42 protein-coding genes are annotated in these 47,247 nt (G+C 67.6%); 24 read left to right on the top strand and 18 right to left on the bottom strand.

Annotated features, from left to right (window positions below; all coding sequences use genetic code 11):
• Positions 1-2,729: hypothetical protein (locus EJK91_RS21820; protein ID WP_206430428.1), on the top strand; the 2,729-nt coding region annotated here is incomplete at its 5' end.
• Between the two features lie 12 nt (positions 2,730-2,741).
• Here the strand turns inward: EJK91_RS21820 and EJK91_RS15225 are convergent.
• Complete coding sequence (locus tag EJK91_RS15225) at positions 2,742-4,181, bottom strand: WS/DGAT/MGAT family O-acyltransferase (RefSeq protein WP_046302386.1); 1,440 nt, start codon at positions 4,179-4,181, stop codon at positions 2,742-2,744.
• Between the two features lie 207 nt (positions 4,182-4,388).
• On the opposite strand from EJK91_RS15225, the gene EJK91_RS15220 reads away from it, so the two are divergent.
• Entirely contained in the window at positions 4,389-5,465 is a 1,077-nt protein-coding gene (locus EJK91_RS15220) for an Acg family FMN-binding oxidoreductase (protein ID WP_125079342.1), read from the top strand.
• Positions 5,466-5,480: 15 nt separating this feature from the next.
• Here the strand turns inward: EJK91_RS15220 and EJK91_RS15215 are convergent, their stop codons facing one another.
• Together EJK91_RS15215 and dosR are read right to left on the bottom strand one after the other, a co-directional pair.
• The gene (locus tag EJK91_RS15215; RefSeq protein ID WP_125079341.1) at positions 5,481-7,190 is read right to left on the bottom strand and encodes a GAF domain-containing sensor histidine kinase; all 1,710 of its coding nucleotides are present in this window, start codon (positions 7,188-7,190) and stop codon (positions 5,481-5,483) included.
• The gene (dosR, locus tag EJK91_RS15210; RefSeq protein ID WP_024443613.1) at positions 7,183-7,824 is read right to left on the bottom strand and encodes a hypoxia response regulator transcription factor DosR/DevR; all 642 of its coding nucleotides are present in this window, start codon (positions 7,822-7,824) and stop codon (positions 7,183-7,185) included. Before dosR ends, EJK91_RS15215 begins: the two co-directional genes overlap by 8 nt.
• A gap of 165 nt (positions 7,825-7,989) precedes the next feature.
• Here dosR and EJK91_RS15205 point away from each other — a divergent pair, with 165 nt between their 5' ends.
• Positions 7,990-8,760 carry an SDR family NAD(P)-dependent oxidoreductase gene (locus tag EJK91_RS15205; RefSeq protein WP_046300071.1) on the top strand — a complete coding sequence of 257 codons (771 nt, stop codon included), beginning with the start codon at positions 7,990-7,992 and terminating at the stop codon, positions 8,758-8,760.
• 5 nt (positions 8,761-8,765) lie between these two features.
• Here the strand turns inward: EJK91_RS15205 and EJK91_RS15200 are convergent, their stop codons facing one another.
• The 3 genes from EJK91_RS15200 to EJK91_RS15190 are packed head-to-tail and all read right to left on the bottom strand — an operon-like array spanning position 8,766 to position 12,531.
• The gene (locus EJK91_RS15200) at positions 8,766-9,551 is read right to left on the bottom strand and encodes a slipin family protein (protein ID WP_024443615.1); all 786 of its coding nucleotides are present in this window, start codon (positions 9,549-9,551) and stop codon (positions 8,766-8,768) included.
• Complete coding sequence (locus EJK91_RS15195) at positions 9,548-10,195, bottom strand: hypothetical protein (protein WP_046300070.1); 648 nt, start codon at positions 10,193-10,195, stop codon at positions 9,548-9,550. The genes EJK91_RS15200 and EJK91_RS15195 overlap by 4 nt, the downstream gene beginning before the upstream one ends.
• Positions 10,196-10,197: 2 nt before the next feature.
• Positions 10,198-12,531 carry a nitric-oxide reductase large subunit gene (locus tag EJK91_RS15190; protein ID WP_046300069.1) on the bottom strand — a complete coding sequence of 778 codons (2,334 nt, stop codon included), beginning with the start codon at positions 12,529-12,531 and terminating at the stop codon, positions 10,198-10,200.
• 163 nt (positions 12,532-12,694) lie between these two features.
• Here EJK91_RS15190 and EJK91_RS15185 point away from each other — a divergent pair, with 163 nt between their 5' ends.
• From EJK91_RS15185 to secA, 4 genes are all read left to right on the top strand, one after another.
• Entirely contained in the window at positions 12,695-13,360 is a 666-nt protein-coding gene (locus EJK91_RS15185; RefSeq protein ID WP_024443618.1) for a carboxymuconolactone decarboxylase family protein, read from the top strand.
• 45 nt (positions 13,361-13,405) lie between these two features.
• Entirely contained in the window at positions 13,406-14,053 is a 648-nt protein-coding gene (locus EJK91_RS15180) for a ComF family protein (RefSeq protein WP_125079340.1), read from the top strand.
• A 120-nt stretch (positions 14,054-14,173) separates the two neighbouring features.
• Positions 14,174-14,875 carry a ribosome hibernation-promoting factor, HPF/YfiA family gene (hpf, locus tag EJK91_RS15175; protein WP_036458583.1) on the top strand — a complete coding sequence of 234 codons (702 nt, stop codon included), beginning with the start codon at positions 14,174-14,176 and terminating at the stop codon, positions 14,873-14,875.
• Between the two features lie 107 nt (positions 14,876-14,982).
• Entirely contained in the window at positions 14,983-17,757 is a 2,775-nt protein-coding gene (gene secA / locus EJK91_RS15170) for a preprotein translocase subunit SecA (RefSeq protein ID WP_024443621.1), read from the top strand.
• 54 nt (positions 17,758-17,811) lie between these two features.
• Here the strand turns inward: secA and EJK91_RS15165 are convergent, their stop codons facing one another.
• Positions 17,812-18,345 (bottom strand): Rv3235 family protein, encoded by a 534-nt coding sequence (locus EJK91_RS15165; RefSeq protein WP_125079339.1) that lies wholly within the window; start codon positions 18,343-18,345, stop codon positions 17,812-17,814.
• A gap of 203 nt (positions 18,346-18,548) precedes the next feature.
• Between EJK91_RS15165 and EJK91_RS15160 the strand changes: the two genes are divergently transcribed.
• The 5 genes from EJK91_RS15160 to EJK91_RS15140 all read left to right on the top strand — a co-directional run bounded on the left by EJK91_RS15160 (position 18,549) and on the right by EJK91_RS15140 (position 23,942).
• Positions 18,549-19,943 carry a WS/DGAT/MGAT family O-acyltransferase gene (locus EJK91_RS15160; RefSeq protein ID WP_024443623.1) on the top strand — a complete coding sequence of 465 codons (1,395 nt, stop codon included), beginning with the start codon at positions 18,549-18,551 and terminating at the stop codon, positions 19,941-19,943.
• Positions 19,940-20,770, top strand: a complete 831-nt coding sequence (ppk2, locus tag EJK91_RS15155) for a polyphosphate kinase 2 (protein ID WP_024443624.1) — start codon at positions 19,940-19,942, stop codon at positions 20,768-20,770. Before EJK91_RS15160 ends, ppk2 begins: the two co-directional genes overlap by 4 nt.
• Before the next feature lie 108 nt (positions 20,771-20,878).
• The gene (locus EJK91_RS15150; RefSeq protein ID WP_024443625.1) at positions 20,879-21,388 is read left to right on the top strand and encodes a DUF6912 family protein; all 510 of its coding nucleotides are present in this window, start codon (positions 20,879-20,881) and stop codon (positions 21,386-21,388) included.
• Between the two features lie 66 nt (positions 21,389-21,454).
• On the top strand, positions 21,455-22,600 hold the full coding sequence (locus EJK91_RS15145; RefSeq protein WP_125079338.1) for a ferredoxin reductase: 1,146 nt from the start codon (positions 21,455-21,457) through the stop codon (positions 22,598-22,600).
• A gap of 82 nt (positions 22,601-22,682) precedes the next feature.
• On the top strand, positions 22,683-23,942 hold the full coding sequence (locus tag EJK91_RS15140) for a fatty acid desaturase family protein (protein WP_125079337.1): 1,260 nt from the start codon (positions 22,683-22,685) through the stop codon (positions 23,940-23,942).
• Positions 23,943-24,120: 178 nt separating this feature from the next.
• Here the strand turns inward: EJK91_RS15140 and EJK91_RS15135 are convergent, their stop codons facing one another.
• The 4 genes from EJK91_RS15135 to aroA all read right to left on the bottom strand — a co-directional run bounded on the left by EJK91_RS15135 (position 24,121) and on the right by aroA (position 28,185).
• A complete protein-coding gene (locus tag EJK91_RS15135) occupies positions 24,121-25,356 on the bottom strand; it encodes a PPE family protein (RefSeq protein WP_024443628.1) in 1,236 nt (411 codons plus the stop codon).
• Positions 25,357-25,371: 15 nt separating this feature from the next.
• Positions 25,372-25,671, bottom strand: a complete 300-nt coding sequence (locus EJK91_RS15130) for a PE family protein (RefSeq protein WP_024443629.1) — start codon at positions 25,669-25,671, stop codon at positions 25,372-25,374.
• Between the two features lie 235 nt (positions 25,672-25,906).
• On the bottom strand, positions 25,907-26,896 hold the full coding sequence (rsgA, locus tag EJK91_RS15125; protein WP_125079336.1) for a ribosome small subunit-dependent GTPase A: 990 nt from the start codon (positions 26,894-26,896) through the stop codon (positions 25,907-25,909).
• Positions 26,893-28,185 carry a 3-phosphoshikimate 1-carboxyvinyltransferase gene (aroA, locus tag EJK91_RS15120; protein WP_125079335.1) on the bottom strand — a complete coding sequence of 431 codons (1,293 nt, stop codon included), beginning with the start codon at positions 28,183-28,185 and terminating at the stop codon, positions 26,893-26,895. The genes rsgA and aroA overlap by 4 nt, the downstream gene beginning before the upstream one ends.
• A 185-nt stretch (positions 28,186-28,370) precedes the next feature.
• On the opposite strand from aroA, the gene EJK91_RS15115 reads away from it, so the two are divergent.
• Positions 28,371-29,954 carry a serine/threonine-protein kinase gene (locus EJK91_RS15115; RefSeq protein ID WP_125079334.1) on the top strand — a complete coding sequence of 528 codons (1,584 nt, stop codon included), beginning with the start codon at positions 28,371-28,373 and terminating at the stop codon, positions 29,952-29,954.
• A 236-nt stretch (positions 29,955-30,190) separates the two neighbouring features.
• Entirely contained in the window at positions 30,191-31,609 is a 1,419-nt protein-coding gene (locus EJK91_RS15110) for a PE-PPE domain-containing protein (protein ID WP_206430427.1), read from the top strand.
• A gap of 24 nt (positions 31,610-31,633) precedes the next feature.
• Here the strand turns inward: EJK91_RS15110 and EJK91_RS22960 are convergent, their stop codons facing one another.
• The 4 genes from EJK91_RS22960 to EJK91_RS15090 all read right to left on the bottom strand — a co-directional run bounded on the left by EJK91_RS22960 (position 31,634) and on the right by EJK91_RS15090 (position 35,657).
• Positions 31,634-32,875: a PPE family protein gene (locus EJK91_RS22960; RefSeq protein WP_125079332.1), complete on the bottom strand. Its 1,242-nt coding sequence runs from the start codon at positions 32,873-32,875 to the stop codon at positions 31,634-31,636.
• A gap of 15 nt (positions 32,876-32,890) precedes the next feature.
• Entirely contained in the window at positions 32,891-34,081 is a 1,191-nt protein-coding gene (locus tag EJK91_RS15100) for a PPE family protein (RefSeq protein WP_125079331.1), read from the bottom strand.
• Between the two features lie 9 nt (positions 34,082-34,090).
• Positions 34,091-34,390 (bottom strand): PE family protein, encoded by a 300-nt coding sequence (locus tag EJK91_RS15095; protein ID WP_125079330.1) that lies wholly within the window; start codon positions 34,388-34,390, stop codon positions 34,091-34,093.
• A 220-nt stretch (positions 34,391-34,610) separates the two neighbouring features.
• Positions 34,611-35,657: an LLM class flavin-dependent oxidoreductase gene (locus EJK91_RS15090; RefSeq protein ID WP_125079329.1), complete on the bottom strand. Its 1,047-nt coding sequence runs from the start codon at positions 35,655-35,657 to the stop codon at positions 34,611-34,613.
• A 92-nt stretch (positions 35,658-35,749) separates the two neighbouring features.
• On the opposite strand from EJK91_RS15090, the gene EJK91_RS15085 reads away from it, so the two are divergent.
• Both EJK91_RS15085 and EJK91_RS15080 read left to right on the top strand, forming a co-directional pair.
• A complete protein-coding gene (locus EJK91_RS15085; protein ID WP_125079328.1) occupies positions 35,750-36,475 on the top strand; it encodes a class I SAM-dependent methyltransferase in 726 nt (241 codons plus the stop codon).
• A 16-nt stretch (positions 36,476-36,491) separates the two neighbouring features.
• Positions 36,492-37,298: an SOS response-associated peptidase gene (locus EJK91_RS15080; RefSeq protein WP_125079327.1), complete on the top strand. Its 807-nt coding sequence runs from the start codon at positions 36,492-36,494 to the stop codon at positions 37,296-37,298.
• On the opposite strand, the gene EJK91_RS15075 is transcribed toward EJK91_RS15080, so the two are convergent.
• Positions 37,295-38,569 (bottom strand): PPE domain-containing protein, encoded by a 1,275-nt coding sequence (locus EJK91_RS15075; protein WP_125079326.1) that lies wholly within the window; start codon positions 38,567-38,569, stop codon positions 37,295-37,297. The two genes, EJK91_RS15080 and EJK91_RS15075, sit on opposite strands and share 4 nt — an antisense overlap.
• A gap of 5 nt (positions 38,570-38,574) precedes the next feature.
• Positions 38,575-39,915 carry a PPE family protein, SVP subgroup gene (locus EJK91_RS15070; protein ID WP_125079325.1) on the bottom strand — a complete coding sequence of 447 codons (1,341 nt, stop codon included), beginning with the start codon at positions 39,913-39,915 and terminating at the stop codon, positions 38,575-38,577.
• A 202-nt stretch (positions 39,916-40,117) separates the two neighbouring features.
• Here EJK91_RS15070 and EJK91_RS15065 point away from each other — a divergent pair, with 202 nt between their 5' ends.
• Together EJK91_RS15065 and EJK91_RS15060 are read left to right on the top strand one after the other, a co-directional pair.
• The gene (locus EJK91_RS15065; RefSeq protein WP_125079324.1) at positions 40,118-40,840 is read left to right on the top strand and encodes a response regulator transcription factor; all 723 of its coding nucleotides are present in this window, start codon (positions 40,118-40,120) and stop codon (positions 40,838-40,840) included.
• Positions 40,837-42,279 carry a sensor histidine kinase gene (locus EJK91_RS15060; protein WP_125079323.1) on the top strand — a complete coding sequence of 481 codons (1,443 nt, stop codon included), beginning with the start codon at positions 40,837-40,839 and terminating at the stop codon, positions 42,277-42,279. Before EJK91_RS15065 ends, EJK91_RS15060 begins: the two co-directional genes overlap by 4 nt.
• On the opposite strand, the gene EJK91_RS15055 is transcribed toward EJK91_RS15060, so the two are convergent.
• Entirely contained in the window at positions 42,251-43,111 is an 861-nt protein-coding gene (locus EJK91_RS15055; protein WP_125079322.1) for an SDR family oxidoreductase, read from the bottom strand. The genes EJK91_RS15060 and EJK91_RS15055 overlap by 29 nt on opposite strands.
• A gap of 261 nt (positions 43,112-43,372) precedes the next feature.
• Here EJK91_RS15055 and pcaD point away from each other — a divergent pair, with 261 nt between their 5' ends.
• From pcaD to EJK91_RS15025, 6 genes are all read left to right on the top strand, one after another.
• Positions 43,373-44,143: a 3-oxoadipate enol-lactonase gene (gene pcaD / locus EJK91_RS15050; RefSeq protein WP_125079321.1), complete on the top strand. Its 771-nt coding sequence runs from the start codon at positions 43,373-43,375 to the stop codon at positions 44,141-44,143.
• Complete coding sequence (locus EJK91_RS15045; RefSeq protein ID WP_125079320.1) at positions 44,140-44,967, top strand: CoA transferase subunit A; 828 nt, start codon at positions 44,140-44,142, stop codon at positions 44,965-44,967. Before pcaD ends, EJK91_RS15045 begins: the two co-directional genes overlap by 4 nt.
• Positions 44,964-45,629: a CoA transferase subunit B gene (locus EJK91_RS15040; protein ID WP_024443647.1), complete on the top strand. Its 666-nt coding sequence runs from the start codon at positions 44,964-44,966 to the stop codon at positions 45,627-45,629. The genes EJK91_RS15045 and EJK91_RS15040 overlap by 4 nt, the downstream gene beginning before the upstream one ends.
• Positions 45,630-45,758: 129 nt before the next feature.
• Positions 45,759-46,049 carry a muconolactone Delta-isomerase gene (gene catC / locus EJK91_RS15035; protein ID WP_024443648.1) on the top strand — a complete coding sequence of 97 codons (291 nt, stop codon included), beginning with the start codon at positions 45,759-45,761 and terminating at the stop codon, positions 46,047-46,049.
• Between the two features lie 237 nt (positions 46,050-46,286).
• Positions 46,287-46,925 carry a TetR/AcrR family transcriptional regulator gene (locus tag EJK91_RS15030; RefSeq protein WP_125079343.1) on the top strand — a complete coding sequence of 213 codons (639 nt, stop codon included), beginning with the start codon at positions 46,287-46,289 and terminating at the stop codon, positions 46,923-46,925.
• 87 nt (positions 46,926-47,012) lie between these two features.
• Complete coding sequence (locus EJK91_RS15025; protein WP_024443650.1) at positions 47,013-47,186, top strand: CsbD family protein; 174 nt, start codon at positions 47,013-47,015, stop codon at positions 47,184-47,186.
• Positions 47,187-47,247: the final 61 nt, after the last annotated feature.

The raw sequence follows: 47,247 nt of genomic DNA, 5'->3' as shown, positions 1-47,247 counted from the left end.
GGGTGGGGCTGGGCGATACGACGTTGGTCGGGCTGCTCGACGGGGTGGGSCTGGGCTCGCTGAATGTCGGCGCGATGTTGGGTGCTGTCGGGCTGGGCGGCACCGCCCTGCCCGACCTGATCGASGACCTGGGAATGAGCGACCTGACCCTGGGCGGCCTGCTGGCGGGACTGGGCACCGCGGACGTGACGCTGGGCGGCCTGATGGACACGTTGGATCTGACCGACCTGAGCGTGGGCGGCCTGGTCGGCGCCGTCGGCTTGGACGACCTGAATCTCGGTGGACTGCTCACCGGCATCGGCTTGGACGGCACGACGCTGCCCGGCCTGATCGGTGACCTGGGACTGGCCGACCTGACCCTGGGCGGGCTGGTCGGCGGCGTCGGGGCCGGCGGCACGACGCTGCCCGAATTGCTGGACCACATGGATATGGGCGACATCACGCTGTCCGGGATGGTCGGCGCCCTGCTGGGCACCACGACCTTGCCCGGCGTACTGGCCAGCATCGGTCTGGGCGACCAGAGTCTGGGGGGCTTGCTGGGCGGCCTCGGGCTGGGCGGGATGAGCCTGCACACGCTGTTCTACAACCTGAACATGAACGGCCTGGTGCTCAAGGACGTGCTGAACAACCTCGGGCTGGGCGACATCAGCATCGGCACCATGATCAACGCCATGGGGTTGGGCACCATGGGCCTGCACAGCCTGGTCAACAACCTCGGTATGGGTCAGCTGACCCTGGTGGAGCTGTTGAACACGGTCGGCGTCGGGCAGCAGGGCCTGGGCGGGCTGCTGCACGACTTCAACGTGACCCTGGGCATCGGCTCGCTGTTCTCTGCTCTGGGGCTGGACTTCGGGCTGGTCAACGGGCTTCTGGACGCAGTCAACCTCAACGATGCGATCGATTCGACCGGCATCACCGTCGGCGGGCTGCTGAGTTTCTTCGGCCTGAACGTGACCCTGAACCAGCTGTTGGGCAACATCGCCGCGCAGGGCGCCGGGGTGAGCCTCAATGGCGTGTTGCACGGGTTGGGGCTCTACAACCAGACGTTGCCCCTGATCCTGTTGAACCTCGGTCTGGGCAATTTCACCCTGGGCTGGACCGGATGGAACGGCCTGCTGCAGGTCTTGGGTCTGGAGCACACGAGCATCAACGGGCTGCTGAACGCGGTGGGGCTCGGCGACGACAACCTGGTCGGCCTGCTCAACAGCCTGGGCCTGGGCGTGAGCCTGCCGCAGCTGCTCGACAACCTGGGAATCGGCGGCCTGAGCCTCAACGACGTCGTGAGCGGCCTGAGCCTGGGCACCATGGACCTCAACGGCCTGCTGGGCGCGTTCGGCATCGATGACCTGAATCTGGCCACCCTGTTGCAGAACCTGGTCGGCAACCTGACCCTTCCGGGCCTGGTCAACAACCTGGGTATCAACGACGTGACGTTGGGCGCGCTGCTGGGCGACCTGGCCACCGGCGACCTCACCCTCGGCACGCTGCTGGGCAACCTGAACCTGAGCGGTCTGACGCTGGGCGGACTGCTGGACAGCCTGAATCTCAGCGGCCTCGGGCTGGGCAACATGCTGGGCGGGCTTAACCTGGGCGGCCTCACCCTGCCCGGCCTGTTGGAGGGGCTGGGCCTGGACGATCTCACGCTGGGCGCGCTGCTGACCGATCTGGGCACCGGGAACTTCACGTTGTCGGGGCTGCTGACCAATCTGGGGCTGGCTGGGGTGACGCTGCCGGGGCTGGTCACCGACCTGGGCTTGGGTGATGTGACGCTGTCGGGCCTGTTGGGCGGTCTGGGCATCGGTGGGATGTTCCTGCCCGGCCTGCTGACCGACCTGGGCTTGGGTGATGTGACGCTGTCGGGCCTGCTGGGCAACCTGGGTGTCAGCGATCTGACGCTGGGTGAGTTGCTCAGCGATCTGGGGACCGGCAACTTCACGCTGGCGGGTCTGCTCACCGATCTGGGCCTGGGTGAGGTGACGTTGCCGGGGTTGGTGACGGATCTCGGCTTGGGTGATCTGACGCTGACGGGCCTGTTGGGCGGTCTGGGGATCGGGGGGATGTTCGTGCCCGGCCTGCTGGACAACCTGGGCTTGGGTGAGATGACCCTGCCCGGGCTGCTGGACGGTCTGAGCGTGGGCGATCTGACGTTGGGCCAGCTGCTGACCGACCTGGGCACCGGCGGTTTCACCCTGCCGGGCCTGCTGGAGGCGCTGGATCTGGCCGATGTGACCTTGCCCGGGCTGTTGGGCGATCTCGGGATGAGCGAGGTGACCCTGGATGGGCTGTTCGACGGCCTCGGCTTGGGCAACCTGAACCTGCCCGCGCTGCTGGGCGATGTCGGGTTGGGCGAGATGACGCTGCCCGAGCTGTTGGGCGACCTGGGCCTGGGTGACATGACGTTGGGCGGGCTGTTCGGTGGCCTGGGCGCCTGGGACCTGGGGCTGGGAAGCCTGCTCGGTGACTTGACCGGCGACCTGAACCTGGGGGGCCTGCTCGACGGGCTGGGCCTGGATGACCTGGCCGCGTTCACGATCGACAGTGGCTGGTTCGGTGGATTCCTGCCGTTCGTCTGGTTCGACCTGCCGCAACAGATCGCCGAGCTGTTGGGTGCGCCGACGGCTGGTGCCGCCGAAGCCGGGGTCTTCGTGTCCAGCGCGGCAGCCGACCTGCCGGCAACGCTGGGCGCCGACCTGGCCTCGGAGTGGGCAGAACTCGTGGGCGCCTTCTGACGCCGCTTCGGTTCAGCCCGTGCCGGCGGGTGTCCGGCGCCGGCGCCTGACCCGCTCCCGCGTGCTGCTGCATCGCTTGGCGCTGACCACCAGGCGGGCCACCGCGGCTTCGATGCTGCGCGCGAACTCATCGATATCGGGCATGGTGTCGTAATCGGCCAGAATCCCGAAGAACAGATTCTCGGCGTAGCTGAGCATCGCGACGCCGGTGCGCAGCTGCAGCGCGATCGGTGGTACCGGCAAGATCTCCGAAACCCGCCGGCCCAAGATGTGCAGCGGCTGCGACGGCCCGGGCACATTGGTGGTCACCGTGGTGACGCTGTGCTGTGGCAGGCGGGTCAACAGCCGAACCGCCCACGCGGTCACCGGGAACGGCAGATGGTTGGTCGCGGTGATCAGGGCGCTGCCGGCCTGGCGTTGCCCGGTGCCCTTGGTTCTGCTCAAGCGCGCGTGCACCAGGCGCAGCCGCCGTACCGGGTTGTCTTCCTCCACCGGCAGGAAGGGCAGCATCAGCGAGACCCGGTTGTCGGCGCGGCCGGAGGCGTCGTGGGCCCGGGTGGACACCGGTACCAGGGTGCGCAGCGTCTCGGCGACCGGGCGTTCACCGCGGCGGTCCAGCATGCCGCGGTAGGCCTCGGTCAGGGCGGTCAGCGCGACATCGTTGACGGTCACGTCGAACGCCCGGCAGATCCGGTTGACGTCATCGAGCGACACCGCGGCGGAGCTGTACCGGCGCGATGCGCTCATCGGTCCGTTCAATGAGGTGGCATTGCCCGGGCGCAGCAGCCCGGCCGACAGTTCGATCGTGCCGCGGACGGCCCGCGCCGCGGCGGTGCCGATCGCAGTCGAGACATGCCAGAGCTCGGAGGCCCAGCTCAACGGGTTCAGGCTCACCGGGCGGAAATCGAATTGTGCGTGGGCCGAGTGGGTTTCGTCATCGCCGCGAAGACGTCGGGCGAAAGTCAATACCCCGTCGCCTGCGCCGCTTTCGTCGCACAGCCCGGTGAACAGGTGCGATGTCGCGATCCCGTCACCGACGCAGTGGTGAACCTGGATCAACATCGCCCACCGGTCGTCAGCCAGTCCCTCGATGACCCAGATATGCCACAGCGGCCGGTCCCGGTCCAGCCGGCGGGCCATCTGGTCGGCGACGACGCAGAACAGTTCGGTGTCGTCGCCGGGATGCGGCAGGGCGAGCCGCCCGATGTGGTGTGCCATGTCGAAGCCGGGGTCGTCGACCCACTGCGGCGGTGCCAGGTCGAGGGGATGCGACTGCAGCTTCTGGGCGAACCGCGGGCAGCCACTGATACGTGCGCCCAGGGTGGCGACCAGCGAGGCGTAGTCCGGTGCCGGGCCTTCCAGTACGACCAGGGCGCCGATGGCCAGGCTGGCGTGGCGGTCGGAGTCCTCGGCTTGCAGAAATCCCGCGTCCAGGGTGGTCAGTTGCTCCACGATCCGTCCTCCTGCCCGCGCCCCGCTCTCATCGTCCGCCCGCGTCGCTGATGGATGCAGGGCCAGAAGTCCCGAGTCCGCGGCGCAGGTGCGGGTCTTCGTGCCCTGGTCGGACCGGTGGGGCGGGGAGGATCGTGAAGAGTGCAGGTCTGCTGGGGCTCAGCGGGAATCGGTCTCGAGACCGCGAAGGAAGAAAGGGGCCGGCCCATGGATGAAAAACCTGCGGGTCGCCCGGACGCCGCGGCGGTCCGGGACACCATCCGAACCGCGTTACTGCTGGCCGCCCGAGCGCCCTCGGTGCATAACTCGCAACCATGGCGCTGGCGGGTGGACCCGGCGCCTTCGGCGCCCCGGCTGGACTTATACGTCGAGCCCGATCTGCAGCTGCGCAACGTCGACCCCGAGGGCCGGGGCATGATCTTGAGCTGCGGCGCGGCATTGCACCACTGTGTGGTGGCGTTCGCCGCGCTAGGTCAACAGGTCAAGGTCCATCGGTTTCCCGACCCGGCATGCCCCGACCTGCTGGCCTCGATCGAGCTGTGTCCGCCTGGGCCGCAACCGGATCTCTCCCAGGTCGATGTCGCGCTGGCGGCGGCGATCCCGCGGCGGCGCACCGATCGTCGCTACTTCAGCGGCTGGCCGGTGGCCGGCGCCGACATCGCATTGATGGGCGCGCGCGCCGCCCGGTCCGGTGTGATGCTGCGCCGCGTCGACGCCCTAGATCGGCTGAACGCGGTGGTGGCCCGGGCGGTGTTCGAGCACCGCACAGACTACGAGTACCTCGCCGAGCTGGCGACCTGGAGCGGCCGCTACGGGTCGGTGGCCGGCGTTCCGGCGCACAGTGTTCCGGCGCCGCATGCTGCTGCCCCGATTCCGGGCCGGTTCTTCGCCGGGCCCGCACTGGCCCAGCCGCCGGGTGCCGTCCCGGCCGAGGACCGCGCGGTGATGCTGGCCCTGGGCACCGAGACCGATGATCGGCTGGCCCAGCTGCGTTCCGGCGAGGCCACCAGTGTGGTGCTGCTGACCGCGACGGCATTGGGGCTGGCCAGCTGCCCGGTCACCGAGCCGCTGGAGATCGCCGAAACCCGTGCCGCGGTGCGCCGTGACGTCTTCGGAACCAGCGGCTATCCGCAGATGCTGCTGCGGGTGGGCTGGGCCCCGATCAATGCCGACCCGCTGCCGGCGACGCCGCGGCGCTTCCTCAACGACACCGTCCAATGGCTGGCTGCCGACGCCCGCGAGGCCGAGCCGCGAGAGGTTGAAGGGTTGGCGCTCTACGCCTGAGCAGCACCGCCCGGGCTACGAGACCAGGGGAGCAGACCAGCGCAGCACTGTCCCGCCGCCAGGAGCCGATGTGACGCTGAAGGTTCCGCCGGCCTGCTCGGCACGCTGACGCAGGTTGGCCAGGCCGCTGCGGGTGATCACCTCGGGCATACCGCGGCCGTTGTCGCTCACCTCGATGCTCAGATCGTCTTCGACCTTGATCTGCACGGTCACGGCGGTGGCGCCCGCATGCCGGACCGTATTACTGACCGCCTCGGAGACCACCGCTTCGGCGTGATCGGCCAGCGCCGGCTCCACCACCGAGAGCGGGCCGATGAACTGGACAGTGGTGTGCAGCCCCGATCCGGAGAATTGGGCCACCGCGTTGTCCAGTCGCTGCCGCAACGGTGTCGCCGCGGAGGCGACACCGTGCAGGTCGAAGATCGTGGTGCGGATCTCGCCGATGATCGCCTGTAAGTCGTCGACGGCATCGGAGAGCCGGCGCTGCACGGCGGCGTCTCGGCTGCGTGGAATGGTGCCCTGCAGCGACAGCCCCACGGCGAAGAGCCGTTGGATCACATGGTCGTGCAGGTCGCGGGCGATCCGGTCCCGGTCGGTGACCACGTCGAGTTCGTGCATGCGGCGCTGCGTGGTGGCCAGCTGCCAGGCCAGCGCGGCCTGATCGGCGAACGCCGCCATCATGTCGAGTTGCTCGGTGTTGAACGGGGGAGTGCTGCTGTGCCGCATCACCACGACCACTCCGGCTACCGCGTCGGCGGTGCGCAGCGGAAGTATCAGGGCGGGCCCGGCCGCACGCACACCGCTCAGCGTCAGCCGCTCGACGCGGTGCGGCTCACGCTTCGAGAAGGCCTCGCCGACGGGGGAGCCGGTCACCGGCAGGGTCTCACCAGACAGGAAAGCCATTGTCGGCCCGATGGTTTCGACTACCAGGAGTTCGCTGACCTCCGATTCGGCGGCATCCTCGTCCAGCGGGATGGCCACCAGGGCCGACTCGGCACCGGTGAGCTTGCTGGCCTCTTCGGCGATCAACCGGAACACCGTGGACGGGTCGGTGCCCGACAGTAGTTCGGTCGCGATGTCGTGGGTGGATTCGATCCAGGATTGCCTTGCCTTGGCCTGGGCATACAAGCGGGCGTTGGCGATCGCGATCCCAGCGGCGGCGGCCAGCGCCTGAACCAGCACTTCATCGTCTTCGCTGAATGGTTGTCCGTCGGCTTTCTCGGTGAGGTACAGATTGCCCACGACCTCCCCTCCCGCGCCCACCGGCACGCCGAGGAACGTCCGCATCAAGGGGTGGTGGGGCGGAAAACCTATGGCGGCGGGATGTTTGGAAAGGTCGTCCAGTCGCAGGGTTTGGGGTTCGTCGATCAGCAGACCGACCACCCCCACCTGCTGGGGCAGCCGGCCGATCTTGAGGAACGTTTCGTCGTCGATGCCCTCGTAGACGAACTGCTGCATTCGGCGTTGGCGGTCGTGTACTTCCAGCGCACCGTATTGGGCATCGACCAGACTGGTAGCGGTCTGCACGATGGTGCGCAGGGTCTCGTCGAGTTCCAGACCCGAGGTGACGGCCAGCATCGCTGCCAGCAGTCCGTCGAGGCGGTCGCGGCCTTCCACGATCTGCTGGACCCGGTCTTGCACGCCGACCAGCAGCTCGCGCAGCTGCAGATGAGAAAGTTTGTCGCGCAGCGGGTTCGAGCCTTCCTCGGGTGCGTCGTCAGTCATTCCGGGCGCGCTCGAGCTTGGTGGCGAAGACCGCGGCCTGAGTGCGACGCTCCATGCCCAGCTTGGCCAGCAGCCGTGACACGTAGTTCTTGACGGTCTTCTCCGCCAGGAACATCCGGTCCGCGATCTGCTTGTTGGTCAGTCCTTCGGCGAGCAGGCTCAGCAGTGTCCGTTCCTGTTCGGACAGGCCCGACAGTGGATCGGGCTTGGCGGCGGCGCCCCGCAGTTTGGCCATCAGGGCTGCTGCAGCGCGGTTGTCGAGCAGCGATCGTCCCGCGCCGACTTCCTTGACCGCGTGGGCCAGCTCCATGCCCTTGATGTCCTTGACGATGTAGCCGCTGGCGCCGGCCAGGATGGCGTCGAGCATTGCCTCGTCGGAGGTGAAGGAGGTCAGGATCAGGCAGCGTAGTTCGGGCATCCGCGCCAGCAGGTCACGGCAGAGTTCGATGCCGTTGCCGTCCGGCAGCCGGACATCGAGCACCGCGACGTCCGGAGACAACGCGGGTATGCGGGCCAGGGCTTCGGCCACCGAACCGGCCTCACCGACCACATCCAGTTCGGGGTCGGCGCCCAGCAGGTCGATCAGGCCGCGCCGCACCACCTCGTGATCGTCTACCAGAAAGACTCTGATCACATCGCGTCCTCTCCGAAGCCGTCGTCGCGGCGCGCACCCAGGCACTGCCCACGGTAGCGGCGACACCGGCGGATTCACAGAGCACAAAGCCCCGATCCGCAGAAGGGTCAGGCTTCGGGGGTGATCTACGCTTCTTGCGTCTTGGCCCTGACGTAGGAGATCCCAGTGGACAGGTCTGCCCTCACTGCATTGTTCGACCTGACCGGACGCACCGCCATCGTGACAGGCGGAACGCGCGGCATCGGGCTGTCGGTTGCGCACGGGCTGGCCGCTGCCGGCGCCAACGTGGTGGTGGCCAGCCGCAAGAGCGAGGCCTGCGATCAGGCCGCGGAGCAACTGCGCCAGGCCGGCGCGCAAGCGATCGGGGTGCCGACCCACCTCGGGGACGGCGAGGCGATCGAGGCGCTGGTGGGCGCCACAGTCGACCGGTTCGGCGGGGTGGACATCGTCATCAACAACGCTGCCAATGCGCTGGCGCTGCCGTTGGGCGAGATCACCTCGGAGGCACTGAACAAGTCGTTCGCGGTCAATCTGCAGGGGCCGGTCTTCCTGGTTCAGGCGGCGCTGCCGCATCTTCGCAAGAGCGAGCACGCCGCCATCGTCAACGTGGTGTCGGCCGGCGCCTTCGTCTATTCGCCGGCGACGTCGATGTACTCGGCGGCCAAGGCCGCACTCGTGTCCTTCACCCGGTCCATGGCGGCCGAGCTGGCGTCCTCGCGCATCCGGGTCAACGCGATCGCACCCGGACCGGTCAACACCGACATGGTGCGTAACAATCCGCCGGAGTTCATCGCAGCATTGCGGGCTGCCACGCTGCAGCAGCGCATTGCCGAGCCCGACGAAATGGTCGGGCCGGTACTGCTTCTCGTCTCCGACGCAGGCAGCTACATCACCGGCCAAACCATCCATGCCGACGGCGGGATGGTCGCGCGGTAGCGCCGTTAGTCCCGCTTGACGGCACGCAGTGCTTCGGCCGCACCGCCCAGGAACGGGGTGATGATGTCCACCGGCAGCGGGAACACCACAGTGGAGTTCTGGTCGGCCCCGAGTTCCAAAAGGGTTTGCAGGTACCGCAGTTGCAGCGAGGCCGGGTTCTGCGAAAGCCGTTCGGCGGCCTGGCTGAGTTCCTCGGAGGCCTGTAGCTCGCCGCGGGCGTTGATCACCTTCGCCCGGCGCTCGCGCTCGGCCTCGGCTTCGCGGGCCATCGCCCGTTGCATCGACTCGGGGATCTCCACGTCCTTGATCTCGACCACCCGCACCTGCACGCCCCACGGCTCGGTCTGCTTGTCGATGATCGTGCGCAGGTCGGCGTTGAGATCGTCGCGGTGCGCCAGCAGCGTGTCCAGATCGGCCCGGCCCAACAGGGAACGCAGCGTAGTCTGGGCGATCTGCGAGGTGGCCACGGCGTAGTTCTCGACCTCCATGATCGCCTTGAGCGGATCGGTGACCTGGAACATCACCACCGCGTTGACCCGGGCCGGAACGTTGTCGCGAGTGATCACCTCCTGCGGCGGAATGGTCAGGGTGACCACCCGCTGATCAACCCGAATCATTTTGTCCACCAAGGGGAACAGGAACTTCAGGCCTGGTTGGTAGAGCGGGCGGGCATGGCCCATCCGGAACACCACGCCGCGTTCGTACTCGCGCACCACATTCAGCGCGAAATATGCCAGCACTGCGAGCGCCACGACGGCCAGCGCCAGCACGGTGATCAGTCCCTCACTCATTTGAGTTGCTGCCTTCTGCTCGACGCGTTGTCGGAAAAGCCGCCCCACCGGGTGGAGTACCGGTCGATCGCGGCCTCGACGTTCAATGCCTGATCTTCGGCGACGGATGGGTGCGGCCGATCATCGGGGGCGTTACTCGGGGTGCTCCACAGGTGACGCAGCAGGGGATAGCCGCCGGCCGCCACCACGGCGATCGCCGCGGTCAGCACCAACACGTCGGCGGCCGAGTGATTCACGAACAACGTCGCAGCCGGCAGGATGATCCCGAAACCCGCTACCGAACAAGCGATGCCCCGGTGAAAGCGGCCGGTTTCCGAGTGCGGCCACGGATCGACCGCCCGGCTGATCTCCCGGCCGTGGTGCGACGTGGTGCAGGTGTCCTTGACCGGACAGGAGTTGCAGACCGACGGCGTCGCCCGGTACCGCATCACCCGGTTGTCCGGATCGAACGAGGTGGGCCAGAGCCACTGGTCCTGCGGGCACTTCCACGCGTCATGATCGTCGTGGTAGACGAACTTGCCCGTGCGCCACTGCGCCGCGCGTTCGGAGGTCCGCTGGGCCATCCGGTCGAAACCCCAGGCGAAAGTCAGCAACAGCAGCGCGTAGCCGGCAACCAACCACACCCATGTCGCCGGCCCGGACATGATCAGTCCTTGCCCGCGGCGGCGGACTCTGCCGGAACCTCGACGTAGAGCGGGTTCTCCGGCAACTCGTCGACCGTCTCGCCGGAGCGGAAGTTACGCAGCGCGATCCAGGCGATCCAGACGAACGGCACCACACCGGCGCCGATCAGGATCGCGTCGCCGGGCAGGCGCAGCCATTCCAGCAGCGCGTTGCCGGGCTGGGTGATGTAACCCAGCGAGCGCGCCTCGAAGTAACCCGCGTTGACCGAGTGGAACAACTGCAGCACGCCCAGCGGCAACAGGGTGACGAACACCATCCATGCCAGGCCGATGTTCATGCCCCAGAACGAGATCCGGGCCAGCTTGTTCGGCCACTGGTCCGCCGGGATCACGTAACGGAAGGCGAACATCGCCAGGCCGACCGCCAGCATGCCGTAGACGCCGAACATCGCGGCATGCGCGTGGTTGGCGGTCAGTGCCGTCCCGATCTCGTAGTAGGACACCACCGGCAGGTTGATCAGGAACCCGAAGATGCCTGCGCCCAGGAAGTTCCAGAACCCGACGGCGACCAGGAACATCACCGCCCAGCGGGCCGGGAAGTTGTTCTGCTCACCGGCTTCCTGGCGGGCACCCAGCTGCAGGAAGGCCCAGGCCTCCACGGTCAGGAAAGTCAGGGGGATGACCTCGGCGGCCGAGAAGAACGCGCCCAGTGCCATGTGCTCCACCGGTGTGCCGGAGAAGTACAGGTGGTGCATGGTGCCGATCACGCCGCCGGCCGAATACAGGATGATGTCGAGGAAGATGACCAGCAGCGCAACGCGCTCGCGCACCACCCCGAGCTGAACGAAGATGTAGGCCACCATCGCGGTGGTGAACAGCTCCAGGAAGTCCTCCACCCACAGGTGCACCATCCAGAACCGCCAGAAGTCGGCGACCGAGAAGTGCGTCTCACTGCCGGCCAGCAGGCTGGCCGCGTAGAACGTCGGGATGGCCAGGCCGGTGAAGAAGAACATCCAGGGCAGGTTCATCTTCGAGGTGGTGGCCAGCTTCGCGCGCATGCCGCGCCAGATGATGACGATCCACAAGAACAGGCCGACGATCAGCAGCAGCTGGAACAGTCGGGGCAGGTCCAGGAACTCCCACTGCTGGGAGAACAGGGTGCCGGGCTTGATAACCCCGAAGATCGACAGCGCCTCAAAGGCCAGCGAACCGAAGACCACCACTGCCAGCGCGCCGAGCAATCCGTATACCAGGACCGACTGCTTGCCGGGCTCGCGGCGGGTGATGAAGGGCACCAAGAAGATTCCACCGGCCAGGAACGCCGCCGCGGTCCAGAACAGTGACAGCTGCAGGTGCCAGGTTCGGGCCAGGTTGTAGGGCAGGACCTTGGCGAGGTCGATCCCGTAGAACTCCGACAGATCCGCCCGATAGTGCTCGACGGCGCCGCCGAGCAGGACTTGGGCCAAGAACAGCACCGCGACCACGGCGAAGATCCAGATCGCGGCGCGCTGCGAGCGGGTCAGCGGCACCTCGCCGGGCTGGCGGAAGTGCAGTTTGGTCATCTCCGTGCCGTGCCAGCCGATGTTCTGGCTCCAGCGACCGTAGACGGTGAACATGACGCCGATGCCGCCCAACAGCATGATCAGCGACAGCACCGACCACACCACCACCGATCCGGTGGGCCCGTTGTCGACGCGCGGCTCCGAGGGCCAGTTGTTGGTGTAGCTGTAGTTGTGGCCGGGCCGATCCGCGGCCGCCGCCCACGCGGTCCAGGCGAAGAACGCGGTCAGATCGCGGATCTCGCCGGGCTCGGTGATCATGTGCGGCAGCAGGCCGTACTTGGTGGAGGCTTCGCCGAAGTAGTCGGCGTAGTGCTGCTCGATGGTGTTGAAGGCCTGGACCTGTTTGTCGGTGAATACCAGCGTTTTGGTGTCCGCGTTATAGCGGTTGGTTCGGAACTCGGCGACCACGGCGTCGTGCGGGTTCGCCACGCCCTGCGCCTTAAACTGATCGGCGACGTCTTCGGTGGCCAGCCGCAGATATTCGGCGGTGTAGTCGGGGCCCAGGTAGGCGCCGTGGCCCAACACCGAGCCGTACTGCATGAGGCCGCGGGCCTGATAGAGTTGTTGGCCACGGGTGATGTCGGCGCCGGTGAACAGCTGCTGACCGGATTCGGCAACGACCTTGTCCGGCATCGGCATTGACGCCGTGTACGTGCGATAGGCCAGGATGCCCATCACCAGGAATCCGAAGATCATGACCAGGGCCACGCCCTGCGCCCAACCCTTGCCGACCAGCGCTTCGGCACGGCCGGATCCGGTGGTGGGCGCGCCCACCTGTGTCGCATCGGTGCTCATGGACGGCACGCTAACAGTATCGAGGATGAAAATTCGCGAAACTGTTAGTGCCCTCACTAATTTGGGGTCTGGCGTTAGTTTCTCTGTTGACCAAATGCCCCTTGACGCCAAGGTACGACATACCGTAGTAGCGGTCCGATGTGCGGGCCGGAAAGGACACACCATGCCCCGCCTCCGCGAGATCCCGCGCGCCGAAGTGACCGACGAGCAGATCTTGTTCTTCTACGATCGGTTGTTCGGCGCGGGCATAGAACCCGTAGGCCCTGACGCTTCGGCGACAGCTTCCGGCGGCCACCGCACCATCCACGGGACACCGGGGGACTGGTGGACGGTCTTCGCCCAGGCGCCCAAGGTGTTCTCCCACGCCGTACGTGGATTCGCTCTCTATCGCAACGCCTCGCTGGACCCGCTGCTGCGCGAGCTCGGTCAGGCCCGCGCCGGCTACGCCCGCGGCAGTCAGTTCGTCTTCTCCCAGCACTGCAAACAGATGCGTTCGCTGGGTATGTCCGAGGAGAAGATCGCCGCGTTACCGTCCTGGCAGGTCAGCGACGCCTTCTCCGGGCTCGAGCGCGCGGTGCTGGCTTACACCGATGCCCTGGTCTACGACGGCGGGCGGGTGGCCGACGAGATCTTCGCGGTGCTGCAGGCGAACCTGTCGGACCGCGAGATCATGGAGCTGACCTACATCACCTGTATGTATGACATGCACGCCACCATCTGCCGTGCGCTGCGGCTGGAGTTCGACGACCGCGCGGAGCCGATCACCGAGGTCCAGGTGCCCGAGGGGCTCGCGGTGGCCGACCTGTCGGCGGACCTGGCCGGGGACTGACCGCGGCTTGGTCGACTTGTCGCACCCCGGGGGCACCATCGGTCTGTGCTTGACGCGGTGCTTCCTCTGCAGTGCGGCGGCTGCGGTACACCCGGGACCCGATGGTGCGCCGCCTGCGCCGCGCAGCTGGCGGTCGGGCCCGAAGAACCCCGGGTGATCGCCCCGCGGCTGGATCCGCAGGTTCCGGTTTTCGCCCTGGGCCGATACGCCGGCGCCCGCCGGCAGGCGATCGTCGCGGTCAAAGAACGCGGCCGCAGCGACCTCATCGCTCCGCTGGCTTGGGCGTTGGGGGCGGCGCTGCAGCGGCTGCTGTGCTGGCAGATGGTGGACCTACCGCTGACGATCATCCCGGCACCCACCCGCCGCAGCGCTGCCAGACGGCGCGGGGGCGACCCGATCACGCGCATCGCCGCTACGGTTGCCGCGCGCCATGCGGGTGTGACGGTGGTGCCGGCATTGCGGATGCGGGCGCTGACCCGCGACTCGGTCGGTCTGGGCAGCGCAGCCCGGGAACGCAACGTCGCCGGGCGGGTACTGCTGCGCCGGGGTGGGCTGGCGAGTTCCTCCGCCGCGGGCGATGTCCTGATTGTCGACGACGTCGTGACCACCGGAGCGACCCTGGCCGAGTCGGTTCGGGTGCTACATCAGGCCCGGGTGCGGGTTTCTGGCGCGCTCGTGATCGCTTCGGTATAAGACGGGTGTCAAACGGGTGCGCCAAACCGGTGGCATCTCTCCGGCGGCATGGCTACGGTCGTCATCAAGGGACGGGGGACCTTGAAGGAACGTGGTCGAGACGACAGGAGAGTGTCGAGCATGGCAAATCAATTTGTGGAAACCAGCCCGGCGTCAGTCGACGTGGAGGAGCGGCCGGATCAGTCGGGCGCCGAGATCGTGGTCAAGGGTCGTAATGTTGAGATTCCAGACCATTTCCGGGTTTACGTCGCGCAGAAGCTGGCCCGCGTGGAGCGGTTGGACCGCTCGATTCGCCTGTTCGATGTCGAGCTCAAGCACGCCAATAATCGACGCCAGCGAAAATCCTGCCAGCAGATCGACATCACCGCGCACGGACGCGGCCCGGTGGTCCGCGGGGAGGCCCGCGCCGACAGTTTCTATGCCGCATTCGAGGCTGCGATCGATCGACTGGAGAGCCGGTTGCGCCGCGACAAGGGCCGTCGCAATGTCTCGTACGGCGACAAGACCCCGCTGTCGGTAGCGGAGGCCACCGGTGCCACCAATTTGGACCCGGAGTTCCTCGCCAGCGCATTCAACCGGGACGGCACCGCCGAACCCGACCACCGTGAGGAGGTCGGGCACAGTAGCGGCCACGAGCATGAGCCCGGCCAGATCGTGCGCACCAAAGAACACGCCGCGACGCCCATGTCGGTCGATGACGCGCTCTACGAGATGGAGCTCGTCGGCCACGATTTCTTCCTGTTCCAGGACAAGGAGACCGACCAGGCGTCGGTGGTCTACCGACGGCACGCCTACGACTACGGCTTGATTCGTTTGGTCTGAGCACTGCCGTTCCGAGCTGCGTGGGCGGCGCATTGCCGCCTTCGGTAACGGTGTCACCTACCATGGGTGACGCTCGTAATGCCGAAGACTGAGTAGGGGACATAGCCGTGCTGTCCAAGTTGCTGCGTTTTGGTGAAGGCCGCATGGTCAAACGGCTCCGGAAGGTCGCGGACTACATCGACACCCTCTCCGGGGACGTCGAAGCGCTCACCGACGCGGAGCTGCGGGCCAAGACCGACGAATTCCGTCAGCGGCACGCCGACGGCGAATCCCTCGACGACCTGCTGCCGGAGGCATTCGCGGTGGCCCGTGAGGCGGCGTGGCGGGTGCTGACCCAGCGCCCGTTTCACGTGCAGCTGATGGGTGGCGCGGCACTGCACTACGGCAACGTCGCCGAGATGAAGACCGGTGAGGGCAAGACCCTGACCTGTGTGCTTCCGGCGTACCTCAACGCGATCTCCGGCAAGGGCGTGCACGTCGTCACGGTCAATGACTACCTGGCCAAGCGCGACAGCGAGTGGATGGGCCGAGTGCACCGCTTCCTCGGCCTGGAGGTCGGGGTGATCTTGTCGCAGATGACCCCGGACGAGCGGCGCGTTGCCTACAACGCTGATGTCACCTACGGCACCAACAACGAGTTCGGCTTCGACTACCTGCGCGACAATATGGCGCACTCGCTCGAACAGCTGGTGCAGCGGCCGCACAACTTCGCCATCGTCGACGAGGTCGACTCCATCCTGATCGACGAGGCCCGCACCCCGTTGATCATCTCCGGTCCCGCTGACGGCAGCTCCAACTGGTACTCCGAGTTCGCCCGGATCGTGCCGCTGATGGAGAAGGACGTCCACTATGAGGTGGACCTGCGCAAGCGCACCATCGGTGTGCACGAGGTCGGGGTGGAGTTCGTCGAGGACCAGCTCGGCATCGAGAACCTCTACGAGGCCGCCAACTCGCCGCTGGTCAGCTACCTCAACAACGCGCTGAAGGCCAAGGAGCTGTTCAACCGCGACAAGGACTACATCGTCCGCAACGGCGAGGTCTTCATCGTTGATGAGTTCACCGGCCGCGTGCTGGTGGGTCGGCGTTACAACGAGGGCATGCACCAGGCCATCGAGGCCAAGGAACGGGTGGAGATCAAGGCCGAGAACCAGACCCTGGCCACCATCACCCTGCAGAACTACTTCCGGCTCTACGACAAGCTCGCCGGCATGACCGGCACCGCCGAGACCGAAGCTGCCGAGCTGCACGAGATCTACAAGCTGGGCGTGGTTCCGATCCCGACCAACAAGCCGATGGCGCGCATCGACCAGATCGACCTCATCTACAAGACCGAGGAGGCCAAGTTCCTCGCGGTCGTCGACGACGTCGCCGAGCGCTACGAAAAAGGCCAGCCGGTGCTGATCGGCACCACCAGCGTGGAGCGCTCGGAGTATCTGTCCAAGCAGCTGACCAAGCGCCGTGTCCCGCACAACGTGCTCAACGCCAAGCAGCATGAGCGTGAGGCGCACATCATCGCCGAGGCGGGCCGGCGCGGCGCCATCACGGTGGCCACCAACATGGCCGGGCGCGGCACCGACATCGTGCTCGGCGGCAACGTCGACTTCCTCGCCGACCAGCGGCTGCGCAGTCAGGGCCTGGACCCGGTCGAGACCCCGGATGAGTACGAAGCCGCCTGGGACGAGGCGCTCAACGCGATCAAGGAGGAGGCAGCCGCCGAGGCCGAGGAAGTGATCGAGGCCGGCGGCCTGTACGTGCTGGGCACCGAGCGTCACGAGTCGCGGCGTATCGACAACCAGCTGCGCGGCCGGTCCGGCCGACAGGGTGACCCGGGTGAGTCGCGGTTCTACCTGTCGCTGGGCGACGAGCTGATGCGACGGTTCAACGGCGCGGCACTGGAGTCGCTGCTGACCCGGCTGAACCTGCCCGACGACGTGCCGATCGAGGCCAAGATGGTCACCCGGGCGATCAAGAGCGCCCAGACCCAGGTCGAGCAGCAGAACTTCGAGATCCGTAAGAACGTGCTGAAGTACGACGAGGTGATGAACCAGCAGCGCAAGGTGATCTACGCCGAACGCCGCCGCATCCTCGACGGCGAGAACCTCGCTGAGCAGGCCCACGACATGCTCGTCGACGTGATCACCGCCTACGTCGACGGTGCCACCGCCGAGGGCTACGCCGAGGACTGGGACCTGGAGCAGCTGTGGACGGCGCTCAAGACGCTGTACCCGGTGGGGATCGACTATCACGAACTGCTGCACGCCGACGACATCGGCGAGGCGGACGATCTGACCCGCGAAGAGTTGCTCGCGGCGCTGCTCGCCGACGCCGAGAACTCCTATGCGGTGCGGGAGGCCCAGGTCGACGAGACCGCCGGCGCCGGCGCCATGCGGGAGCTGGAACGCGGTGTGCTGCTTAGCGTTTTGGACCGCAAGTGGCGCGAGCACCTTTACGAGATGGACTACCTCAAGGAGGGCATCGGACTGCGGGCGATGGCGCAGCGCGACCCACTGGTCGAGTACCAGCGGGAAGGCTTCGACATGTTCCGCGGCATGCTCGACGGGCTCAAGGAGGAGTCGGTCGGCTTCCTGTTCAACGTCGCCGTCGAGGCCGTCCCGAAGCAGGCAGTCGCGCCGGTGGATGCCCCCGAGGGGTTGGCGGAGTTCGGGTTGCGCGCCAAGGGAATCGACGGCGCCAACGGCGCTGACGGAGCCGACGGTGCGGACGGGCTGACCTATACGGGTCCCGACGAGGACGGCTCCGCGCAGGTGCGGCGCGCCGGCGACCTGCAACCCGCAGGCGCGACGTCTCGCCGGGAACGGCGCGAAGCGGCCCGCCGCGAAAGCCGCGGCTCTCGGCTGCCGAAGGTGCCACGCAAGAGCTGAGGCGCTGAGCCACAGCCGATGGCGCCGACCCGTCCCCCGCAGTGGGGATCGGCGCTAGCCGATGTGCAGGGCGACGATCCGCCAAACTGTGCCGTTTCCGGTCCGCGGAATGGGCTCGACGCGGCAGGCCAGTGCATGCGTGCGTCGTCCGCGCCGGTAGGTACCGAAAACCTCTACCGCGCTGGCCGGTTCGCCTGAACCTGCCGGTTGCACACGCACTCGCTGCAGGGTTGCCGGCTCGAGCCGGCCCGCCGGTGGCGCCGGGCGGGCCGACGCCACCGAGTCGGCCAGTCCGGTGGCGAGCAGCGGATGCAGATGCGTCGACGGCCGGCGTCCGTCCACCACTTCCAGGACCCGGCGCAGCGCGGCGTCGGCGAACACCGCGGCCGAGCGCAACGTCGCCGGTAACGCCTTGTGCGCGGGTCGATCGGGTCGCGTCCGCGGGGGATGCCCCGGGCGCGGCCGGACCGACGGCGCCGGCGCGGGCGGATGTGCGGACCGGTTCGGCATGGTCGGACGGGCAGGCGGTTCGTAGTCGAGCAACGGCGCGACGGCCGAGCGCGGGGACGCAGTGGGATCGGTGGGCACGGCAGCTCTCCAAGGTAGGTCCGGTCGGCGGGCCTGCTGGAGAGTGGCAGGGTGTGTGCGGCGATCATCGCACAATTGCGGCTGCGGCGTATCCGCGTGCGGCGCGGCCCGGCGGCGGGCTACCGTGAGCGGCAGTGTTTTTCTCCGATCCGGGGCTGGTGCAGTACCCGGCCGGATCGAGCCAGCAGGGAGGACGGGCAACGATGGTGAACCGGCTATCGGCGTCGGAAGCCAATTTCTACCGCCTGGAGAACACCACGACGCCGATGTATGTGCAGTCGCTGTTCATTCTGCGTAATCCGCGAGGTGGCCTGGGCTACGACAAGCTGATGGAGACCATCGAGCAGCGGCTGCCGCAGATCCCGCGGTACCGGCAGAAGATCCGCGAAGTCACTATGAGCCTGGCCCGTCCGGTCTGGGTGGACGACCACGAGTTCGACATCACCTACCACGTAAGGCATCTCGCGGTGCCGTCTCCGGGAAGCGAGCGCCAGCTGCACGAGCTGGTCGCTCGGCTGAGTCAACAACCGCTGGATCGCTCCCGACCACTGTGGGCGACTTACCTGATCGAGGGGCTGGCCGACAACCGGATCGCGATTTACATCAAGTCGCACCAAGCGCTGGTCCACGGTATGGCGGCGCCGGCGTTGGGGCATGTCCTGGTCGACCGGACTCAGCGTCCGCCGCCTTTCGACGAAGACATCTGGGTGCCGCGCGACGAGCCCGGCGCCGTCGAATTGGTGCTCGGTGCGGTCGGGGACTGGGTGGCGGCTCCGCGGGCCCAACTACAGGCGGTGGGATCGACGGTCGGCAGCCCGTTGTCGTGGGCAGGCCGCAAGGCGTTCGATACCGTCCGGGCCATCGCGCGCGGCGCGGCCCCGCAAAGCCCGCTCAACACCCAGGTCTCGCAGAACCGTCTGTTCACGGTGGCGAGGGGTTCGCTCGAGGATTACCGGACGGTGCGGGCCCGCTATGACTGCGCCATCAACGATGTGGTGCTCGCGGTGATCACCGGGGCGCTGCGGAACTGGCTGTTGGCCCGCGGCGAACCGGTCGGATCGACGCGCACTGTACGGGCGCTGGCACCGTTGTCGGTGTATCCCGACCACGAGTTCGACTCCGCGGGTCAGCCGATCGGTGCCGTGACACCGTTCCTGGTGGATCTTCCGGTCGGCGAACCGAATCCGGTCGTCCGGCTTTCGCAGATCGCTTATGCCACCGAATCGCATCCCACCGCGACCGGGCTGGTTGATGCCCGCACCATCTTGACCGTGGCGGGCTTCGCCCCACCAACTCTGCACGCGATGGGTCTCCGGGTCGCGGCCGCGTTCGCCGGATTCTCCGGGCGGGTGTTCAACCTGCTGATCACCAACGCGCCGGGTGCTCAGCGGCAGCTCTACGTCTGCGGCGCGAAGCTGCTCGAGACTTACAGTGTGCCGCCGCTGTTGCCGAACAAGGCGTTGACCATCGGAGTGACGTCTTACAACGGGACCCTGTATTTCGGCGTCAATGCCGACCGCAAGGCGATGAGTGACGTAGGAATGGTCTCAGCACTGCTGGACGAAGCGCTGGCCGAACTGCTGGAGGCAGCACAGTGAGCGAGGACGAGTTCGAAGCCGCTACGCGACGGCTCGCCAACGACGTGTACGAGAAGGAATTACTGCGTCTGCAAAGCGAATTCGTCAAACTCCAGGAATGGGTCCGCGATACCGGCACCCGCGTGGTGGTTCTCTTCGAGGGCCGTGACGCCGCAGGCAAGGGCGGTGTCATCAAGCGCATCACGGAGTATCTGAGTCCGCGCACCGTGCGGATCGCGGCGCTACCGGCCCCCACCGAGCGGGAGCGGGGGGAGTGGTACTTCCAGCGCTACGTCGCGCACCTGCCGGCGCGTGGTGAGATCACGCTCTTCGACCGATCCTGGTACAACCGGGCCGGGGTGGAGAAGGTGATGGGATTCTGTACGCCCGAAGAGCATGCGCAGTTCCTCAAGCAGGCCCCGGTCTTCGAGCAACTGTTGATCGATGACGGAATCCTGTTGCGCAAGTATTGGTTCTCCGTCTCGCAGACCGAGCAGCTGCGCCGGTTCCGCAAGCGGCGCAACGACCCGCTGCGGCAGTGGAAGCTGTCGCCGATGGATCTTGAGGCACTGCGCCGCTGGGAGGACTACTCCCGGGCCCGCGACGAGATGATGGCCCACACCGACACGGCGGCCAGCCCCTGGTACCTGGTCGAGTCGGAGCTGAAGACCCACGCGCGGCTGAACATGATGGCGCACCTGCTGCAGACCATTCCCTATCGCGAGGTGGAGCGCCAGCGGGTCAGCCTGCCGAAGAAGCCCATCGTCACCGGTTCTTACGAGCGGCCCGACCGTAGTCTCTACCGCTACGTGGACGATTACGCCGCCACGCTGCTGGGCGACGCGTGACCCGTCCACCGCGAGCGGGTGGGCGCACACCGCAGGTAGGGGAGTGCCCCCAGCGCCGGCTTCGCCGCGCTCGCGATCGCGGCGGTGCCTGAGGCTAAGGTCTGGCTCATGCGGGTATACATCCCAGCGACGCTGGCCATGCTGGCCCAACTGGTCGCCGACGGCTCATTGCGTCCGGTCAGCGGGACGGCGTTCGCGGTGACCCCGGCACTGCGGGAGTCCTACGCCCACGGCGACGACGACGAGCTGGCCGAGGTGGCAATCGGAGAGGCGGCTCTGGCCTCGCTGCGGCTACTGGCCGGTGCGGACGCCGATCCGGACGGTGCGAAGTTACCCACCCGCCGGGCGGTGCTGGTTGCCGAGGTCGAGGGTGCCGCCGTTCGCCCCGATCTGGACGCCGCCGTGGTCCGGTTGGCGGGGCCGGTCGCGATGAGTGACGTGCTTGCGGCTTATGTGGACACCGCCGCGGCTGAACCTGCCGTACTCGCGGCATTGGCGGTGATCGACGACGCCGACCTCGGCGACGAGGACGCCGAGCTGACCGTCGGCGATGCCCAGGACCACGACCTGGCCTGGTACGCCACCCAGGAACTGCCGTTCCTGCTCGACCTGCTCTGATGCCGACCGGACGAGGTTACGGTACCGTAGGTTCATCAAACCGCGGCATACGAGCAGGGAAGTTTCGTGAGCAAGAAGCATTCGACGATCGTCGCGCAGATCGGCGACACCAAGCGGCCGACCGCCGCCGGTGCCGACCGTCACCCGGTCTGGAATGCTGTGCGCCGCATCGCAACACAGATCACCACTCCGCTGCTGCCGGACGACTACCTGCGCTTGGCCAACCCGTTGTGGTCGGCCCGTGAACTGCGCGGGCGGGTGGTGGAGGTCCGACGGGAGACAGCGGATTCGGCGACACTGACCATCAAGCCCGGCTGGGGTTTTCAGTTCGACTATCGGGCCGGCCAGTACATCGGCATCGGCCTGCTGGTCGACGGACGCTGGCGCTGGCGTTCGTACTCGCTGACCTCCCCGCCGGTGACCGGAGCGCGGACCATATCCATCACGGTCAAGGCGATGCCGGAGGGGTTTCTGTCCAGCCACCTGGTGGACGGTGTGGCCCCGGGAACCGTGGTGCGGCTGGCTGCGCCGCAGGGGGAGTTCGTGTTGCCCGACCCCGCGCCGGCCGCGGTGCTATTCGTCACCGCCGGGTCCGGGATCACGCCGGTCATGGCGATGTTGCGGTCGCTGGCCCGCCGCGGACCCATCGCCGATGTCGTCCACCTGCATTCGGCGCCCACCGCGGCCGACGCGCTGTTCGCCGATGAGCTGGCCGCTTTGGCGCAGGATCACCCGGGTTACCGGCTGCTGTTGCGCACTACCCGAGACCAGGGGCGGCTGGAACTGCGCGGACCGGAAACCCTCGACGCTGAGGTGCCCGACTGGCGCGAACGTCAGACCTGGGCATGCGGGCCGACAGCGATGCTCGGCGACGCCGAACGTGTCTGGGCTGCAGCCGGAGTCGCCGACCAACTGCACGTCGAGCGGTTCGCGGTGGCGCGCAACGCGCCGGCTGGGGGCGGTGGCACCGTCACCTTCGCGGCCAGTGGCAAGAGTGTGACGGCGGACGCGGCGACAACGCTGCTCGAGGCCGGTGAGAGCGCCGGGGTATCGATGCCGTTCGGATGCCGGATGGGCATCTGCCAGTCGTGTGTGGTCTCGCTGGTGGGCGGACACGTTCGCGACCTGCGCACGGGTGCAGATCATGAGCCGGGCACTCGAGTGCAGACCTGCGTCAGCACGGCAGCCGGCGATTGCGAACTAGACGTCTGACGATTACCCGCTGGTAACCTACGGCAGCGTAGGTTACGATAGCGTAGGTATAGACGATGATGCGTTTCTGAAAGGCGGTCTGATGGCGGTAACCGACGTCGAGGTGTTCGCGCACCTCAGCGACGCCGACGTGGCGAACCTCGCCGCAGAACTGGACGCCATCCGCCGCGACGTCGAGGCCAGCCGCGGTGCGCGCGACGCCCGGTACATCCACCGCACCATCGCCGCCCAGCGCGCGCTCGAGGTGACCGGCCGGGTGCTGCTGGCCGCCGGTAACCGGCACTGGGCGCGCTGGGCCGGAACCGCCACCCTGGGCGTGGCCAAGATCGTCGAGAACATGGAGATCGGCCACAACGTCATGCATGGGCAGTGGGACTGGATGAACGATCCGGAGATCCACTCCACCGGCTGGGAGTGGGATATGGCCGGTGTCTCCAAGCACTGGCGCTTCACCCACAATTTCGCCCACCACAAGTACACCAACATCCTCGGCATGGACGACGATGTGGGTTACGGCGTAATTCGGGTCACTCGCGACACTCGCTGGCAGCGCTTCAACCTGCTCAACCTGTTCTACAACGCCATGTTGGCGATCGGGTTCGAGTGGGGAGTCGCGTTGCAGCACTTGGAGATCGGCAAGATCTTCAAAGGCCGCGACAGCCGCCAGGCGACCCTGGTCCGGCTGCGCGAGTTCGGCGACAAAGCCGGCCGGCAGGTGTTCAAGGACTACGTGGCGTTTCCGGCCCTGACCTCGCTGTCGCCCGGCGCAACGTTCCTCTCGACGGTGAAGGCCAATGCGATCGCCAATGTGATCCGCAACCTGTGGGCCAATGCGATCATCTTCTGCGGCCACTTCCCTGACGGCGCAGAGAAATTCACCAAGACCGACATGGTCGGCGAGTCGCAGGGGCAGTGGTATCTGCGGCAGCTACTGGGCAGCGCCAACATCGACGCCGGGCAGCCGATGCGGTTTATGAGCGGCAGCCTGTCGCATCAGATCGAGCACCACCTGTTCCCCGATCTGCCGAGCAACCGCTACCCCGAGATCGCGGTGCGGGTGCGTGCGGTGTGTGAGAAGTACGACCTGCCCTATACCTCCGGGCCGTTTCTGGTGCAGTACGCCAAGACTTGGCGCACCATCGCCAAACTGTCGTTGCCGGACCGCTTCCTGCGCGACACCGCCGATGACGCACCGGAGACCCGCAGCGAGAGGATGTTCGCCGAGCTGGGTTCGGAATTCACTCCCGTCGACCCGGTGACCGGTCGTCGTCGCGGGCTCAAGACTGCCATCTCGGCGGTGCGGGGCTGGCGTCGTGACAAGAAGGTCGATCTGGCTGCCTGAGCCGCTGTCGCGTTGCTGCATCGTCGCGTTGCTGCGTCGGGGTAGGCGGCGCCTCACCCAACGCAGCTAGCGGGACGGTCGCCTGCTCGTCCCGGGTTTGGCTCGATCCGGCTTCGCGTATGCCGCGCCCGAGCAAATCAGGGCGCGGCATACGCGAATGGAGCGGGATCTTGCCCGGTCAGCCGCCAGACGGCGGCCGCCCGACCATCATCGGCCGGAACCCGTAGCGGGGGGTGCCAAAGGCGCCGAACCCGCCGCGGCCGCCGGCGCCACCGGCACCCGCCATCGGCACCCCGCCTAGGGCACTGTGGCCGGCCTCGCCGGCCGCGACCCCGGCGGAGCCGGCGTAGCTGGCCAGTTGGACCGGGGCAGAGTGGACGGCGGCCGCGGGGAGCGCGGCGGCCCAGGTCGGCGGCACCGACAGCGGGCCCACCAGCGAGGCATGCCCGATGGTTCCGGCGACTCCGGCACCGACGCTCTTGGCGGCACCTTCAGCTGCCTTGGCGGCGCCTTCGGCGACCTTTTCGACAGCTTTGGTCGCGGGGACCAGCGAATGCGACAGGCCGTCCATGTCCTTGAACGCGGTGGTGAAAAGTCGCATGGGCGACACCATCCGGATGAACATGTCGAATGGGCTGGACGCACTCAGCGTGGGCGATCCGGTCAGGCCTCGCATCAGATCGCCGAGCATGCCGTTGAACGTGATGGTCGATCCGTCCCACGTGATTGGATTGAGCAGATCTTCGATCAAGTTGGATGCGGCTGGGCCGGCGAGGCTACCGAGCTGACCGGGCAACGTCGAGATCATGGACGCCAGCGTCTCGGCGTCGGTCGCGGTTGCAGTCCCGACGGCAAGGGCAACGGCGGCCTCCTGGGCTGCCACCCCAGCCGGGTTGACGGTGGGGGCCGGCGCCGTGAACGGCGTCAACTGCGATGCGGCTGCCGATTGTCCGGCATAGCCATACATGGTGGTGGCGTCCTGCACCCACATCTCGCCGTAGGCGGCTTCGGTAGCCGCGATCGCCGGCGTGTTCTGCCCCAGGACATTCGTCGCCATCAATGACATCAGTGTCTCGCGGTTGGCCTCGACCACCGCCGGCGGAACCGTCGAGGCAAAAGCCGCATCGTGAGCGGCGGCCGCAGCACCCGTTTGGGCTGCCACCTGCTCAGCCTGCGCGGCGGCCCGGTTGAGCCACTCCAGGTGCGGTTCGAACGCCTTCGCCATCGCGGCCGCAGCCGGCCCGTGCCAGTCCGCGCTCAGGTCGGCCAGCACAGTCGTGTAACTGGCGGCCGTGGTGTAGATCTCGGCGCCGAGGGTCTCCCAAGCGCGGGCAGCGGCCCACAGTGGCGCCGAGCCGGCGCCGGAGTACATCAGTGCGGAGTTGATCTCAGGCGGCAGTGTGCCGAAGTCCATAGCGTCGACCTAGCTCTAGGAGACCGCAGCCGCGTTTGCGGCCTCGGTGGCGTCGTAAGAACGAGCGCTGATGTTCAACACCATTTCCAGCATCTGCCGCATGGCCGTGGCTTGGGCGCTGACCTGCTGGTAGAGCTCGGCATGCGCGGCGAAAGTGGTGGCTGTCAGAAGCGACACCGGGTCGGCGCCCGCGGGGGTGATCTGGGTGGTGGGGGCAGCCGCAGCTGCGTTTCCGGCTTGCATGTCCGCGGTGATGGCCTGCAGCTCTCGGGCGCTCGCGGCCAGTACCTCCGGCTGTGTAACAACGGTCGACACGTCTATCTCCTTTTCGCCTGCAATCACGTACAGGGACTTGGCAGGAACCTTCCAGGACATTGCCAGGTTAGGGAGCGAGGCGCGGGCCACAAAAGCGCCTACACCCTTTGTTCACCAGTACGGAACCAATGTTCATCGGCTGGCCGAAGGCGTTTGATTCGATGACGCCTGCCGTTCACTTTGGGCCCGCGGTTCACCATGTGAGGGCGGTCAATGGGTGCGTTCCCCGCGACCGTCAGCCCTCGCGCAACACCGTCAGCAGTCGGCGCGCCGCTTCGACACGGCGCTGCGCTACGCCGGTCAGATCGTCCAGCGCGCATTCGGGATCGGCCGGTGGTCCCAGGTGGCCACAGCCGCGAGGACAGTCGTCGATGGTCTCAGCGAGGTCGGAGAATGCCAGCAGCACGTCGTCGGGTGCGATGTGGGCCAGGCCGAACGAGCGGATCCCCGGGGTATCGATCACCCAACCCGAGCCGGACAGCCGCAGCGCCACCGATTGGGTGGAGGTGTGCCGACCCCGGCCGATGTCAGTGACCCTTCCGACAGCCCGATCAGCTTCGGGGACAAGGCGATTCACCAACGTTGATTTGCCGACGCCGGAGTGTCCCAAGAGCACCGTCACTTGGGATTGCAGCAGGGGGGCGACCGCGTCGAGCGGGTCGTCGCGGCCCGCGGTGACCACTGTGAGGTCCAGGTCGGCGAACTGGCCGGCGAAGGGCGCCGGATCCGCCAGGTCAGTTTTGGTCAGGCACAGAATCGGCGCCAGCCCCCCGGCATAGGCGGCGATCAGCGCCCGATCGACCAGTCCCGTCCGTGGCGGGGGATCGGCCAGCGCCACCACGATCAGCAGCTGGTCGGCGTTGGCGACCACCACCCGCTCGGTGGGGTCCGTGTCATCGGCGGTGCGCCGCAACACCGTTCGTCGTGGTCTGCGCCGCACGATGCGGGCCAGGGTGTCGGGCCGGCCGGACAGGTCGCCGACCACGTCGACGCGGTCGCCGACCACGATCGGGGTTCGACCCAATTCGCGGGCGCGCATCGCGGTGACCTGAAGATCGGCCGGGCCGTCGGGGCCGTCTAGGACACAACCCCAGCGGCCGCGATCGACGCTGACCACCATGGCCGACCGGGCGTCGGCGTGCCCGGGACGGATTTTGGTGCGAGGCCGCGAGCCGCGGCCGGAGCGGACTTTGACGTCGGATTCGTCGTAGTCCTCCGGTTTCAAGCGCCGGCCCCCGCGTCGGCGAGCATGTCCGCCCACATCCGGGGGAATGCGGGCAGCGTTTTGGCGGTGGTCTCGATGTCCTCGACCTCGACACCGGGGACCCGAAGCCCGATGATCGCACCGGCGGTGGCCATCCGATGGTCGGCGTAGGAATGCCAGATTCCGCCGTGTAACGGGGTCGCGGTGATCAGCAGGCCGTCGGGTGTCTCGACACTGTCGCCGCCCAGGCGGTTGATTTCGGTCGTCAGCGCGGCCAGCCGGTCGGTCTCGTGCCCGCGCAGGTGCGCGATGCCGCTCAGCCGTGACACCGAGCCCGGGGCGGCCAGGGCAGCCAGTGCCGCCACCGTCGGGGTGAGCTCGCCGACGGCGCGCAGATCCACGTCGAAGCCACCGTAGCTGCTCGGGCCCTCCACCTGCAGGTGCGCATCAGCGTGGCTCACCCGGGCTCCGGTCGCACCGAAGATCTCGATGATGGCGCCGCTGGGCTGCACGCCGACGGCCGGCCAGTCGGCGATACGGACGCGGCCACCGGTGACCACCGCGGCCGCCAGAAACGGGGTGGCGTTGGACAGGTCGGGTTCGATCTCCCAGTTGCGGGGCGTCGCCGTCGCCGGTGTGACCCGCCAGCGGTTCGGGACGGCGTCGTCAACTTCGATACCGGCCTGGCGCAGCATCGCGACCGTCATCGCGATATGCGGGGCGGACGGCAGGGTGGCCCCGGTGTGCACCACGGTCAGCCCCTCGTCGAACGCGGCGGACACCAGCAGCAGGCCGGAGACGAACTGCGATGACGCGGAGGCGTCGATCCCCACGGTGCCGCCCGCGACGGAGCCGGTGCCGTGGATCCCGAACGGCAGTCCGTCGCCCTCGACCGCGATACCCAGGCTGCGCATCGCATCCAGCAGCGGCGCGATCGGCCGGGCCCGGGCCTGTTCGTCCCCGTCGAACGTGACGGTGACGGTGCCCAGCGCGGCCAGCGGCGGCACGAACCGCAGCACGGTGCCGGCGAGGCCACAGTTCAGGCGGATATTCGGTTCAGGGTCGATCTTGCCGCTGACTGTCACATGGTGAGCTACCGCCTCAACCCGCAGGCCCAGGCCGCGCAGAGCATCGAGCATCAGGTCGGTGTCGCGGCTGCGCAGGGCGCCGGAGAGGGTGGAGACACCGCCACCGCTTGCTGCGGCCAGGGCGGCCAGCACCAGCGCACGATTGGTCTGCGACTTCGAGCCGGGCACGGTCACCGTCGCGTCGATAGGGGCGGTGGGCGTCGGTGCCGGCCAAGTCGTCACGGTTTCATCCTGCCAGCGTCCGCCTCCAGAGCTGGTACCGGCGGTTCAGCGAGCCTCGACGGAGGAGAGGCGAAGCTGGGGCCGGCGCATGAGACCGGCGGTTCAGCGAGCCTCGATCGGGTTCTTTGCCGGTTCGCTGCCTGGTATCACCCAACTGTTTACCCAGCATCATTAGTGTCTGCGGCATGGCTCTGGCGGCGGGCTCGATTTTTGCTGAGTACACCATCTTGAAACTGTTGGGTGCCGGCGGGATGGGCAAGGTTTACCTTGCGCAGCACCCCCGGCTGCCCCGACGCGAAGCGCTGAAGGTTCTGCGCCGGTCCTTGAGTGCCGACGATGAGTACGAGGAGCGGTTCCGGCGTGAGGCCGAAGCCGCCGCGGTGCTGGTGCACCCGAACATCGTGCGCGTGCATGACCGCGGCGAATACCGCGGCCGGTTGTGGCTCTCGATGGAATACATCGAGGGTGAGACGCTCGGCGAGCTCATCACCCGCAAGTTCCCGGCTGGCATGCCTGCTCAGATCGTCATTCCGATCGTCGCGAGCATCGCCGATGCCCTGGACTACGCCCACGGGCAGGGGGTGGTGCACCGCGACGTCAAACCCAGCAACATCTTGGTGACCGAGGACGGCGACGAAGTTCTGACCGCCGTTCTGGCCGACTTCGGTATCGCCCGGCAACTGAGCGGACCCACCGGACTGACCGCCAGCAATCTTGCCATCGGCACCATCGCCTACGCCGCCCCCGAACAACTGATGGGTGCCGAAGGTCTGGAATGTGCCGACCAGTACGCGTTGGCTGCTACCACCTTTCAGATGCTGACCGGAGTACCGCCCTATCAGCACGAGAACCCGGTGACGGTGATCAGTCATCACCTGAACACCCCGCCGCCGCTGCTCAGCGATCGGCGTCCAGAGCTACAACAGTTCGACGACGTGCTTGCCGCTGCGCTGGCCAAAGACCCCGCCGAGCGATTCCGGGACTGCTCGGACTTCGTTGCAGCCCTGGCCGAACAACTTGGCGATCCGGATGCCGATGACGAGTCCGACTCCGCCAAGACGGTCGTGCGGGGCGTTCCGCGGGCGCTACCGGCACCTCCGCCGAGCCGGTTTTCGAAACTGGCCCGGCCCGCTGTCCTGGTGCCCTTGGGGCTGGCCGTGGTGGGATCGGTAGCCGCCATCGCCCCGCGACTGCTGGCTGAGGAGCCGGCCGACACGGCGGCGACCGCCGCCGGTGGCGCACCTGCGGCGGCCGTGGCGCCACCTCCCAAGGCACCGGCATTTGAGGGGACCTACCGCGTCGACGCCAACCGGGCCGGGGAGAAGTACAACGGCGTCCCCAACCCCGAGCCACCCAACGTGAGCACCTGGTGGGCCGTCAAATCCTCCTGTGACGACTCGGCATGCACGGCGTCGGCGATGATGCTGGACGCGAAGGATCACCGAAAGACGGTGAAGACGCCGTCGGGTGGCAATGAATTAGCCCTTGAATTCACCGGCGACACCTGGCAGTCACAGCCGCAGACATTGCAGACCCCATGTGTAGCTGTAGACGGGCGACAGGACAATCAGACCACCACCCAGGTGCTCACACTGGAGCCGACCATCCCGGGCGTCCTGCACGGCGCGATGGTCGCCACGGTGGAAAGCAACGAGTGCGGCCAGCGCGGAGCCCAGATCTGGGTTCCGGTGGTAGCCAGCCGATTCGGTGATCTTCCGGCGGGCATCAACCCGTCCGTCGAGACGGCAAAGCCGGCCAAGCCGGCCTGATCATCTCGGGACCGAACAGCTCGACTTTGCATCACTAGAAAAATTAGCGCGCACTATTGTGCGTTCGCTATCTATGTTAGTTTCCGAGCAATTCAAGGCTGCCCGACGGCTTTCGCATGGGCGCAGTCCGCCTCGTCGCACGGCAAAGGAGCGCAGGCCATGCAGCGGACCATTTCCGCGCCGGTTTATCGTCTACCACTGCACACGCCCGATCGGGCTACCCGAAGGAGAACCCAGTGAGTCACGTACGCGGCCCCTTGTGCGCTGTTGCCATTGCCGTGGTGGGTGCGGGCTTGATCGCGCCCACGGCGGCGGCCGCGCCGTCAACCGCCCTGCAGATTTCGGGATTGCAGCTGTCCGCCAATGAAATCGCGACTCCGCCACTGGGCGGCGGCACGGCGTTCATCATCGGCGGCAGTGGGTTGGCCACGCCCGGGCCGTCGTACGTGGCCGCCGCTACGTCGATGTATCTGGAGCCGCTCGGCTTCACCGGCACCACGCAGGTGCTCACCATGCCCCAACAGCTCTACCCGTTCTTGGGTCCGTTCGGCGGAACGCTGGATGAATCGGTAGCGCAGGGCCAGCAGATCCTCTACGAGGCGATCATGGCTCAGTACCAGAACGGAGACCTCAGCGCGGAGAACCCCGCTGTCGTTTTCGGCTGGTCGCAGGGCGCCGTCATCGAGTCGATGGCTCAGTACCAGCTTGCGGAAGCAGGCGTGCCCAGTGACTACGTGCGTTTCGTGATGATCGGCGACGTCAGTGCGCCGAACGGTGGCATGCTCTCGCGCTTCAATCTGCCCGAACTCGGGCCGGTGAGCCTGCCGAGTCTGGGGCTGACGTTCAGCGGGGCAGGACCGTCTGATCTGTACCCCACCGAGGTCTACAACCGGGAATACGATGGCTTCGCCGACTTCCCGCAGTATCCGATCAACTTCTTGTCGGTTCTCAATGCGATCCTGGGAATTGCGTTCCAGCACACCACCTATCTGGGCCTGACCGCCGATCAGATCGATAACGCGATCCTGCTTCCGAATGCATCGCCGGATTCGCTGACCGACTACTACATGATTCCGGCCGAGGGATTGCCGCTGCTGTATCCGCTGCTGTTCTTCGGAAGCGGTGGGCAGGCGCTCTACGATCTGCTCGAGCCGGTGACGCGCATCCTGGTGAATCTCGGCTACGGCGATATCGAGCACGGCTGGAGTCAAGGACCCGCCGATGTGGCGACCCGGTTGGCTTTCCTGCCGGACTCAGCCACCCTGGCGGCTCTGATGCAAGAACTTCCGCAGGCGCTGAGCAACGCCTGGCAGCAAGGCGTCGCCGACTTCTTCGACGAGATCTTGCACCCGACCACCGCGCCGCCAGCCTTCATGGCCGAGATGGAGGGATTCATCAACGCCATCTCTGACACCCAGACGGCGGACTTCTTCTCGTACTTCCCCACGCTGGACGATATTTTCGGCACCTTCCCACCCCATACCGGCATTCCGCTGCTGGATGTGGGCAGTGCGTTGTTGTTCAACCTCCCGCAGGTCAACTACGACGTCTTCACCTCGATACTGGCCGACAGCAACCTCCTGGACGCTCTGGGCACCACACTGGCGCTCGACATGGGCATCCTGCCGCTTGCTGTGCTCGGTGCGCTGCTCTGATCTGCGCCGAGGCCGGCCCGGGGCTTACCCGGCGCTGGGCGGCCGGTTCATCACCCGGTGGCGGTAGCCGTATCGGGGAACGAACCGGAAACCGGTCGGCCCGCCGTTGGCGGCGGCACTGGCCCCGGGCAGACCGGCCATACCGGCCATGCCGGCCATACCGCCACGCGGCATCGCGCCGGACTCCGCAGCTGCCATCCGGCTGGAAACCAGTGTCGCGGCAGCCTGATTGGCTGAAGTAGGAGCCATCGGCCAGCTCTGCGGCACCGATAACAATCCGACCTGGACGCCCCGGCCCACGGCGACCGACGGCGACGCGGCGCCGAATCCCGGGGTGTAGGAGGCTGCGGTTCCCGCCTTCGCGACGTCGGCCACCTTGGTCAGTTCGGTGAAGAACGCTCTGGCGTCCGCCACCGCCTGACCCGATACCTCGTGACCGTTGAGACCCTGGCCGACCATGTCGATGAGCCGGAACGGGCCCATGGCCGAGTTGCTGTAGCGGGTGACTGTGGTCAACGGAGTCACCAGCTGTTGCAGGAATGCGGTCCACGGCGACGCGGCTGCGGGGGGTGCGGTGCCCGCACCCGGAACCGTGGGCGTCGCGGTGGCCGCGCCCGCCTGAGTGAGCGACTGCAAGGATGTCAGCCCCTGCGACGTTGCCTGGGAGGTTGCCTGCGCCGCCGCCGAGTTGCTGATGGCCTCGGTAGTCGCGGTGGCCTGCCCCGCTTGCGCACCGGGATTGGTGGTCTGCGGCGGCGAGGTGAACTGCGTCAGTTGCGAAGCCGCCGCGGAACCGCCCGCATAGGTATACATCGCGGCGGTGTCCTGGGCCCACATCGCCGCGTAGTGGGCTTCGGTAGCTGCGATGGCCGCGGCGTTCTGGCCGAAGAAGTTGGTGGCGACCAACGCCATCAGTTGAGCCCGGTTGGCGAACACCATCTGTGGCGGCACGGTCATCGCGAACGCGGCTTCGAAGGCGGCCGCCGCGGCCTTGGCCTGCATGGCCGCCTCTTCGGCTTTCGCTGCCGTCATCTTGAACCAGTTGGTGAAAGGCAGTGCCGCCGCAGCCATGGCGGCCGCCGACGGTCCACGCCAGGGACCGCTGGTCAGATCCGCAATGGCCATGTCCACCGCGGCCGCGGTCACGCTCAATTCTTGGGCCAAGACGTCCCAGGCCCCCGCTGCTGCCAACATCGGACCGGAGCCGGCTCCCGCATACATGCGCGTGGAATTGACCTCCGGAGGCAGTGCCCCGTAGTCGATCACCAAGTCCCCTCGGGCCTATCCGCCGAACGGACGACGTGGCATGACGGTCAACGCGGTTCCGTAGCGCGGACCGCCGAAACCGCGGAAGCCGGCGCCGGCCGCGCCCGCGGCCGGAATGCCAGGCATGCCAGGCATTCCCGTCGGCGGTGCAATCGGAGCCCCGCCCAGGATCCCGCCTGCGGACGGCAGTGCCGCTGCGGCAGCGGGGCCGACCGGAACCCAGGAGCCGCCGGAGACCGGGCCCAGGGTGGACGCTGCCGCCATCGGCGGAACCCACGCTGCCGGCACCGAGAGGCCACCGACTGCGCCGGCGGCACCGCTGGCCGCGCTCGCCGCGCCGGACGCCGCGCTGGCGGCACCGGAGGCCGCTCCGGCGGCTCCCGACGACGCTGCCTTCGCACCGTCGGCAAATAGCTTCTGCAGACCGAGCACACCGCTGACACCACGCCACACCGCACAGACGTTGTTCGACTGCAGGTTGGAGCTGGTGACCAGCTGGGTCATCAGCTGGTTGCTCAGGTTGTAGTTCGGGTCGTTGAGGACGTCTTGAGCCGGGTTGCCCGTGCTCTGGGCCGAGTTCGCCAGGCTCTGCAGGACGCCCGAAGCCTTGGTGGCTTGGGTGGCCGTGGCGCTGCCGGCCGCCGAGGCGACCGCATTGGCATTCGCAGCGTCGCCAGCCGGGTTGGTCGGGTTGGGCGGCGCGGTGAATTCGTTGAGCTGCGTCGCTGCGCTGGACTGGGCGTGGTAGCCGTACATCGCAAGCGTGTCCTGCGCCCACATTTCGCCGTGCTCGGCTTCGGTGGCCGCGATCGACGGGGTGTTCTGACCGAGGATGTTGGTGGCGACCAGCTGCTGCAGCAGTTCGCGGTTCGCGGTGACGGCCACCGGCGGCACGGTCTGGGCGTGTGCCGTCTCGTAGGCGGCCGCAGCGGACCGACCCTGCATGGCGGCCTGCTCGGCCTGCGCTGCGGTGAGCTCCATCCAGTTGATGTAGGGCGCTGCTGCGGTCGCCATCGACGTCGAGGCCGATCCGAGCCATTCCTCGGAGGTCAGCTGGCTGATGACCGCGCGGTACTCGGCCGCAACAGATTTCAGTTCGGCGGCTAGCGCGCTCCACGCCGACGCTGCCACGACCATGGGCTCCGAGCCGGGCCCGGAGTAGATCATGGTGGAGGTCACTTCAGGCGGCAACGACAAGTAGTTCATCGCGGTGACCTAACCGGCCGCTGCTGCGTTGGCAGCCTCGGTTGCGGCGTAGGCGTTGGCTCCGCTGCTCAGGGCGTTCACGAACATCTCGTGGACAGCCACCGCCTGCGCGCTCACGGCCTGGTAGGCCTGGGCATGGGTGGCGAACTGGGCGGCGGTCAGCGCGGATACCTCGTCGGCGGCGGCCGGCACCACGCTGGTGGTGGGTGCCGCGGCCGCGGCACTGTGCGCGGCCATCGACGAACCGATGGCCCGCAGGTTGGCGACGGCGGCCAGCAACGCTTCGGGTTGCGTTGTGACGAACGACATGAAGGCTCCTCGTCGAGGTCTTTCCCTTTTCCGCGATCGCCATATTGCGGATCGCGTACGCCCTTGAGCGCAGACCCGACGCTATGCGATCTGACGCCCGACACACAGCCGCGAAGGGCACTTTTCGGAGACTGTCAGCAGTTGTTCATTGACAGTTGGAAAAGGCACCCGAAACATTCACCGAGCAGCCCTCTGGCGTTGGTTTGTCTTCACCTGTTGTTCACTTTGCCGACGCGGCGTCAGCTAACAAGCGCAGGGTGGATTCTCGCCCCGGCGTGCTGGCCGGGTCGGCGCCCCGCCGGGCGGATGCGACCGGATTGAGCATCAACTCGTCCACGCCGAATCGGTCGGCCAGTTCCCGCAGTTGCGTGAGCGCCTCGGCCGGCGTTCCGATGACCGCACGCGAGAGCTCGCCCTGCGCGACGCGGTGTTGCTCCGGTGTCAGGGCCGCCTGCTGGGCGTCCTCGACCAGTTCCAGGCGGCCTGCTGGATGTCCGGTCGCCGTCTGAGCCTGCAATCGCAGGTACGGACGAATCAAAGCCATTGCCTCGTCGCGTGTTTCGGCGACCACGGTGTTGACGGTCAGGAACGCCGTCGGCTGGTCGGCAAGCTCGCTCGGGACGAACTGCGACCGGTAGAACACCAGTGCCTCGTCGGTGTGCTCGCCGAACAGGTGATGCCCGAAAACGTAGGGCAGCCCCTGGGCCGCGGCGACTTGAGCCGACTGCATCGAGGAGCCCAGCACGAACACGCGTGGCCTCGACACCGCGTGCGGCGTCGACCTCAAGTTGTAGCTGCGGTCCGCCAGCTGCACAGCCACTCCCGCGGTGCTGAGCAGGGCGATCACGTCGGCGAGATTCTCGGGAAAATCATTGAGGCCCTGGTTGTCGCGATCGCCGCGCCCGCCGCGCAACACCGCTGATGCCACCGGATCGGCGCCGGAGGCGCGTCCGATGCCCAGGTCAATACGGCCGGGATGTGCGGCCTCCAGCAGCGCGAACTGCTCGGCCACAGCCAGGGGCGCGTGATTGGGCAGCATCACCCCGCCCGAGCCCACGCGGATACGTGAGGTGGCGGCGGCGATCATCGCGGTAAGTACCGCCGGGCTGGTGGCGGCTACCGAGGGAATGTTGTGGTGCTCGGCGACCCAATAGCGGGTGTAGCCGAGATCGTCGGCGACCTTCGCCAGTCGCATCGTTGCCGCCAGCGCATTCGAAGTGGACTGGTCGGTGCGGACCGGTGTGAGATCGAGGACGGAGAGGCGCACAGCGGCGATCTTGCCATCACCTGGGCGACTGTCGCCGTTCGTACACCGTGCGTTCTAATTTCGTTAACCAGACTCGCGCACAGTTGTGGGCGATGAACAGCGATACCGAGCTCGGCGGCGCGCCACCGGCAAGTCCTCCCGAGCCGTGGGAGATCGGCCGTCCGCAGCCGGTGGTGCAGCAACTGGTGGCTTGCGGAGCGCTGCGCGGGGAGGTCCTCGACCCCGGAACCGGATCGGGTCACCACGCGATTCACTATGCAGCCCATGGGTATTCGACCACGGGGCTCGACCATTCCCCGGCTGCTATCGCGGTCGCGCGGCGTAACGCGGCCCAAGCCGGCGTGACGGTGAACTTCCAGGTGGCCGACGCGGTCGACCTCGACGGGTTCGACGGCCGGTTCGACACCGTGGTCGACAGCGCGTTCTACCACCTGTTCCAGGACGATGAAGAAACTCAGGTGCGCTACGCGCGCAACCTGCACCGGGCGACCAAGCCTCAAGCCCGGTTGTTCATGTTCGAAGCCGGCCGCCACAACGTCAACGGCTGGCAGTTGGACGGGCTCTCGCCCGAGCGCTTCGGCCCGCTGCTCGAATCCGCCGGGTGGCGTATCGAGCACATCGGTCCCACGACCTATCAGGGGATTTTCGAACCCACTGCCTTCACCGACATGATCGCGGTGATGGAGGCGATGGGTCGCGAGGACCTGGTGGCAGGTGTCCGCGCGCTGGCCGAGCGGTTCGCCTACCTGCAACCGCTGCTGGTAGATAACCTGGTGCACATGCCGTTCTGGGCGGTCACCGCCACCCGGATCGATTAGCTGTCACCATGGAGCTATGTGCGGGCGTTTCGCGGTAACCACCGATCCGGCGTTGCTGGCTGCGCGTATCGATGCGATCAACGAGATGCCGGTCGGCGTCGACGCCGGCCCGAACTACAACGTGGCCCCCACCGACGGCATCGCGACCCTGGTCAGCCGGCACTCCGAGCCGCCGCATGGGCCCGGCGGTTCGGCGAGGTTCGACGTAGCAGAGGCGAAGCGGCGGCCACCGCATAACCCCGGCGACCAACCGACTCGACGGCTCCGGCAGATGCGCTGGGGACTGGTGCCGCCGTGGACCAAGGCCGGCCCGAACGGGGCACCGGCGCCGGGCGGCCCATTGCTGATCAACGCCCGCGCCGACAAGATCACCACCTCACCGGCGTACTCCGCGTCCGCGCAGCGGCGGCGCTGCCTGGTGCCGATGGACGGCTATTACGAATGGCGCGCAGAGCCCCAAGGTCGCAAGAAACCGTTCTACATCCACGGTGACGGCGCGATGCTGTACGCGGCCGGTCTGTGGTCGGTCTGGCGCCCCGATCGTCTCTCCGACGCGCTGCTCAGCGTCGCAATCATCACTACCGCGGCAGTCGGGGAACTGGCCGGCATTCACGACCGGATGCCGCTGTTGCTGGCCGAAAACCATTGGGACGCTTGGCTGGATCCCGACGCCGCGATCGACACCGCGTTGCTGGCCCGCCCGCCGGACGTGGCCGGGATCGCGGTGCGTGAGGTCTCGACGTTGGTCAACAGCGTGCGCAACAACTCACCCGAGCTGATCGCACCGGTCGAGCCACATCCCGAGCAGGCCTACCTGCTTTAACGTCCGACCAGACCCCGTTTCTCCAGCGCGTACTCCTCGGCAGTGAGAATCCCGGCGTTGCGTAGTTCGGCCAGCTCGCGCAGCTCGATGTCGGCGCCCATCAACAGACCGAACGCCGAGGACGCGGGCAACTTCGGCAGCTCGTCGGGCCGCGATACCGGCGGCGGGGTGACGGTACCGGCGGTCGGGATGCGGTGACCCCGGGCGGCGCCGGCCCCGGCTCGCCCGGCCACGCCGGCTGCGGCCATCCCTGCCGCTGGGATCACCGTCTCACCGGCGGCCACGGCCGGGACAGCGGAGGTGGCGGCGGCCGTACCGGCGGACACCAGCGACATACCTAGCTGCGGCGCCACCGCCGCCGGTGCGGCCGACGCCCAGGCCAGCGGCACCGACAGCCCGCTGATCGAGGTCGCCGAGGCCAGATTGGCCGAGAGCGGCAGCGCGCCGGCCATCGCAGCCCGCAGCAACTCCTGGCCCACCTCGGCGGCGCCCATCGCATCGATCAAGAACGTCCCAAGCGCGTCGACGCCGAACGTGCCCATCGAGTCGACAACCAGCTCGACACCGGCGATGCCGACCTCGATCGCGGGCTCGCTGAGCAAGAGTGCGTCCGCACCAATGGCCTCAGCCAGGGCGGACGAGGACTCCAGCGCATGGGTCAAAGTGGTGATGACGCCTTCGCCGTGGCCCTCCGAGCTGGTGGCGGCCGCCTGCATGACGGCCGCTGACTGCGCCGACGTAGCGGCGGAGTTGGTGGTGCGCGGCGGCTGCCTGAACGGGCTCAGCCTGCCGGCGGCGGCGGCACCGGCGGCATAGCCGTACATGGCGGTGGCGTCCTGGGCCCACATCTCGTAGTAGTGGGCCTCGGTGGCCGCGATAGCGGGAGTGTTCTGGCCCAGGAAGTTGGTCGCGACCAGGGTCATCAGCAGGCTGCGGTTGGCGGCGATGACCGGCGGCGGCACGGTCATGGCGAAAGCTGACTCGTAGGCGGCGGTGGCGGCGCGGGCCGCGAGGGCGGTCTCCTCGGCCTGGATCGCGGCGGTGTGCAGCCATTGGGCGTACGGTGCTGCGGCGGCGGCCATGGCCCGCGCGCTGGGGCCGGCCCAACCGGAGGCCAGTTCGGTGAGCACCGAGGCGTAGGCGAGTCCCGCGCTGTGTAGCTCGGCGCCCAGCGCATCCCAGGACGATGCCGCGGCGAGCATGGGGCCGGCGCCGGCACCGGAGTACATCCGGCCGGAGTTGACCTCCGGTGGCAACAATGCGAAATCCATGGGGGCTACCGGCCGAGAAGGCGCTGCTTTTCCCGGGTGAACTCTTCTTCGGTGAGGATCCCGGCATCGCGCAGATCGGCTAGTTCCCGCAGCTCACCGGAGATCCGGGTGATAGGGCCGTGCAACGGCCGTACCGGCGGTTTTCTCGGCTTCTCGGTTTGTTCGCGCTGTTTGACCATGGCGCGCGGTGCCCGTTTGGGGGCGGCTTTCGGGTTAGTGGTAGCGGCGCGTCCCCGCCCGAGGCCCGCGGTGGCCCGGCCGGCCAGCCCGGCGGCACCGATGGCAGCCAACGGCAGTGCGGAGGCCCCGGCCGCGGCGGTGGGGACTGCAGCTTGCGCGGCGGTAGGCAATGCAGCGCCGAACTGCTGGATCACGGTGGTCGTCGGCGCCGCGGTGGCCCAGGCCTGCGGCACCGACAGCCCGCTGAGCGTGGCCGCCTCACCCATCTCGGCGCTCACCGGAGTGAGCGCGCCGGTCAGCGCCATCTCCGGCAGCAGTTCGCTCTCGATCTCGCCGACGCCGATCAGGTCGATCCCGAAGGTGCCGGCCGCGTCCACGCCGAAGGTACCGGCCGAGTCGATGACGAAAGTGCCGAACAGGCTGGAGGCCAATGCCAGGTAGGACGCCGCCAGCCCGGGCTCCATTGCCGCCGCTGAACCGATGGAACTCGTCAGCGTCGTATTGGATCCCGCTGCCGCCGATCCTGGCGCACCGAGACCCTGCAGCGCCTGGGTGATCGCCGCAGCCGCGGAATCGGCGTGGCCGCCTGCCGTGGTGGCTGTGGCCTGGCCTACCGCTCCGGCCTGATTCGCCGTGCCGGTGGGATTGGTGGTGCGCGGGGGCTGGGTGAACGGAACCAGCCTGGTGGCGGCAGCGGAGCTGGTGGCGTAGCCGTACATGGCGGTGGCGTCCTGGGCCCACATCTCGTAGTACTGGGCGTCGGTGGCCGCGATGGCGGCCGTGTTCTGACCCAGATAGTTGGTGGCTAGCAGCGACATCATCTGAGTGCGGTTGGCGGTGACCGCCGGGGGAGGCACGGTCATCGCGAACGCCGCATCGTAGGCGGCGGCCGCCGTCCGGGCCGACGAAGCGGTGTGTTCGGCCTGGGCGGCGGTGGCATGCATCCATTGGGCGTACGGTGCCGCGGCGGCGGCCATCGCGGCGGCGCTGGGGCCGGCCCAGCCGGCGGACAGCTCATCGATCATCGAGTCGTAGGCCAGACCCGCGCTGTTCAGTTCGGCGGCCAGGGCGCTCCAGGCGGCGGCAGCGGCCAGCAAAGGCTGTGCTCCGGCACCCGAATACATCCGGCTTGAGTTGACCTCTGGTGGCAGAATCGCGAAATCCATTGTCAGATAAGCCTGTTATTAGTAGGCGTCATGGTGCCTCCTGAATTTCCCGGTTCGCGCCCAGTGCGGCAGGTCACCGGGCGCACTCGGACTCCGTGACCGTAAACAGTGAACTTGAAGTGAACCTGAAGAACGCGGCGGTGAGCGCAAGCCGGGCCCGTCGGGCCTCCCCATCGCGGCGCGACGGTGTTATCAATGGACCATGGCCGATTCCCGGTCCGCCGACCGTCGCGGCGGTACCCCCTTCAGCGTGGGAACGCCGCGGGTCCTAGTGGTCGAGGACTCCGAGGCCATCCGCGAGATGGTCAGCGAGGCGCTGGCCGACGCCGGCTACCTCACCGGCACCCAGCCCGACGGCCACGGCCTGGAGGAGGTGCTGGACGGATTCCGGCCGGATCTGGTGGTCCTCGACGTCATGCTGCCGGGACGCGATGGCTTCGCGCTGATGGATGTGATCCTGCGCTGGGGTGAAGTGGGGGTGGTGTTGCTCACCGCGCGCGACGGCTTACCCGACCGGCTGCGCGGTCTTGACGGCGGCGCCGACGACTACGTGGTCAAGCCGTTCGAGTTGGCCGAGCTGGTGTCGCGGGTCGGTGCGGTGCTACGTCGGCGGGGCCGGCTACCGGCTGCCGTGCAGTTCGGGGATCTGCTGGTCGATGTCGACGCCGGGGTGGCCGCCCGCTCCGGCACCCCTCTGGGTCTGACCGCCACCGAGCTGCGGGTGCTGGTCTACCTTGTCGAACAGCGCGGTCGTATCGTCAGCAGCGCGCAGATCCTCAACGCGGTATGGGGCTATGAGGCATACGACCCCAACCTGGTGCAGGTCCACATCAGTGGGTTGAGGCAGAAGCTCGAGGCGCACGGACCACGAATCCTGCATACCGTGCGCGGGATCGGCTACCGGCTGGAACTTTCGGGTTCATGACCGCCACTCCCTCGCTGCGGCGCCGCCTGACGCTGATGGTGCTGGCGTTGCTCGTCATGCTGATGCTGGCGATGGGGCTGGTGATCAATGCCAGTTTGACTTCGCTGGCAACCCGCAGCGTCCACGAACGACTGGCAGCGGCGACGGCTCGGGCGGATTCCCTTGTAGCACTGGGCATCTCGGCTGAACAGGTGTCCGAACAACTCAACGGCGGCATCATCGCCGCACTCGTGGTCACCGCCGCCGGCACCAGCTACGGTGACCCCGCGATCGAGCCCGACGCGACCACCGGATCGAAGTTTCCGGCCCCGCCGCTCGAGCCCGACGACACCGCGACAGTCCTGGTGCATCCCCTGGCCAACGGCGACCGGGTGATCCTGGTCGCCGACACCACGGAGTCCGACGAGACGCTGCGCCGATTGCGGCGCTTGATGGTCGAGGCCGGTCTGGGGACCTTGCTACTGGCATCAACCTTGTTGGCCGGGGCGAGCCGTGCGCTGCTTGCGCCGCTGGATCGTCTCACCGATCTCGCCCGCGACATCACCACGGGGGATCGGGGTCGGCGGCTGCGCCCAGACCGTCCCAGGACCGAACTGGGGCGGGCGGCAGAAGCTTTCGACGACATGCTCGACGAGCTGGAGGATTCCGAGAAGCGGGCTCAGAGCGCCGCGCAGGGGGCGCAGCGAGCCGAAGCGGCAGTGCGGCGTTTCCTCGCCGACGCTGCCCATGAGCTGCGTACCCCGATAGCGGGAATGCAGGCCGCTGCCGAGCAGATCGCCGGAAACGTCAGCGTGCATGTCGGCCGGTCCATCGGAGAGGACGCCATCGAGCCCGAGGTACTTCGCCAGCATCGTCGTGCCAGCCTGTTGTTGACCGAAGCGCGGCGGGCCACCCGGCTGGTCACCGACATGCTGGACTTGAGTTATATCGATGCCGGATTGCCGTTGGAGCTCAAAGACATCGATCTGGTCGGCATCGTCGACACCCAACTGGACCGGGCCGCGCTGCTTGCTCCGCAACTCCGGATCGGGCGGACCGGCCTGGACTCAGTGAGCGCCCGCGTCGACCCCACGCGCGTCGCGCAGATTCTGTCCAACCTGCTCGACAACGCGCGCCGTTACACACCGCCCGGTGGACAGATCAACGTCGACGTCGGCAAAGACAGCGGGGGTGTCGCGGTGGTCGTCACCGACACCGGCATAGGGGTGGGTGCCGAGGACGCCGAGCGGATCTTCGATCGGCTGGTGCGCCTGGACAGCGCCCGCGGCCGCGACCACGGCGGTGCCGGGCTGGGCCTGCCGATCGCCCGGGCGTTGGCCGAGGCGCACGGGGGGACACTGACGTGCGTTCCCTGCAACGGGGGCGCCTGCTTCAGACTGGTCATCCCGACGGGTTTCGGCGGGGCCGTGGTCAGCTCTGCACGTAGCCCGGCGGGTTGACGGCGTCGACCCACAGGTCTACGCCCAGGTCGCTGCCGGGCACACAGTCATAGACCGATAGGTCGGTGATGCCGGAGTCCACCAGCACGTCCTCGCACAGCAAAGAGTTGCCGGTGTATTCGCGGGCCGGCTTGGTCACGATGGCGTATGCGGCGTCGGCGTAGATCTCCGGGGTGCGAGAGCGCGCCATCGCCTCGTCTCCGCCGAGCAGGTTCTGTACCGCGGCGGTAGCGATCATGGTGCGCGGCCACAGCGTGTTGGAGGCGATCCCGTGCTGGCGCAGTTCCTCGGCCATCCCGAGGGCGCACAGCGTCATCCCGAACTTGGCCATCATGTAGGCGGTGGGCTTGAGCCACTGAGGCTCCAGCCGGATCGGCGGGGACAGCGTCAGGATGTGCGGGTTGTCGCGGCCGATCATGTGCGGGATGCAGGCCTGCGACACCGCGTAGGTGCCGCGCACCTCGATGCCGTTCATCAGGTCGAAGCGTTTCAGCGGCACTTCGAGGATCGAACCCAGGTTGATCGCCGAGGCATTGTTCACGCAGATGTCGATGCCGCCGAACCGCTCGACGGTGGCGGCCACGGCCCCTGCCACGGAGTCCCCGTCACGGATGTCACCGACGATCGGCAGTGCCTGCCCGCCGGCCTCTTCGATTTCGGCGGCCGCGGTATAGATCGTGCCGTCGAGCTTCGGGTGTGGTTCGGCGGTCTTGGCGATCAGCGCGACGTTGGCGCCGTCGCAGGCGGCGCGCTTGGCGATCGCCAGGCCGATACCGCGGCTGGCGCCCGAGATGAACATGGTCTTGCCGGAGAGGGGTCCTGTGTTGGCCATGTTGGCCAGCCTATGCCGTCGATGACCTCGCTCATCGCCGGATGGCCGGGGTCGCAAGGGCAGGGGACGTCGGGGCGGTCCGACGCTTCGCGCCGAAATCGGGCGGGTCGACTCCCGGGAAGGGATTGATAAAAACAGTATATTAATGAGCGAAATACAAGTATTTCAGAATATCAATACTGGTCATTACTGTTGAAAACGTGACCATTTCCGTCGATATCGGGCCCGGGCGCGACCCGGCCGCCGTCTTCGAGGCCGGCGATGAGCGCCGTCGCGGTGCACGCCGTGATCACCGGTCGCGAAGGCGGTCCGGTCCTGCTGCTGTCCAACTCGCTGGGATCGACCCACCGGATGTGGGACGCCCAGATCGGCGCGCTGCAGGACCGGTTCCAGGTGGTGCGCTACGACACTCGTGGGCACGGCCAATCCCCGGTCCCGGACGGGCCGTACACCATCGACGACCTGGCCGACGACGTGATCGCACTGCTTGACCGGCTCGGTGTGGAGCGGGCACACCTGGTCGGACTGTCGCTGGGCGGGATGACCGCGATGCGGGTCGCGGCCCGCAACCCCGAGCGGGTCGACCGGCTGGCCGTGCTGTGCACGGCCGCGCACCTGCCACCGGCCACCGCCTGGCAGGAACGGGCCGCGACGGTCCGCGCCCGCGGTGCCGGCGCGGTCGCCGCCGCGGTGGTACAGCGGTGGTTCACCCCGCAATACCTTGCAGCGCACCCCGACGTCCGTGCCGAGGGCGAAGCCATGGTCGCCGCGACACCCGCGCAGGGCTACGCCGGCTGCTGCGAGGCGATCGCCGGCCTGGACGTCCGCGGCGACCTGGCCGTCATCACCGCCCCGACCCTGGCCGTCGCCGGCGCTGACGACCCCGCCACCCCGCCGGCCAAGCTTGAAGAGATCGCGGCCGGCGTCAAAAACGGTCGGCTGCTGGTCGTTTCGCACGCCGCTCACCTGGCCAACGCCGAACAACCCGAGATCATCACGCCAGCCCTCATCGAACACCTGGAGCGCCCATGAGCCTGAACAAAGTGGTCGAATCTGCGGCCGCGGCGGTCGCCGACATACCCGACAGTGCGAGTCTGGCCGTCGGCGGCTTCGGGCTGGCCGGCATCCCGTGGTTTCTCATCGAGGCCCTCCTTGAACAGGGCGCCACCGACCTGACCATCGTGTCCAACAACTGCGGGGTCGACGGTGCCGGGCTGGGCCTGTTGCTCGACGCGCGCCGGATCAGCCGGGTCATCGCCTCCTACGTCGGGGAGAACAAGGARTTCGCCCGCCAGTACCTGTCCGGTGAACTGACCGTCGAGCTCACCCCGCAGGGCACCCTGGCCGAAAGGATGCGCGCCGGGGGCAGCGGCATCGGCGCCTTCTTCACCCCCACCGGGGTCGGCACCGCCGTCGCCGACGGGGGACTGCCCTGGAGGTATCACCCCGACGGCAGCATCGCCATCGCCTCACCGCCCAAAGAGGTACGCAACTTCCGCGGCACCGACATGGTGCTCGAGGAGGGCATCACCACCGACTATGCGCTGGCGCGCGCCGCGGTCGCCGATAAGGCTGGCAACTGTCAATTCCACGCCGCGGCACGCAATTTCAACCCCCCGGCAGCCATGTCTGGACGGACCACCATCGTCGAAGCCGAGCGGGTCGTCGAGGTCGGGGAACTGCACCCCGACGCGGTTCACCTGCCCGGGATCTTCGTCAAGCGAATCCTGGCACTGACTCCGGAGCAGGCCGCGCGCAAGGACATCGAGAAGCGCACCACCCGGCCGATGACGGCGCGGGCGAGCCACGAGGCCGCCCGGGAGGCGGGCAATCAAGAGCAGGAGGCGACACGATGAGCTGGACCCGCGACGAGATGGCCGCGCGAGCGGCCCGGGAACTGCACGACGGCGACTACGTCAACCTGGGCATCGGCCTGCCCACCCTGATTCCCGGTCACCTGCCCGACGACTCCAGCATCACGCTGCACGCCGAGAACGGCATCCTCGGCGTCGGGCCTTTCCCCTACGACCATGAAGTCGACCCGGACCTGATCAACGCCGGAAAGCAGACCGTCACGGTGTTGCCCGGGGCAGCGTATTTCGACTCCGCGACCAGCTTCGCGATGATCCGCGGTGGCCATGTCGATGTGGCCGTGCTGGGCGGCATGCAGGTGGCGGCCAACGGTGACCTGGCCAACTGGATGGTTCCGGGGGCCATGGTCAAGGGCATGGGCGGTGCCATGGATCTGGTCAGCGGCGTGCGCCGGGTGATCGTCCTGATGGATCACACCACCAAGGCTGGTGCCGCCAAACTGGTCGCCGCCTGCGATCTGCCGCTGACCGGACGCGGTGTGGTCAGCCGGGTGATCACCGACCTCGGGGTGCTCGATGTCGCCGGCGACCGGTTCGCCTTGGTGGAGCTGGCGCCCGGGGTCGGTTATGACGAGGTGGTCGCGAAAACCGCGGCACCGGTGCTTGATCGACGGGCAGTTGGGCAACCGGCCGGCGTAGTAGGTTGAGCGCACGGCGCCAGGCGTCGACCTGGACGCATCGGAGTTGCTCGAAGCTGGATTCAGCGGCGCAATGCCACGGCAGCTTCGCGGTGACCTACAACTTCGTCCTCGACCCGGTGCAGGACTGAGGCCGCCATGCTGTTTCACGTACGGATGGATGTGCGGATCCCGCACGACCTCGACCCGCAGGTCCGTGCCGAGATTGTGGCCAGCGAAAAGGCGTACTCCCAGGATCTGCAGCGGTCAGGCAAGTGGCCGCACATCTGGCGGATCGTCGGCGAGTACTCGAACATCTCGATCTTCGATGTCGCGTCGAATGACGAACTGCACCAGATACTTTCCGGGCTCCCATTGTTCGCCTACATGGATATCCGGGTGACCCCCCTGGCCGGCCATCCCAGTGACGTGAAGGCGCTCACCCGCTAGCCGGTTGACGCGACTATGGCCGCTTTGGCCTATCGTGGCGAGCTTACGACGTAAACTCGTGGTCGGTGCGCGAAGCGGATCGCAGGTGGCCGCTGGATTCGGGCCGTCGATGCGGTGAAAAGGGTGATCTGGGTGGATGCCGGCGATCGCGGTGCGCAGCGGCCGGTGCACGCCGAGGGGGCCGACATCGGCGACGGTCTGCGGCCGTCGCACCTGAGCCGTGACGCGATCCTGGAAATGGCCATCGACTTCATCGACCGGCACGGACTGTCGAAGTTGACCATGCGTGGGTTGGGGGCAGCCTGCGGAGTCGAGGCGATGGCGCTGTACCGCTATGTGCACGGCCGTGGGGACCTGCTCACCGGAGTTGTCGACCATATCGTCGACCGGCTCTACGCGGATCAGCTCGCGGCGCGACGCCAGGAAGACGGCTGGCAGGACTACCTCATGCGGCTGGCGCACGGGGTACGCCAGATCGCACTCGACCATCCGGAGGTCTTTCCGCTGGTCGCCACCCAGGCCCCGGAGGCCCCGTGGGTTCGGCCACCGCTGCGCAGCCTGCGCTGGATGGAGAGCTTCCTCGACACGCTGATCGCCTATGGATTCGACGACGGCGCCGCGGTGTCCGCCTACCGTTCCTACACCACGTTTCTGATCGGTCATCTGCTGTTGGAAGTGTCGGCACGCGGCGCTGAACTGCACCCCGACGAGGTGCTTCTCGATGACAGGGGCGCGCGGTCCGGGCGCGACCTTACCGACTACCCGCACCTGCTACGCCTGCAGCCGATGTTGTCGCAGGACCGCAGCACCGCGGAGTTCGAGGAGGCGCTGGAGGCCATCCTGGACCGGCTCGAGCTGCTGATCGCCCGGCGCTGAAGCGATCGGGCCACCCGATGAGGGTTTACGTCGTAAACATAGTGGGTATCCCTTCTGTCGCAACGCCACATGAGGGAGGAGTTCACGATGGGATTGGCAGACAAAGCCAAACATGCCGCGGAGGACGTCGCGGGCAAGGCCAAAGAGGCCGCCGGCAAGGTCACCGGCAATGACGACCTCAGGAACGAGGGCAAGGCTGACCAGGGCAAGTCCAGCCTGAAGAAGGCCGGTGAGAACATCAAGGACGCCTTCAAGGACTAACAAGCGAGAACACCGCCCCGTGCGCCGATTACGGCGTGCGGGGCGGTGGCGTGTCCGGGGG

The organism is Mycobacterium sp. P7213 (assembly GCF_900604305.1).
Taxonomy (GTDB): Bacteria; Actinomycetota; Actinomycetes; order Mycobacteriales; family Mycobacteriaceae; genus Mycobacterium.
The sequence above is the reverse complement of the archived record's forward strand: the minus strand, read 5'-3'. Positions and strand labels throughout refer to the sequence as shown.

Excerpts from the sequence above, each read along its gene's own strand:
- EJK91_RS15220 (WP_125079342.1), top strand. The coding sequence starts at position 4,389 with ATGGATGAAAAACCTGCGGGTCGCCCGGACGCCGCGGCGGTCCGGGAC.
- EJK91_RS15215 (WP_125079341.1), bottom strand. The coding sequence starts at position 7,190 with ATGACTGACGACGCACCCGAGGAAGGCTCGAACCCGCTGCGCGACAAA.
- EJK91_RS15200 (WP_024443615.1), bottom strand. The coding sequence starts at position 9,551 with ATGAGTGAGGGACTGATCACCGTGCTGGCGCTGGCCGTCGTGGCGCTC.
- EJK91_RS15195 (WP_046300070.1), bottom strand. The coding sequence starts at position 10,195 with ATGTCCGGGCCGGCGACATGGGTGTGGTTGGTTGCCGGCTACGCGCTG.
- EJK91_RS15190 (WP_046300069.1), bottom strand. The coding sequence starts at position 12,531 with ATGAGCACCGATGCGACACAGGTGGGCGCGCCCACCACCGGATCCGGC.
- EJK91_RS15185 (WP_024443618.1), top strand. The coding sequence starts at position 12,695 with ATGCCCCGCCTCCGCGAGATCCCGCGCGCCGAAGTGACCGACGAGCAG.
- hpf (WP_036458583.1), top strand. The coding sequence starts at position 14,174 with ATGGCAAATCAATTTGTGGAAACCAGCCCGGCGTCAGTCGACGTGGAG.
- EJK91_RS15160 (WP_024443623.1), top strand. The coding sequence starts at position 18,549 with ATGGTGAACCGGCTATCGGCGTCGGAAGCCAATTTCTACCGCCTGGAG.
- EJK91_RS15150 (WP_024443625.1), top strand. The coding sequence starts at position 20,879 with ATGCGGGTATACATCCCAGCGACGCTGGCCATGCTGGCCCAACTGGTC.
- EJK91_RS15140 (WP_125079337.1), top strand. The coding sequence starts at position 22,683 with ATGGCGGTAACCGACGTCGAGGTGTTCGCGCACCTCAGCGACGCCGAC.
- EJK91_RS15135 (WP_024443628.1), bottom strand. The coding sequence starts at position 25,356 with ATGGACTTCGGCACACTGCCGCCTGAGATCAACTCCGCACTGATGTAC.
- EJK91_RS15115 (WP_125079334.1), top strand. The coding sequence starts at position 28,371 with ATGGCTCTGGCGGCGGGCTCGATTTTTGCTGAGTACACCATCTTGAAA.
- EJK91_RS15100 (WP_125079331.1), bottom strand. The coding sequence starts at position 34,081 with ATGAACTACTTGTCGTTGCCGCCTGAAGTGACCTCCACCATGATCTAC.
- EJK91_RS15095 (WP_125079330.1), bottom strand. The coding sequence starts at position 34,390 with ATGTCGTTCGTCACAACGCAACCCGAAGCGTTGCTGGCCGCCGTCGCC.
- EJK91_RS15085 (WP_125079328.1), top strand. The coding sequence starts at position 35,750 with ATGAACAGCGATACCGAGCTCGGCGGCGCGCCACCGGCAAGTCCTCCC.
- EJK91_RS15080 (WP_125079327.1), top strand. The coding sequence starts at position 36,492 with ATGTGCGGGCGTTTCGCGGTAACCACCGATCCGGCGTTGCTGGCTGCG.
- EJK91_RS15075 (WP_125079326.1), bottom strand. The coding sequence starts at position 38,569 with ATGGATTTCGCATTGTTGCCACCGGAGGTCAACTCCGGCCGGATGTAC.
- EJK91_RS15070 (WP_125079325.1), bottom strand. The coding sequence starts at position 39,915 with ATGGATTTCGCGATTCTGCCACCAGAGGTCAACTCAAGCCGGATGTAT.
- EJK91_RS15065 (WP_125079324.1), top strand. The coding sequence starts at position 40,118 with ATGGCCGATTCCCGGTCCGCCGACCGTCGCGGCGGTACCCCCTTCAGC.
- EJK91_RS15060 (WP_125079323.1), top strand. The coding sequence starts at position 40,837 with ATGACCGCCACTCCCTCGCTGCGGCGCCGCCTGACGCTGATGGTGCTG.
- EJK91_RS15055 (WP_125079322.1), bottom strand. The coding sequence starts at position 43,111 with ATGGCCAACACAGGACCCCTCTCCGGCAAGACCATGTTCATCTCGGGC.
- pcaD (WP_125079321.1), top strand. The coding sequence starts at position 43,373 with ATGAGCGCCGTCGCGGTGCACGCCGTGATCACCGGTCGCGAAGGCGGT.
- EJK91_RS15040 (WP_024443647.1), top strand. The coding sequence starts at position 44,964 with ATGAGCTGGACCCGCGACGAGATGGCCGCGCGAGCGGCCCGGGAACTG.
- catC (WP_024443648.1), top strand. The coding sequence starts at position 45,759 with ATGCTGTTTCACGTACGGATGGATGTGCGGATCCCGCACGACCTCGAC.
- EJK91_RS15030 (WP_125079343.1), top strand. The coding sequence starts at position 46,287 with ATGGCCATCGACTTCATCGACCGGCACGGACTGTCGAAGTTGACCATG.
- EJK91_RS15025 (WP_024443650.1), top strand. The coding sequence starts at position 47,013 with ATGGGATTGGCAGACAAAGCCAAACATGCCGCGGAGGACGTCGCGGGC.